The organism is Stenotrophomonas geniculata ATCC 19374 = JCM 13324 (assembly GCF_001431625.1).
Lineage (GTDB): Bacteria > Pseudomonadota > Gammaproteobacteria > Xanthomonadales > Xanthomonadaceae > Stenotrophomonas > Stenotrophomonas geniculata.
Window position 1 is genome coordinate 1 of the sequence record NZ_LLXT01000107.1, and the last position, 43,779, is coordinate 43,779.

Consider the following 43,779-nt stretch of genomic DNA (forward strand, 5'->3'; position numbering starts at 1 on the left):
TGGCTGGCGCGCCAGCCAGGGCCAGGAGATCTACCTGTTCAATCCCTTCGCCGAAGATCGGCGCACGCACCGCTGGAACCCGCTCAGCTATGTGTCCGATGATCCGGCGTTCCGGGTTTCGGACCTGATGAGCATTGCCGCGATGCTGTATCCGGATGGGGCCGAGGACCAGAAATTCTGGGTCAGCCAGGCGCGCAACGCGTTCATGGCCTTCACCCTGTATCTGTTCGAGAACTGGGATGACGAGCGCAGCAGCGGATTCCCGGGCGGTTCGGGCACGCCCACGCTGGGCGCTGTCTACCGGTTGTCATCGGGCGACGGCACCGATCTGAAGAAGTACCTCAAGGCTTTGTCGGAGCGGTCGTTCCTCAGTGGCAACGCCCGTTCGGCGTTCGCCAACATGCTGTCCCAGGCCGACGAGACCTTCGCTTCGATCCTCGGCACCTTCAAGGAGCCGCTCAATCCCTGGATCAACCCGGTGCTGGACAAGGCCACCAGCAGCAACGACTTCCTGCTGACCGACGTGCGCAGGAAGAAGATGACCATCTACATCGGCATCCAGCCGAACAAGCTGGCCGAGAGCCGGCTGATCATCAACCTGTTCTTCAGCCAGCTGATCAACCTCAACACCAAGGAACTGCCCAAGTCCAACCCGGACCTGAAGTACCAGTGCCTGTTGCTGATGGACGAATTCACCTCGATCGGCAAGGTCGAGATCATCGCCTCGGCGGTGTCCTACATGGCCGGTTACAACATCCGCCTGCTGCCGATCATCCAGAGCATGTCCCAGCTCGATGCCACCTATGGCCGGGAAGTCTCGCGAACGATCATCACCAACCACGCGCTGCAGATCCTGTACGCGCCGCGCGAGCAGCAGGACGCCAACGACTACTCGGACATGCTGGGCTACACCACCATCCGCAAGAAGAACGTCACCCATGCCCGCGAGAAAACCCACAACTTCACCGAGGAGCGGCGCGCACTGATGCTGCCTCAGGAGCTGAAGGCGATGGGGCCGGACAAGGAAGTATTCCTCTACGAGGGCATACCGCATCCGGTGAAGTGCGACAAGATCCGCTATTACAAGGACCGCTATTTTACGTCGCGGCTGCTGCCGAAGGTCGACGTTCCGATGCTTAACGTCTAATTCACGTCGCTAAATTTGTGACATGGATTCATATTCACTGACATGAAATCGTGACCTGAGTCAAAAATTCGGCATCTGTTCATAGATTTTCAGACTTGTCTGACATGGAATTGACGCGTGGTTGTGTAACTCTGTGTTCGTCATCCAGAAGTGTGTGCTGGATGGCAAAAGTTGTAACGCAGGGTGGCCAGGAGTTTGTGCCATGGAAACAAGGATGGTTTCGACGTTGGTGAGGGTGTGCGGGTGTGTCGTCGGCAACGTCTGGCGGCCCCGCGACCTGGTTGGCAGCTTTCGGGCTGCAGGGGAGCCGGGGCAGGTGTGCTGCATGCCAGCGCGTCTCCCCGATTCCGGCGTGCGCCATGCAGCGCCGGACGACCAGGGAACCAATGCTCGGGACTGCTTTTTCGTACGTCAAAGTGAAGCCCGTATGAATCAGGCGTTTATCGCGAAAATGTCCATCGCCGCAGTCGCGGCGCTGATGGTGGCAGGGTGTGCCACCAAGTCCGCCCCCGATTTCGGTGGGCGCTGGAAGCCGGTCAATCGCTTTGCCGTGGCGACGACCGAGATCCCGCTGTACTCCAGCTACGTCTACCAGGCCTCGCCGATGGATGGCACGCTCAAAGCCATGCTCGAGCGCTGGGCCAAGGATTCCGGACGAACACTGGACTACCGCCTCAACTCGGACTTCACGCTGTATGGCGCGGTCTCGAAGATCGACACCACCAATGCACAGCAGGCTGTGATCGATCTGACTTCGGCGTATTCGGCGCAAGGCATCTCCGTCTCCATTGTTGGCAACCAGATCGTTGTGCAGAGCGCTGGCTCGACGCCCACCGCGTCGGCGCAGGGCGCTGATTCCAACAGCGGCACCTGAGTCCACCTCGAAACCATCGAACGTGCTGCTCCCCGCGCCTGTCGCAGGGGCTCCATGCCCATTGATGTTTCAGCAGTACGGAAGAATCCATGTTCCGCAAGAAGGATCCCGGCAACAGTCCCAAGGTCGAGCAGTCGGTCGCCAAGGCGGTCAGCTACGAGATCACCGTGGCCGACATGGCGCGTCGCAGCGAGCGGCGCGCGTGGTGGGTCGCCACGGGCTCGTTGCTGATGTCGCTCGCACTGGCGGGCGGCTACTACTACATGCTGCCGCTGAAAGAGAAGGTGCCGTTCCTGGTGATGGCCGACGCGTATACGGGTACCGCGACGGTCGCGCGCCTGCGTGGCACGTTCCAAGGCGAGACCATCACCGCCAACGAAGCCATCAATCGCAGCAACGTCGCCCAGTACGTGCTGGCGCGCGAATCGTACGACTCGGCGGTGATGGGCCTGCGCGACTGGGAACTGGTGTTCGTGATGTCCAACGGCCCGGTGTCGCAGTCGATGCGGCAGCGATATGCCGGCAACAACCCGCAGAACCCGTTCGTGATGTATGGCCGGGAGAAGGCCATCCGGGTCAAGATCCTCAGCATCACGCCGCTGGGCGCAGAGCCCAATGGCAGCTTCCGCGGCGCCTCGGTACGCATCCAGCGCAGCCTGCTGGACAAGCGAACTGGTGCGTCCACGTACCTTGACAACCAGCTGGTGACGATGCGCTTCGAGTACAACCAGAACCTGGCGCTGTCCGAGCAGGATCGCATCCTCAATCCGCTGGCCTTCCAGGTCACCGAGTATCGCGTCGACAACGACTACTCGCGTGGCGTTCCGGTGCCGGACGACGGCGCCATGCAGGCGCAGGCGCAGCAGGCGGCACAACAGGCAGCGCAGCAGGCGCAGGGCGTGTACGACCCGAACAATCCGGCCGCCGCCACCATGATCGACCCGGCCACCGGCCAGCCGGTCGCGGCACCGGTGCCGGCCAACGGCCAGGTCGCGGGCCAGCCGATGCCAGGTCAGCCTGTGCCGGGACAGCCCGTGCAGGGGCAAGCAATGCCGGGGCAGGCCATGCCCGGACAGCCGGCCATGAGGCCGGTGCAGAACAATTCCACCGGAACTGCTGATGGAGCAAGCAACCGATGAGTAGTCGAAAGATCAGGGGACGCGCGCTGGCGCTGCTGTCGATGTTGTCGCTGTTGTTTTCTGCAGCAGCGATGGCGCAGGCGGTGGACCACTACGAATACGAGAAGGACCGCATCTATCCGGTTCGCACCGGCCTGGGACTGACAACCCAGATCGAGCTGAGCCCGAACGAGAAGATCCTCGACTACAGCACCGGCTTCAGCAGCGGCTGGGAGCTGACGCGCCGCGAGAACGTGTTCTACCTCAAGCCGAAGAACGTTGACGTGGACACCAACATGATGGTGCGCACCGAAACCCACTCCTACATCTTCGAACTGAAGGTGGTGGCGACCGACTGGCGTCAGCTGGAGCAGGCGCGTCGTGCCGGCGTGCAGTACAAGATCGCCTTCGTCTATCCGAATGACACCGTGTTCGGCGTCGCCCAGGAAGCGGTCGAGGAAGAAGCCAAGCCGTTGCTGAGCGCTGAACTGGCCAAGGATCGCCAGTACAACTTCAACTACTCCTACTCGACCAGCAAGGCGAAGAAGATGGGCTGGCTGATCCCGGTCAACGCCTATGACGATAGCCGTTTCACCTATCTGAAGCTGCCGAACTCGCCCGAATACAAGACCGGCATCTTCCCGGCCGTGTTCGGTCGTGAAACGGAATACGGTGAAGACTTCGTGGTCAACACCACGGTTGAAGGCAACACGCTGATCGTGCACGGGACCTACCCGTACCTGGTCATCCGCCACGGCGACTTCGTCGTCGGCCTGCGAAGGAACGTGAAGAAATGAGTCAGCAGAACACCCCGGGCAACGACCCGAACCCGTCTCCCTATTCCCAGGGCGCCGCAGGCCAGGAGCCGCCGTCCAATCCTTACTTCGGCAACGCAGCCGAACAGCAGGCCGCGCCTGATCTTGATGCAGGAGCCCCGCAGCTGCGCTCGGCAGAGGAACAGCGCCTGAACCGCAAGGCGTTGCTGTTCCTGGGCGGTATCGTGCTGCTGCTGATGGCTATGGGTTTCCTGCTGTTCCGAAAGGGGCAGGACGATGCAGCCGAGCAGAAGAAACCACAGGAAGAAGCACGCGCCACCACGCCGCAGCTTCCGAGCGTTGTCGGGGCGACCGAGCCGGCGCCCCCGATCGCGGTTGCCGATCCGATCCCGATGCTGCCGCCTCCGCCGCAGCAGGAAGTGCCAATGCCGGGCTTCCCGATGGGCAACGAGGCCAAGGCGGATCATGATCGTGGACCGACGCTGATGGACCGTCGCATGGGCAGCGGCTCCGGCGTGGGCGGGGGCGAGGCGGGCGGCGCCGCCAACGGCCAGAGCGGCTCCGACTACAACCAGGCGATGATCGCGGCCATGCAGGCGGCGGCCAATCCGCAAGCGCAGCCGCAGAAGGTGCGCCGTGGACCGGATGTGGAGGATGTCTCCAGTGCCACCTACATCCGCAGTCCGGATGCACTGCTGGTGCGGGGCACGTACCTGCGCTGCGTGCTGGAAACCCGCATCATCACCGACATCGCCGGCTACACCTCGTGCCTGCTGACGGAGCCGGTGTACTCGATCAATGGCCGCAACCTGCTGCTGCCGAAGGGCTCCAAGATCTATGGCGCCTACGGTGGTGGTCCGACCGGAAAGCGCGTGGAAGTCATCTGGGATCGCATCACCACCCCGAATGGCATCGACGTGGCCATGTCCAGCCCCGGTACCGATGGTCTGGGCGGTGCGGGCCATCCCGGTCAGTACAGCGCGCATTGGGGCAGCCGTATCGCTTCGGCGCTGATGATCAGCCTGCTGGCCGACGCGTTCAAGTATGCCGCTGCAGAGCACGGTCCGGAGACCACGACCGTGGCCAACAACGGTATGACCATCCAGTCGCCCTATGAAAGCGCCACCGCACGCACCATGGAGCGCCTGGCCAACGAAGCTCTCGGCAGCAGTCGCCGTCCGCCCACCGTCACCATCAACCAGGGCACCGTGGTGAATGTCTACGTCGCCAAGGACGTCGATTTCACCAACGTGCTGCATCCCCGCCGGTAACCCAACGAACGACCATGGACGCTGAAGTGTCACCCCTCGCCCTCGTCTCCAGCGATTTCCTGCGCTATCAGTACGAAGTGCTGGGCATCGCCGAGTACATGACTTCGCCGGAAGTGACGGAAATCTGCATCAACCGTCCCGGCGAGCTGTACCTGGAAACCCGGGCCGGGTGGCAGCGGGTGGAGGTGCCGAGCCTGACCTTCGAGCGGGCCCGGCAGTTCTGCACGGCAGTGGTGAACGAGAGCAACACCGGGCAGCGCATCACCGATGCCGATCCGGTGGTCTCGCTCACGTTCCCGACCGGTCAGCGCGCCCAGTTCGTGATTCCACCGGCGTGTGACGCGGGCAAGGTGTCGATCACCATCCGCCTGCCGTCCAAGCACACCAAGTCACTCACGCAGTATCACGAAGATGGATTCTTCAACCAGATCCTGGAGAGCGACGGCAGCATCAGCGAACACGATCGCGAGCTGCTGGAGCTGCGCCATTCGCGTGAGTACGCCGAATTCTTCCGGCGTGCGGTGATGTACCGCAAGAACATCGTGGTATCGGGTGCGACGGGTAGCGGCAAGACCACCTTCATGAAAGCGTTGGTGAATCATATCCCGGACAGTGAACGCCTGGTCACGATCGAGGACGCGCGCGAACTATTTCTGACCCAACCAAACGTGGTGCATCTGCTGTACTCCAAGGGGGGGCAGAGCGCAAGCAATGTCACCGCCAAGAGCTGCATGGAAGCGTGCCTGCGCATGAAGCCCGAACGCATCATCCTGGCCGAGCTGCGCGGTGACGAGGCGTTCTACTTCATCCGCAACTGCGCATCGGGCCATCCGGGGTCGATCACGAGTTGCCATGCCGGCAGCCCGGAGCAGACCTGGGACCAGCTGGCGCTGATGGTCAAGGCCTCCAGCGAAGGCTCTGGGCTTGAGTTCAACGTGATCAAGCGACTGCTGATGATGACCATCGATATCGTCGTCCACATCAAGGCACATGCCGGTTCCCGCTACATCACCGGTATCGATTTCAACCCTGGGCGCGCCCAGGGGCAGGAGGGCTGAAGGATGCTGCCAGGACTGGAAATGATGGCGTGCCCGGAGATGGCCGTGTCGATGGACGTGATGCAGCACGTCATCAATGTCGAATCGTCGCGCAATCCCTACGCGATCGGCGTGGTGGGAGGAGCGCTGGTGCGCCAGCCCAAGGCGCTGGACGAGGCGTTGGCCACAGTGCGCATGCTGGAAGAGAAGGGCTACAACTTCTCCATCGGCCTGGCCCAGGTCAACCGCTACAACCTAGGCAAGTACGGGCTGGATTCGTACGAGAAAGCGTTCCAGCAGTGCCCGAACCTGCAGGCCGGATCCCGCATCCTCGCCGAGTGCTACAAGCGCTCGGGTGGCGATTGGGGAAAATCGTTCAGCTGCTACTACTCGGGCAATTTCGAAACCGGCTTCCGTCACGGCTATGTGCAGAAGGTCTACGACTCGATCCGCCGTGGGCAGCAGGTCGCCAGCAACGGCGTCACGCCGATCGACGTGATCAGCCGTGGCGAACGGCGCGCGGTAAAGGTCGAGCATCACCCGCAGCTGGCGTCGCCGGCACAGGCGCGCATTGTCGCCCAGTCGAACGGACCGGTGTACGTTCCTTCGGATGATCCAGCGCGTGCGTACGTGGTGTACCCGTCCACCGGTGCGATGGCGCGCGGCAGTCTGCTGAATATTGCCGATCAGGCGCTGTCCAAGGTCGTCCTGGGGTCGGTGGACCGGATGATGCAGCCCCAGCAGGCAGGTCAGCAGGGCGGGGCTGCACAGCCGCAGCAGGCGCAGTTCCCGCAGGGCATGGCCCAACGCCTGCCGTCCCAGAACAGCTTGGCAATGCCGCAACAGCTTCCTGGTGCCGCGGGCGGCACCGACAATGGCCCGGTGATGCTGCGTCCGTGGAGCGAACGCAACCTACCGGTGGCGGAAAGCGCAGATTCGTACAACGCGCCGGCGCAGGGCGCGCCGGTGCAGCAGATTCCCGCAGGGGATGCGGCCTTCGTGTTCTGACGAAGTCGTGGTGCGGCCAGTCCCCCGGCTGGTCGATTCAGTTGTGTTAGTCCATCAACAAGGAAATCAATCCATGAAGCGATCCAATCTCGACCTCGTCCAGGCCCAGCGCACGCTGAAGACCCTGCTGATGGCAACGATCTTCGTCGGCGCATTGTTCGCCCCGCAGGTGTTCGCCACCAACGGCGCCACCAACTACGGCGGTACCGACGGCAAGGTCTGCGGCTTCTTCTCCAACATCAATGGCCTGCTGAACATGGCCTCGATTGCCGTCGTCACCATCGCGGTCATCTTCGCCGGCTATCAGATTGCCTTCGCGCACAAGCGCATCAGCGAGGTCTCGCCGATCCTGATCGGTGGCGTCCTGATCGGTGCCGCCGGCCAGATCGCCCGCATGCTGCTGGGTGACGAGTACGGCACCTGCGAAGGCAAGACCGCCATGCTGATCCAGCAGGCAGTGCTCTACTACAGTGCATAAGAACGTCGTCTTCCGCGGTTGCACTCGCCCGGCAATGTTCCTGGGCGTTCCCTACCTGCCATTCTTCATGGTGGCAGGTGGGTTGCTGCTGCTGAGCGTCTACACCAATTTCTGGTTCCTGCTCACCATTCCGGTAGCAATCTTCATCATGCGGCAGATGGCCAAACGTGACGAGATGATCTTTCGTCTGATGGGCTTGCGCCTGATGTTCAAGCTGCGGGTGCGCAACGTGCAGCAGCACGACGGCATGTGGGTATTCAACCCGAATCATTACCGCAACAAGCCGGCCCGAATGGATTGAGGTCCGGAATGGCCTGGCGGTCGCGTGCTGCCCGCCAGGCCACCTCGAAGTTCCCTGGCAGCAACTCTTTGGAAGCAGTCGTATGTTCAGCCCAGATACCTCCATCAGTGAGTTCATTCCCCTGTCGACGCATGTCGCCCCGAACGTGGTCAAGACTACGGGCGGTGACTACCTGTTGACCTGGTACCTGGAGGGGTTGCCGTTCGTGGGTCGCGAGGAATGGGAACTGGAACATCGGCACAACACCTTCAATCGCCTGCTGCAGACGCTGCGTGCGCCGGACTTCGTCAACGTGGCTTTCTGGGTGCACGATATTCGGCGCCGTCGCACGCTGAAAGGCAAGAGCACCTACCGGCAGCGCTTCAACCAGGACGTGTCCGATCAGTACATGGGCATGCTGTCCTCGCAGCGCATCATGCAGAACGAGCTGTACCTGACCATGATCTACCGCCCGGTGGTATCGGGTAAGCGCTTCGTGGAGAAGTCGGCGAACGTCGATCGCCTGCGTGCCGAGCAGGAACAGGCCATCGAGAAGCTGATGGAGCTGGCCGGCAACGTCGAGGCCGTGATCCGTGATTACGCGCCGTATCGCCTGGGCATGTACGAGGCGAAGAATGGCGTGGTGTTCTCCGAGACGCTGGAGTTGTTCGGATACCTGATCAACCGCATCGACGAGCCGGTGCCGGTGCTGCCGGCGCCGATCAAGGATTACCTGCCGGTCAGCCGGCACATGTTCTCGGCCAAGACCGGCGACTTTGTCATCAACACCCCGAATGGCGCCAACCACTTCGGTGCCATCCTCAACATCAAGGAGTATGCCGAGGGCACCTACCCGGGCATTCTCAACGGCCTGAAGTACCTGGACTACGAGTATGTCATCACCCATTCGTTCAGCCCGATGGGGCGCCAGGACGCGCTGAAGGTGCTCGACCGCACCAAGGGCATGATGATCTCCTCCGGCGACAAGGCGGTCAGCCAGATCGTCGAGCTGGACCAGGCCATGGATCAGTTGTCGTCCGGCAACTTCGTGCTGGGCGAGTACCACTTCATCATGGCGGTGTACGGCGACACGCAGGCCAAGCTCTCGCAGAACGTCGCCTCGACCCGGGCCGAGCTGTCCAACGCCGGATTCGTGTCGACCAAGGAAGACCTGGCGGTTACCTCGTCCTTCTATTCGCAGCTGCCGGGCAACTGGCGCTACCGTACGCGCCTGGCCAATGTCAGCTCGCTGAATTTCCTGGGCCTGTCACCGCTGCACAACTTTGCTACCGGCAAGCAGCACAACAACCCCTGGGGCGACTGCGTCACCACGCTGCAGACCACCAACGGCCAGCCGTATTACTTCAACTTCCACGCGACCCATCCGTCGGAGAATTCGCTGGGCGAGAAGGCGATCGCCAACACCATGGTGATCGGTAAGTCAGGTACCGGTAAGACCGCGCTGATCAACTTCCTGCTCAGCCAGGTGCAGAAGTACGAGCCGTCGCCGACCATCTTCTTCTTCGACAAGGATCGTGGTGCGGAGATCTTTGTGCGTGCCTGCGGCGGCAACTACCTGGCCCTGGAGAACGGTGCGCCGACTGGCTTCAACCCGTTCCAGTGCGAGAACAACGAGTCGAACGTGCAGTTCCTGGCCGACCTGATCAAGGTGCTGGCCGGCAAGCGCGAGTACAGTGCCCGTGAAGAAGAGGACATCTACCGCGCAGTGGAGAGCATGCTCGATACGCCGATGCACCTGCGCAACATGACCAACTTCCAGAAGAGCCTGCCCAACATGGGCGATGACGGTCTCTACGCGCGCATGCGCCGCTGGACCTCGGGCAATTCGCTGGGCTGGGTGTTCGACAACCCGGTCGATACCGTTGACCTGAGCAAGGCCAACATCATCGGGTTCGATTACACCGACATCATCGACAACCCTGAAGTGCGCGTGCCGGTCATCAATTACCTGCTGCACCGCCTGGAGTCGCTGATCGACGGCCGTCCGCTGATCTACGTGATGGACGAGTTCTGGAAGATCCTGGACGGCGAGGGTGGCCTGAAGGAGTTCGCGAAGAACAAGCAGAAGACCATCCGTAAGCAGAACGGCCTGGGCATCTTCGCCACGCAGAGCCCGGAAGATGCGCTGAAGAGCGACATCTCCGCGGCCCTGATCGAACAGACCGCCACGCTGATTCTGCTGCCGAACCCGAACGCCAGCAAGAGCGACTACATGGATGGCCTGAAGCTGACCGAGGCCGAGTTCAAGGTGGTTACCGCGCTGGACGAGCGCTCGCGCTGCTTCCTGGTCAAGCAGGGTCATGCATCGAGCGTCTGCCAGCTCAACCTGCGCGGCATGGACGACATCCTGTCGGTGATCTCGGCCTCGACCGACAACATCGACATCATGCATCGCGTGCTGCAGACGGCAGCGGTCCGCAACCGTGTGACGGTGGACGAGTTGACCCCGGATCAGTGGCTGGACGCGTTCTACAAGAATCGAAAGGGCTCGGGCAAGCGGGCCGAACAGGATCAGGAGGAGACGGCATGAACCTGCCCACTCAAACGAACAAGGAAACTGCCATGACGACCGAAACCCAACGCAAGCCCATTCGCCGGCGTCGCATGGCGCCCCTGATGGCAGCCGTACTGACGCTGGGCCTGACCGTGAGCACCGGCACCAGCCCGGCGCAGGCGATGACCGTCTATGACCCGTTCAACTGGGTCATGAACTTCCTGCAGGAGATGAAGGCCGGCAAGGAGTACTTCGAGACGGCCGCGCGCTGGAGCCAGACGGCAGAGCAGTACGGCAAGACCATCGACAACTGGCTGTCCAAGCTGCAGAACTGGACCCAGATCATTGCTTCGCCGCTGATGCCGCCGACGCCCACGCTGACGAAGATTCCCGAGAACTGGAACGTGGCCGAAAAGTGCGGTGGCGATTCCATGATCAGCATGAGCGGCCTGATGGCGGTGCTGAACATGAGCCCGGGTGGCGATATCGGCGCGCAGCAGCGTGCGATCTGCTCGTACATCCAGGTGCTTGAGAACAAGAAGTACAATGAGACCGTCGAGGTCGTGCAGATGTCCATGCCGGCAATGGAGCAGATGCTGCAGCAGCTGCGCCGGATCCGCAATGCGTTCAAGAACGAAGGCGCGCTGCAGGAGGATATCTCCAACAACACGGCAACTGCGGTCGAACTCGATAAGGCATTCAAGAAGTGGGAAACCACCGTCAAGGTCTACGATCAGCAGATTCTTGCCCTTCAGGGGCGGCAGAAGAACCTGGCCGAGCGCGCGTTGCGTGGCGAGCGCAATCCGATTGGCAGCGTCATCAAGGCCGGCGCGCTGAAGGCCGCGCTTTCGAAGTGAATCACGTGCGCAACGCACTCCAGCAGGGCCCCGATGCGGGGCGGGTGATGTGATGAGTCAGGGAATGATGCACGGTATGGTGTTCAATGATCTGTTGCACGGCACGTTGTTCGCGTCGGTGGGCGACTTCGTCTTCTTCCGGCTGATCCTGGATTATCTGCGCGACGAGATCACCAACTTCGGTAACGGTATCCTGAGCCGGATGATGACCTGGGTCGGCACGATGGCGTTGGTGCTGATGACGCTGTGGGTGCTCATCCAAGGCTTCCGCATCGTGACCGGACGGAGCCGTGACTCGATGGCTGCACTGATGACGAACATGGCGCGCGCCGCCCTGATCGTTACCGTCGCGACGTCGATGGCGATGTTCGGAACCAAGCTGCAGAACTTCCTGACCGGCGATGTGCAGGACCAGATCACCTACATTGTGACCGGCAAGAAGTCGACCGCGGAGGAGCTGATCGACAAGAACCTGGGCTACATGCAGCTGGCACTCACGTCGGTAAGCGTGCTGGATGTGGCCGGCGACGTGGCGCTGGATAGTGCCAAGACCCGCGCGATGTGGTTCATCGGCCTGGGAACGGGCGGTCCCGCCGTGACTGCGGGTGCGATGCTGCTGCTGTACCAGATCGCGCTGGCGCTGTTCATCGGATTCGGACCACTGTTCATCCTGTGCCTGCTGTTCGAGCAGACAAAGTCGCTGTTCCAACGATGGTTGTTCTATGGCATCGGCACCATGTTCTCGATGGCGGTGCTGGCGGCGATGACCGGCATTGCCATGGAAATGGTGGCGCGCGTGGCGGCTTCGTTCTGGGGCGCGTCCGCGCTGGGTGCACTGCTGGGGTCGAACCTGACCGAGGGCATGAGCAGCATGGCGCTGCAGCAGGGCGGCATGGGCCTGATCCTGACGACGCTGATCCTGACTGCGCCCCCAATGGCCGCGATGTTCTTCCAGGGCACCCTGGGTACCTTCATGGCATATTCGCAGATAGGCGGTAGCGCGGTGCCGACGTCGCCGGGTCCGAATGGGCAGCCGCCGGGTTCTAGTGGGTCGAATGGCGGAGGATTCTTTATGCCAGCGATGCCTCCTGCTGATACGCAGATGCGAACGGGTGCTGCTGGGGCCCAGCGGTCAGGATTCACCGGCGAAGCGGCGCCTCATGCAGGCCAACGGGGTGCTGCGAACAACGATCGGAATTGAGGTCTGACTATGTCTAAACGATTTATGCGAGCCGTCGTCGCAACAATGCTCCTTCTAGTATTCTCGTCTGCAAGTGCGGAGGGGAACTGCCCTCCCGGTATGTATCCGATTGGAGGGCAGGGAGTACAGGGCTGCGCGCCGATTCCAGGAGCCAGTTCTGGGGGTAGCGCCACGATTCCTACTCCTCCTCCCAGGCCCTTGGGTGAATGGGTTAAGACCTGGGGCGCACTCGCTGGCTCATCCAGCGGTTCGGAGGGGGGCGCATCTGTAGGTGAACCCAGTGAGCGTGCTGCGAAGAGGGCCGCGATTTCGAATTGCGAGAAGAACGGTGGACGTTGCAGGATCGAGTTCACCTACCAGAATCAATGTGTGGCTGCTGTCACCTCGGAACTGGCATCCACCGGTACACAGTACGCCAGTTCGGGGACCGTGGAGAGCGCCGGGGAGCAGGCCATGCGAGACTGTCAGGCAGCAGGCGGGGCGCATTGCAAAATGATCTACTCGGCATGTTCCGCGCCGATCTTCCGCAAGTATTGACGGTGTGTCCAGGCCTCGCTCGGATGCCTGGTGGCTTTAGAGGGCCCTATGTTGGCGCAGGTCGGTAAACCGCCGTCACTACCTTCAGGCAAATTGCTCTGCAGCCGGGCGAACACAGCTGCTGCCACCATTCTTCAATCTCGTCCTGGATGACTGATGCGGTACTTTTTGGGATTCTGGCAATGGTGGTTTTGTTCTGGTCCTCGCCGTTAGCGGCGGAAGGCAACTGCCCGTCTGGTTTCTACCCAATTGGCGGACAGGGTGTCAGCGGGTGTGCTCCGATCCCTGGTGCGGGCAGCGCCTCTTCCCAGCAACAGTTGCCATCGCCCCCACCGCAGCCAACAGGGCGTTGGCATAAGACCTGGGGTGCCGTTGCCATGGGTGAAAAGGGGGATACGGGAGTTGCAAAGCAGAAGTACTCCCGTGAAGAGGCTGAGTAGGAAGCGCTAAGTCAATGTGCAACCTGGGGTGCGCGAAACTGCGTGGTCAAGATCTCGTATGAGAACCAATGTGTGGCGATTGCGTCTCCCACGGCCTCACAGACCGGCGCCCATATCGCGCGTGATGGCAGTATTGCCAGAGCAGGTGCTGTAGCGCTTTCGGGTTGCAAGAAGCAGGGGGTGTCGGGTGTGAGGTTATGTACTCCGAGTGCAGCGATCCCATCTTTGAGAAGTTCTAGAAGCCTCTAAAGACTGCAAGATCGATACAACTTGTAGAAATCAGTGTGTGGCATATCCTGATCCTGCCCCTGGCAGTAAGGGTACTGCTCGGAATCTTTTTTTGAGTCCCTCTAGCTGAGTCAATTCGGGGTATTCGTGGGTTCGCCGACTCGCCCGGTTTGCAGGGCGACAGTGAGGCTTTCGTTCTCCTGAGTCTTGGCTGACGCACGTATTCAGCCTTATGAGCCGTGGTACAAAAAAAGAGGATTGAGGCTGAGCCCGGGTTTTGTAGCTGCGCTTGGGCCCGTCTTAAAGGTGAGGGTTTCATGCGATCTACTCTATTCAACCTGCTGTCTTTGGGAATCGTTGCAGCTTCAGCTTTCTCTGCACGTGCAGAAGGCGGAGCCTGCCCTCCCGGTTACTACCCCGTAGGGGGACAAGGAGCAATGGGGTGCGCACCAATTCCCGGCGCGGCATCTGGTGGCGCCGCCCAGCAGTCTCCACTTCGTCCTCCGCAGCCTACGGGTGAGTGGATCAAGACCTGGGGTGGAATTGCGGTATCCGCCAGCACTTCCGATGCCGGCGTTTCTACCGGGCACCGGTCAAAGAAGGAGGCGGAACGCAAAGCCGTCTCAGAATGTGCTGCCAGTGGAGCAAGCGATTGCAAGGCCAGCATGACCTATTTCAATCAGTGCGTTTCTTGGGTGATCCCGAGCGGGAGGACCGGAAATGGCCTGTCAGGAATTGGCACCGGTCCAACTCCGGGTGATGCCGAGCGGGCTGCTCAGGAAGTCTGCAAAAATGACAGGCCGGGAGCCTGTGCTCCCGTGTATGCAAATTGTACCGAGCCCTTGTTCAGGAAGTACTGAAACGGCCGTGCTCGGGATGATTGCATTGACGCGGGTCGCTATTTCTGCGATCTGGGAATGTGGAGTTGCATCAGGTGATTAGGAGGAAGAGGCATGCCTATCTTGAACCGGCTCGCCGTTGCGTGTGTCAATTTGACACTTGGCGCATTGCTGTTCTGTGCATGGACGCCAATCGCCAAGGCTGAAGGGAACTGCCCGCCGGGTTTCTACCCCGTGGGAGGGCAGGGTGTGCAAGGTTGTGCTCCGATTCCCGGTGCTGGATCTGGAGGGCAGCAGCAGGTCGGTATACAGGCAAGCCATCCCACGGGCCGGTGGCACAAAACGTGGGGCGCTATTGCGACAGGCGGACAAGGCGATACTGGTGTGTCCAAGCAGAAGCTCAGCAAGAGAGAAGCCGAACAGGAAGCCCTTTCCCAGTGTGCCACTTGGGGGGCAACGAACTGCCAAGTCAAGTTGACCTACCACAATCAGTGCGTTGCTATTGCCTCGCCTCAGGCCTCGCAGACCGGTGCGTTCTTCGCGAGCGCGGCTGAAGTTGGAGACGCGAAAGAGGATGCGATGGCTGGCTGCGGAAAGAAGGGAGGTGTGCAATGCAAGGTCATGTATTCAGCGTGTAGTGCTCCTGTTTTCGAGCAGTTCTGACCCAGTTGTACCGGCTGGGTGGAATGGTTGGGCATGCGGCAGCTGTCGCATCGCAATGCCAAGGTAGGGAAGGCACACGACAGCTGGCTTCAGACCGTTGACTTGGCTGCAGTTTTCAGGGTTGAGAGCAGGAGTGAGAGCAGTGGCTAGATTCATTCTTGTGGTCACGCTACTGGTAGTCCCTTTTGCCGCGCTGGCGGAGGGCAGATGTCCCCCTGGGCAATACCCTGTTGGGGGGCAAGGCGTCGGCGGGTGCGCGCCAATTCCTGGTGCAGTTGGTGGAACGGCATCACCCTCTGCTCCCGCTCCTGCTCAGCCGTTGGGGGAGTGGTTGACGAGATGGGGAGCCGTGGCTGAATCGCCTACGTCAAATCTCGTCGGCACCGCAGCCAATGAGTCCAGCGAGCGGCGTGCGGTGGAGGTGGCGATCAAGAAGTGCGCGGCAGAGGGTGCAAAGGACTGCAAGTCTTCGGTCACCTATTACAACCAATGCGTTGCATTCGCTGTACCGTCCTCAGGAAAGGGGCAGGGCTCCTTGGATACGGCGGTAGATGCAGAGACCGTCGCTGGAAATGCAATTGGTCATCGTCGGGATACCGGAGGCGGAAAGTGCGCCGTCGTCTATTCCGAATGCTCCTTGCCCGTCTTCCGGAAGTACTGATAAGACATCAGATAGGTCAACGGCGCAGAACGGGAAGCTGTGTAAGCGTGCGCCGCCTTTTGGGCGCGTGATCAGGGGCGGCATGACTTCCTTCAATTGGTGCGCTTTCTGGATCACCCTGAGCGGGGGAAGTACATAGTCCCTGTCCGGCATGGATACGGTCTGGCGCAGGCGGAGGCTACGGGGGCGCCTCAAGGGAGGTGCTGGAACCAACCGTCGTGAGCACGTATAGCATCGTACGCAGATTGCACTGAGCCTCTGTTCAATGTTTAGAAGGTGCTGATCCATCGATGCTTCAGCTGAGTGTTCGGCATGCGAACCAGGATAGCCACGCTGTACAAGGTGTCCGTAGCGGATGCTCACGCGAAAGACTAAGCACTCATTCACGATAACCGTGCTTTTTGCATGATCAAGTCCGTTTTTCGCTCTAGCCCCCTTCGACGACCGAAATCTCCACGCAGTAAGCTGCGTGCGCGAAAGAAGTCCGGCGCATCGGGGCCATTGGCAGCAGGGCGGCATGGGCCTGATCCTGACGAGACTGATTCTGACCCCAATGGCCTCGATGTTGTTCCCAGGGCACGCTGGGTACCTTCATGGCATATTCGCAGATAGGTGGTAGCCCGGTCGCGCAGGCGTCCAGCTCAAAGGGTCAGCCGCCGGGCATTTACATGCCGCATTAGACTTCTAATGCTAAGAAGCATGTTTCGCCACCAGTGACCTATGCAACCAGTGGGAGGTCGAAATGCGCCTCTGTGAATGGTGGAGGCGCGTGCGAAGTGGCCTACTCGGCCTGCAGTATGTCGGAGTTCAGGGCGTATCGTTGATCGCCAGGTTCTGCATGATGGCTGTCAGCAGACATGCATGCCGCGTCGGAAGGGGGGCACTATGCGTGACAGCGTCTGATATGGCTTGGGCTTTTTCCAGCGTGCCCCGGAGACTTCATGCATGTTCGCAGATGGTTGGAAATTGTATCGGACGCGAGTGAGTGACAATGACTAGTCGTTTGATGCAAGTGGTCGTAGCAGCAATGCTCTGGCTCGCATTCTCGTCCGCAAGCGCGGAGGGCAACTGCCCCTCTGGTATGTATCCGATCGGAGGACAGGGAGTACAGGGCTGTGCGCCTATCCCGGGAGCAAACAATGGGGGGATGACCGCTCCCGTTTCGTCGCCACAACCGTCTGGAGAATGGATCACCACCTGGGGTGCAATTGCCACATCCAAGCGAACTTCGGATGCAGGTGTGTCGACAGGGCAGCGAAGGAAGAGTGGAGCGGAGCAGGAAGCCCTTGGCAAATGTTCTTCCGCGGGTGCGAACGATTGCGAGGTTGTGCTTGCCTACTTCAATCAGTGTGCGGCATGGGTAGTTCCCAGCGGCCGGACAGGTCAGGGTGGCTCTGGCATTGGACGAGGGCCGACACTCGACGTGGCAGAGCGCGAAGCTCAGAAAGGCTGCACGAATGATCAAGCAGGGGCATGCGAGGTTTTCTACTCGGATTGCACAAAGCCGATCTTCAAAGCGTATTGATGCTGCGGCCTCTCCGCTGTGCCACTGAATCAGGAGGTTGGGATGATGAAATGCGGTCTGGCCGGGGTGTTGGTTGCTGCTGCCGCCGGGTTCGTTTGCGGTGTCAGTTCCGCGCAGTCGCGTTGGGAGGGGTGAGGCTCGCGCTTCGGGCCCCGCGGTGGGTGGGCTGCCGGGAGCCCATGCGTTGATGGTAGCGTGCGCCGAGCCGTGACCCACCGCGCCGGGTCCGCACGAACAATTGCCGGGCGCTGACGGATGGTGCATCCCGAACCGGGATCCATCAGCGCCACTCCCGCTTTTATGTGATCAAGTCCGCTTTTCGCTCCGTTCCCCCTTCGACGACTGAAGGCTCCTCGAAGTAAGCTTCGTGCGCGTCAAAATTCCGGCGCATCAGTGCCATCGAACGCAGGAGCTTTCCCGTCCATGAGGACGCTGACGACCCGCGGTGCGGGTGACGCACCCCCACAACACCACCGCCGCAGGGCCGGGGCTATCATCCGCTCTGGCGGACACCGGGGCCTGCGGCGCACTGCGCGGTGTCCCGGCCGGCGCACGGGTACTGGCAAGACGGGATCGAAGGAGTGGCAGCGGATGCAGAAGGGGAGCGGCACGAACATGGACAATGCGTTGGCGTTCGTGCCGTCCGGCGCGAACCTGCTGGAAGCCGTGCGCGGTGATCTGACCGGCAATGGCATCGACGACCAGTTGCTGGTGATCGATCAGCCCGCCCCCGATGGCCTGGTGCCGGGCGAGCACGGTCCCAACCGGGTGCTGTTGTTGCTGCTGGGCGATGCTGCCGGCCGATGGCAACTGGCGGCGCGCAACGACAAGCTGGTGCCATGCTCTACCCGCGGCGGCATTGCTGGTGATCCCTTCGCCTACGTGACGATCGAGGATGGCGCGTTCAGCGTGATCACCAACGGCGGCAGCCGCGAGCGCTGGAGCAGCACCTACACGTTCCGCTACGCGCCGTCCGAGCAGGTCTGTTGGGTCCATGGCGTGCAGCGCCGGGTGGTCGACACCGAGACCGAGGCAACCCACACCCGTGACTTCTCGGCGGCCGAGCTGGGTAGGGTACGGTTTGAGGACTTTGACCCGTCCGTGGTTGCCGACGTGAGCTTGCCTTGAGTGCCGCGCCTGCGAGGAGGCAGGAGGACCCCACGATGATCGAGCAGGAGTTTGACCGTGTCGCAGGATAGAGAGTCGCAATTGTTGCGACAGGCCACGGAGGCCGGCATCACCTCGTCCCGGGAACTGGCCAACTTCATGGCGCAGGCCGGGCATGAATCCCGTGGCTTGAGCCGTCTCAACGAGAGTTTCAACTTCACCCGGGGCATCTCGCAGATCCCGGTGGAAGCAGCGTGGCGCAATGGCAACGGTGCGCTGGAGAGCGCCCGCCAGGAAGCGCTGCGTGGCCACCCGGAAAACCTGGCTGAGCTGATGTACGGCGGGCGCATGGGCAACGATGCCCCTGGCGACGCACTGAAGTATCACGGCCGCGGCTATCTGCCGCTGGTCGGCAAGGAGAACTATGAGCGTGCCGGCAAGGCGCTGGAACTGGACCTGGTGAATCACCCGGAACTGGCCGCGCAGCCCGAGCACGCAGGTCGCATTGCCGTGTGGCAGTGGCAGACGCGGGTGCCGGAGGCGGCGCGCGAGGATGTGCGCGAAGCCACGCGTGCCCTGAATGGCGCGCTCAACGGCATCGAAGCCCGCCAGCAGCGTTTTGACGTGTGGCAGCAGAAGCTGACCCCCGATGTGATGGCGCGCCTCGAGCGTGGCGAAGTGGGGGCGCCTGCCCAGCAGGCAACGGGACGCGACATGTCGCAACCGGGCGAGCCGGGATACACGCTGTTCTCGGGAGCGCGCCAGCACCTGCAGCAAATGGGGCCGCAAAGCGGTCTGCGCAGCGTGCAGGAACTGGACAATGCCGCCGGCGCACTGGCGCTCAGCGCGCAGAAGGCCGGAATGTCGCGTATCGATCACCTGTTGGCCGGCAATGACGGTCGCACGTTGTTTGCGGTACAGGGTGGGCTGGGCGATCCGGCCATGCTGCGCGCATCGGTCGATCGCGAACAGGCGGCGCAGCAGCCACTGGCGCAGAGCAGCCAGCAGTTGGCTACCAGCGTCGCCCAGCAGGACCCCGCGGCCGCGCTCGCCCGCGAGCAGGAGCAGCGTTCTCGATCCCTGTAGCACCTGATGCCTGCGGGCAGGGTACCCGCAGGCGCTTTACGTACGACGCGTGGCGCCCTGTGGCGCCGACATGGAAACCCACTCGTAAGGACACCACATGCGAATCGTTCCCCCGAATGCCCGGCACGCCGCCGCCCACTGCAGTGCATCCGTGCGCCGCCTGCCGCCGCTCTGGCTGCTGTCACTTGGACTCGCCGCAGCGTCGGCACAGGCTCAGGAGGCCGCAGCACCCCTCGTGGAGACGCCCCCCGCTGCCGAGGCGCCCTTTGACGCGCCTGCAGGGACGGCGCACGTTGCAGCACCCACGGCGGCCGAAGCTGTTGCCGCGGCACCGGCTCCCAAAGTGCCGGCTGCCGTGACACCTCCTGTGACACCTGTGGTGGACGCGCAGCCGGCGCCGGCTGCGGACCCGGCGCCTGCGCCCGTTGCGCCCGCAGCGGCGGCGCCTGTGGCTGCACCGCCTGCCGTCGTCGAGCCAGCCGTCCCGGCGGTAGCTCCCGCGCCACCCGCCTTGGTCATCGTGCCGTTGCCGCCCGAGCAGGCGACCGAGCGTGCGCTCGGTGCTCGTTGTCCGGTGGATCTGGCCGGACGGCTGGCGGCCCAGGGCGAGCTGTTGATCGGCGCCTGCCAGGGCACGATGCCGGCGCATCTGGCCGCGCTGCTGGTCGCGCTGCCCCAGCAGGACATCCACCTGCCGCGCAGCTGGCGCGAGCGTGAGGTGCAACAGAAGGCGTGGTTCAAGGCGGTGCCGGGCTACGGCCAGCGCTCGGACTTCATCGTGCGGATGGGCGAGATCTGGGTGCGTTCGCTGGAAGGGCGCGACGCCGACAGCACGTTCTATCTGGTGTCAGCGCCGTTCACCTGCAGCGACCAGGTCGCCAACCGTGATGAGTTCGGCGCGGAACCGGTCCGCGTGCCAGCGGGTGATTGCCGCGAGGCCTATGTGGGCCAGCGTGTGTACCAGGTTCGCGGGGATGCGACGCCGAGGGATGTGACCGCCGAAGCCATGCCGGCCATCCCCCCGGTCACGGAAGCCGACCGTGCGCGCCAGCTGTCGCGCGAGGGTCGGATCAGCCTGGACCACAGCAAGTTGCAGTACGGCCCGGCCATGCGCTGGTTCGTGCAGTACCCGGAGTCGGCGCAGAAGGGTGGTCCGCGTGCCTACAGTGACTGGAACCGCGAGCACCTGGCCTTCGTGGTCTGGACTGGGGATCGCTTCGAGCTGCGTGAGAAGGTCGCGCGGGCGCAGTGGCCTTGTGACCCGGTAGCACCGGGCGATCGCGCCTGTGGTGGCTTCCCGGATTCCGGGCCGGATCTGTTCGTGACGGCCGGTACCCCCGCGCCGATGGCTGCCTCCGGTCCCTGAGCCGGAGTGCCGACGTGCAGCGGGAGCCGGGATGACCGGCTCCCGTGCAGTCCATCAGGCCTGCATGCTGCGGGTCTGGTTCTGCTGCTGTTCCAGTTGCTGGTCACGCTCAAGTGCATGGCGCTGACCGGCGGCCTGCTGGTCGATGCGCTGGCTGCTCTGCTCCAGCGGGGTGTTCATCGCCACGGCCGTGTCCACCGACACGCGAAGGTGAGCGGGGTCGCCGCCCTGGCCCTGCACCGCGAAGCTGCGCGAGGCATCGGCATTCATCACCACCTCGTCGATGCGCTTGCCGCCTGCCGCGTGCATTTCGGCGGCGAGGCTGCCCGCCAGCTGAGTACTCATCACGTCCGGCACGCGTCCGACCCGCACGTCCTGCGCATGCACGCCGCGGATCGCGTCGTTGAACAACGGGTTGCCCAGGTGGTTGGCATCGTCCATGCGCAGCATGCTGGTGTGATGGCCGTTCTTCTCCGCTTCGCGGCGTGCCGGTTCACCGGGCTGCAGCGGGCCGCGGATGTGGTCGTACAGATCGATGGCGCCGCCGGGGATGCCCCGTGCCGCGCGGGTGACGCCGCGACGCAGTGACTCGACGTCATCGCGGTACTCCTCGATCATCTTGGCGTTGTCCTTCGCCAGCTTCTGCGTTTCCGGATGTTTCAGCACCGAGCCTTCGTCGAGGAAGTTGCCCAGTTTGTGCGCGCCGAACGAGCTGGTCGCCGCAATGATCGGCCGGTCCGGAATCAGATCACGCAGGGCGTGATTGCTGAAGCCGTTCGCTGCCAGCGTCTTGATCTCGTCGGGCTTGGCATAGATGCGGACCTGGCCGAAGTGCGGCGAGGCGGCGCTGACCGGATCGGAGGCCATGACGTGGTTGATCATGGTGTTGCCGCCTTCCGGAATGCGGTAGCTGAGGCTGACCGCGCCGTAGGCATTGAAGGTCTCGCCCTTGACGTTGAAGTGGTGCGAGGTGATCTGGGCCAGGGCGCCGCCGAGGGAGTGGCCGGTGACGGTGACCTGGGGTGCAGGTCCGCCGCTCAAGCGGGACTGAAGTGCGGCGCCTTCAATTGTCCTCTGCGTCAATGCGATCGCGTCAGGTGCCTGGACATTGGTGCGTGCAACCACCATTCCGCCATCGGTCAGAATCGCATCTCGGGCGATCTGCTCGGTGCCACGATGGGCAATGACGATTTCTTTACTGTCTACGCGCTGATAGACCGTGCCCTGATAGCCGTTGAGTCGATTGTTGACATGCTCAAGAATCTTGTACTCATGCCCGTTCAACGTGACCTTTTCTTCCTGGCCGGGCGCACGTCGGCCTACGGCGCGATCCTTGTATGCATCATCGGATAACGCTGCGTAATCCTGGGAGGTGATGGTCACGGCGCCACCTCACTTGCGGAGAGGGAGATCGTAAACAGCTTGTCCTGCAGATCAGGGGCGTAACCGCTGCGATCGGGCTCACCACTGGCCGGGAAATTGGGCACGCGATCTGCCCGCGGATACACCAGATCCGGATAGTAGAGCGTATGGGCGCCACCTTCGGTCAATGGCTTGGCGTCTACGAAGGTCAGGAAGCGGGTATCTTCTTCGGCACCCGTTGCTTTCAGCATTGCCCCGGCACCGGTGAACTCCCACTTGCACACGCCACGGCCGTAGTAGTCCTCATCCAGCATGCGGTCCACATATAGCGTGCCACGGTACTCGCCGTCAGCGACCTTGCGCAGCTCCACCGGCTCCTGGCTGGTGATGCGTGCGGCGGTACCGGTGGCCGGTTCGATGTGCCCGCACTGGTCTTCGTTGGTCACGTCGTACTGCGCGACTCCCTCGACCACCGCGAAATCGCCGGGGGCATCCTTCAGGCGCAGCACCAGCTCATAGGCCTTGCGCGGGCTGGGGTTGAGCTTGGCGAGGCCACGCCCACCCTGGGCGACATCGGCTTCAGCAGCGGCACGTTCCTGGTTCATGGCGGTCTCCGGATTGCAGGCGGTCAATAGAAGCAGAGCAAGGCACGGGATCATCTTGTGGCGCAATGTCGGCCTCCTTGGGGGTAGGGATGGTTGAACTGGCAGCTCATGGCGCGAGTTTCTGCACAGTGGTGGTGGTTGAGAACAGCGCATTGCGCAGATCGGCGCGATAGCTGGAAGGATCTTCCTCGCCGCTCGCACCGTATCCGGTGATCTCTTCGATTCGGGGGTAGTCGGCGCGTGGGTAGTACCGCGTCAACGGGCTCCCCGCGTCCATGCGCTCCTTGTCGATGAACGTCAGGAATCGCGTATCCGCCTCGCCGCCCGTCGCGCGCAACATCGCACCGACACCCGTCAGCGTCCAATGGCAGACGCCACGCCCGTAGTAGTCCTCGTCCTGCATGCGGTCGAGGTAGAACGTACCGCGGTACTCGTTCTCACCCACGTGGCGCAGCACGACAGGTTCCTGGCTGGTGATGCGGCCCGCAGTGCCCGTTGCAGGCACGATCTGCCCGCATGCTGCGTAGTTGCGGGCGTCGTACTGGGCAACGCCCTCGACCACCGCGAAGGGACCGGGGGCATCCTTCAGTGTCAGTACCAGCTCGTAGCCCTGCTGCGGTGACGGGTTGAGCTTGGCCAGGCCGCGTCCACCTGCGGCAACGTCACGCTCTGCGTCTGCGTAAGGCGAGCAGGCCGTCAGTGTCAGAAAGAGGCCCATCGGTACGAGATGGCGTACCTTGCGTGTCGGGATGGCTACATCCATGGCGGCATCCTGCATCGTGCGTCCGTGTCCATATATCCTTCCCTGGTGACAGGTTTATCGATTATGGAGTGTTCTGGAAACCTGGCGCCAGCGACTGCTAGGCGTCGGCGACGGAATTTTGACGCATTCAGCGTTCGGCCGCGTCGCCGAATCGATTGCGGCACAGGCGATTCGAGGTTCGCGGGGCGATTGCGCCTTGCGCTCGACATTTCGCCGCCAATTTGTGACAACGGTCGCAAATTCACGCAACTCTCACGCAAGCGAACATTACGCCATGAACTACACGATCCGTGCCGAAGCCATTGATGATCACGCCATTCTCCATGCGCTCACCGAGGCCGCATTCCGGGACGCTGCGCACAGCAGCCATACCGAGCAGTTCATCGTCGACGCCCTGCGCGCCCGCGGGGAGCTGAGCGTTTCGCTGGTGGCCGAGATGGACGGCAAGGTGATCGGCCATGTGGCGGTGTCGCCGGTGACGATCAGCGATGGCAGCACGGGCTGGTTTGGCCTGGGGCCGATCTCGGTTTTGCCCGCGTGGCAGGGGCAGGGCATCGGTGCGGCCCTGATGCACGCCGCACTTGAAGCACTGCGGCAGAAGGGTGCACATGGCTGTGTATTGCTGGGCGAGCCGGCCTATTACGGTCGCTTCGGCTTCCGTGCCGAGCCGGGCCTGGTCCTGCCGGGTGTGCCTGCAGAGTACTTCCAGGCACTTTGCCTGCAGCCTCCGCTGGCGCAGGGCGAGGTGCAGTACTCACCTGCCTTCGAGGCGACGGCCTGATCCGGGCCTGGCACGTTCCCGCTCAGGGCGCGCGCCAGACGGTCGGTTCGGGTTGCGGCTTCGGAATGCGGTAGCCGCCGATGTGTTCAAGCAGTTCGTTGGTACGGCGCTGCTCGACCAGTACCTCACGCAGCAGGTTGCGCACGGCGAAGATGGCGAACGGCACCAGGATCCAGACCAGGCTGATGCCCAGCGCAAACAGGGTCAGCAGGGCTTTTGCACCATCCATGCACGGCGTTCCTTGGTCGAAAGCAGCCACGCTAGCACGTGGCCGCTGCCGACGGATGTCAGCCGTTATGCCGAAGATGGATGAGCGGATACGGACGGCCTTGCGAATCGAGCGGTGAGCGGCCGCTTTCGACGAAGCCCATGCGCAGGTAGAAGCCGACGGCCTGTGCGTTCTGTTCGTTGACGTCAGTGCTCAGCTGCGGATGCTGGGCAAGTGCATGTTGCAGCAGTTGCCGGCCGATCCCGGTGCCACGTACCTCGGGATCGATGAACAGCGCTTCCATGTGCGTGCCGTCGATCAGCATGAAGCCCAGCGGCCGATCCTGTGCATCGACAGCAACGGTCATCGGCGCCTGCGGCAGGAAACCGGCCACTTCGGCATCGATGGCCTGGCGGTCTTCGGCACTCAGGAAGTCGTGGGTGGCGTCGACGGCGCGACGCCAGAGGTCGACAAGGGCGGCGCCGTCGTCGGCGCGAGAGGGGCGCAGGGTGGTCATGGGTTCACCAAGGTGCTTCGGAAGAGTGCGAAGTATGAGGCTTTCCGGTAGCGCCTGCAGGCGAAGATTCATCCCGCGTCGCGGTGGCGGATGAAGGGGCTGTGCGCAGTCGCGTCCGCGCGCAGCACCACCCCATCCCCGAAGTCATCGCTGTCGTTGAAGGGCACGATTGGCCACTGCCGCCAGTGCGTCAGTCGCTCGCGGTAGGAGAGGGTGGCTGCAACCAGTGCTTCGTCGTGGGCCTGCACGCGTTCCGCTGCAAGCCCGGAACGCACGCCATGCACCACGCATGGCTCCATCACCTCGAAGCCGACGTAGCGCAGGCTGTACATCAACGGCCACAGCAGCAATCGGGTGTCGCCTTCGCGGCCGTCCACCGCGCATGCCCGTGCCGATGAACCGGTGGTGACGCTCAGCAATGCACGCTTGCCCTGCATCACGCCATGTTCGTGGCGCTGACGGCTGTTGTACATCGGCCCATATACCAGCACGCGGTCCAGCCAGCCCTTGAGGATGGCTGGCGCCGCGAACCACCACAGCGGGAACTGCAGGATCACCAGGTCTGCGACCCGCAGCAGGTGCAGGTGACGTCGCACATCGGCGGGTAACTGCTCCAGTTCGGCGCTGTGGCGTTGTTCGCGCTGGGCATCGAAGCGCTCGGGCTGCAGGCGCCGTGGATGGTGCCAGGCCGCTTCCAGCGGATCGAAGCCTTCCGCATACAGGTCGACCACATCCACCTGCGAGTGGTCGTGCCTCAGCTGCTCGGCCGCCTGCGCGGCGAGGTGGGCATTGAAGGAGCGGGGTTCGGGGTGGGCAAGCAGGATCAGGGCGCGCATGGGCGAGGTGTTCGAGGAGTGTGCGACCATCCTCGCGGTGCCGGCATGCCCCGGCAATTACGCACCTTGAGGTAACCATGGCCTATCCGGGCGATGTCTATGCCGCCGATTGCTCGGCGCGCGATGCGCTGGCGCTGATCTCCGGCAAGTGGGTGATGCTGCTGCTGCCGGCATTGGCGCAGGGCCCGCTTCGCAACGGCGCGTTGCTGCGGAAGATCGAAGGCATCTCGCAGAAGGTGCTGACCCAGACTCTGCGACAGCTGGAGCGCAATGGGCTGGTCGAGCGGTGTGACCGGGGCAGCAAACCGCTGCATGTCGAGTACCGCCTGACCGAGGTCGCGCACGGTCTGGTCGAGACGTTGTCCGCACTGGACCGCTGGGCGGAGCACAATTTCCCGGCGCTGGATGCGGCCCGCGAGCGCTTCGACGCGCGCTAGCGGCGCCTGTACGGCCCGGGGCGTACAATGCGGCCCCGGCGGCCATCCTGGCCCTGCACACACGCGAGAACCGCCATGACCGACGCCCTGGGCGTGCCGGTGCACGACACCGATGAACACTGGATGCGCCACGCGCTGGCGCTGGCCGAGCGCGCGCAGCGCGAGTTCGACGAAATTCCGGTCGGAGCCGTGCTGGTGGGTGCCGATGGCCAGCTGCTGGGGGAGGGCTGGAACCTCAACATCGCCTCGCACGACCCCAGCGCGCACGCCGAGATCGTGGCGATGCGGGCCGGCGGAAAGCTGCTGGCGAACCACCGCCTGCTCGGCAGCACGCTGTATGTGACCCTGGAGCCGTGCGCGATGTGCGCGATGGCGATCGTGCATGCACGCGTCGCCCGTCTGGTCTACGGCGCCAGTGACCCCAAGACGGGCGCCTGCGGCAGCGTGTTCGACCTCATTGGCGACGCCCGCCACAACCATCGCGTCGAGATTCACGGCGGGGTGCTGGCCAAGGAAGCCAGTACACGCCTGACCAATTATTTCCGCGCCAAACGTGGCAAGCCGCCGCTGCTGCTGGAAGACCACGCCGGCGAGGGCTGAGGGGCGAACGGGTATGATGGGCGCCTCTTTTCATTACCGGTGGGCCGCGCGCCTGCCCAGCAACGAGGCGACACAATGGCGGACACCGGCGCGGCCAACGAGCGACTGATCTGGATCGACCTGGAGATGACCGGGTTGGACACCGACAACGATTCGATCATCGAGATCGCCACGGTGGTTACCGATGCCCAGCTCAACGTGCTGGCCGAGGGCCCTGAATTCGCCATCCATCATCCGCTGGAAACGCTGGAAGCGATGGACGAGTGGAACCGCAACCAGCATCGTCGTTCGGGCCTGTGGCAGCGCGTGGTGGACAGCACCACCACGCTGGCCCAGGCGGAGGCGCAGACCGTGAACTTCCTGGCACAGTGGATTCCGGCCGGCCTGTCGCCGATGTGCGGCAACTCGATCTGCCAGGACCGCCGCTTCCTGCACCGCCAGATGCCCCGCCTGGAGAAGTATTTCCACTACCGCAACCTGGACGTGTCCACGGTGAAGGAACTGGCCAAGCGATGGGCGCCGACCGTGGCCGCCGGCGTCGGCAAGAACAGCAACCACACCGCGCTGAGCGACGTGCACGACTCGATCGCCGAGCTGCGCCACTACCGCCAGTTCATGGGGGCGCTTTCCGGCCTTTCGACGCCTTGATCGGTAGTGCCGGCCGCTGGCCGGCAAGGCGCCGGGGGCGGATGCCTTTCCAGCGGAAAGGGCTCTGACCCCTCTGTCGTGCCCCGCGACGAACTGTTCAACTCCCTGGCGCTAAGATCGGCGCCATGAACGAGCCCATCCTGCTCCCCCGCGACATCGCCCACGACGCCCGCGACTGGTCCGACCTGCAGCGGGCGGTGGCGCTGCTGGAAGCGCCGACCCTGACCGCGCGCATGGCCAACCTGGTTGGCACGCCGCTGGAGTTCGCGGTGAAAGCACTGCCCAGTTCGGTCTCCAACCGCATCCACGGTGCGGTGCAGGCGGCGCTGACCAAATCGGCGCAGGCCGCGCTGTGGAGCATGGACAACACCCCGGGCAAGGGGGCCTCCACCCGCTGGCACAAATTGGCGGCGGCCACCTCCGGCGCGGTCGGCGGGGCATTCGGCTTTGCGGCCTTGTTCATCGAGCTGCCGGTGTCGACCACCATCATGATGCGCGCGGTGGCCGACGTGGCCCGCAGCGAGGGCTTTGACCTGTCCGAATTCAGCACCCGCCAGGCCTGCCTGGAGGTGTTCGCGCTGGGTGGCAACTCGCCGCGCGATGACGCCAGCGAGACCGGCTACTACCTGGCCCGCGGCTTCACCACCGACGTGATGCGCCACCTGTCGGCCGAATTGGCCGGGCGCGTGGTGACCGGCCGCGACCTGACCCTGAGCGTGGCACCGAAGGAGGCCGGCAAGCTGCTGGCGAAGATGGTGGAGAAAGTGGCGGCGCGTTTCGGCGTGGTGGTCACCGAGAAATTCGCCGCGCAGGCGGTGCCGATTGTCGGTGCCGCTGCAGGTGCAACGCTCAATACCATGTTCACCGACTACTACCAGGACATGGCGCGCGGTCACTTCATCGTGCGCCGGCTGGAGCTGAAGTACGGGGAAGACGTGGTGCGCACCTGCTATGACCGCGTGGCGCATGGCGCGGTAAAGATCGAACCCCGCCTGGAGTAGATCCACGCCATGCGTGGATGAGCCTTCATGCCGGGCCATCCTTGCCTGCCGGGCACAACTGTTTTGCCACAACACGCCTGTTGCCTTTCGCAGGCGGTCCCCATTCTTGCTGGCACTCCCCCCGCAAGAGATGTCCGCCATGTTGTTCACCTCCCACCGTCTGGGCCCGCTGACCCTGCCCAACCGCATCGTGATGCCGCCGATGACCCGCTCGCGTGCGGCTGCCGGCAACGTTGCTACCGCCGAGATGGCGACCTACTACGCGCAGCGTGCCGGTGCCGGCCTGATTGTCAGCGAAGGCACCCAGATCAGCCCGCAGGGCCAGGGCTATGCCTGGACGCCGGGCATCCACAGCCCCGAACAGGTAAAGGGCTGGCGGCAGGTGACCGATGCGGTGCACGCCGCCGGTGGCCGCATCTACGCGCAGTTGTGGCACGTCGGCCGCGTCTCGCATGTGGCCCTGCAGCCCGATGGCGCAGCGCCGGTGTCTTCCTCGGCATTGCTGGCCGATGGCGTGAAAGTGTTTGTCGACCCGACAGGGGCAGGTCCCGAAGCCGGCGTCGGCGAGATGATCCAGCATTCGATGCCGCGTGCGCTGCGCGAAGACGAGATTCCGGGCATCGTCGCCGATTACGCGCAGGCCGCCCTCAATGCGCTGGAGGCGGGCTTCGACGGCGTCGAACTGCATGGCGCCAATGGCTACCTGATCAACCAGTTCATCGACTCGCAGGCCAACCAGCGTACCGATGGCTATGGCGGTTCGCTGCAGAACCGGCTGCGCTTCCTGCGAGAGGTCGTGCAGGCGGTGGTCGAGGTTGCCGGTGGCGAGCGTGTGGGCGTGCGCCTGGCGCCGCTGACCACGCTGCAGGGGGCGGTGGACGATACGCCGCAGGCGACCTATCTGGCTGCCGCACACCTGCTCGGTGAGATGGGGGTGGGCTACCTGCACATTGCCGAAGCGGATTGGGATGATGCGCCGCTGATGCCGGTGGCGTTCAAGCAGGCGCTACGCATGGTCTACCCGGGCACGCTGATCTACGCCGGCAAGTACACCGCCGAGCGCGCCGGGCAGGCGCTGGCCGAAGGCTGGGCCGACCTGATCGGTTTCGGCCGGCCGTTCATTGCCAACCCGGACCTGCCCGAGCGCCTGCGTACGGGTGCAGAACTGAATCCGCCGGATCGCGCCACATTTTTCGGTGGTGGTGCGAAGGGTTTCACCGATTACCCGGCGCTGGAAGAGGCCGCCGAGGCCTGATGCCCATCGGTGGGTGCCGACCGTTGGTCGGCACTCCCGGGTTGGATCAGGGCTTGTCGCGCACCAGCGCGTCCGCTTCGACCACGCCGCCATCCTTGCCATGCAGGTACAGGTGCATGTCCTGCTGCGGGTACGGGATGTTGATGCCGGCCTTGTCATAGCCCAGCTTCAGCTGTTCCAGCAACGTGACTTTGGTACCGAACCAGTCGGCCGACTTCACGTAGCAGCGGATGCCGAGGTTGATCGCGTGCGCGCCGAGTTCGTATACCACCACGTCCGGTGCTGGCGTCTGCAGCACGCGCGGGTCGGCCTTCATCAGCGCCAGCGCGGTGTCGCGTGCCAGCTGGATGTTGTCTTCGTAGCCGATGCCGATCACCAGTTCGACGCGGCGCGTCGGTTCGGCGGTGAGGTTGATGATCGGCGCGGCGGTGATCAGTGTGTTCGGAATGGTGGTGTGCTGGTTGTCGGCGCCGGTAAGCACGGTCTGGAAGATGCGCACTTCGCGCACGGTGCCGGTCTGGCCGGCCACGGTGACCACATCGCCCACGCGGAACGGTCGCAGCGTCACCAGCATCACGCCCGAGGCGATGTTGGACAGCGAATCCTTCAATGCCAGGCCGACCGCCAGGCCAGCGGTGCCGAGCACGGCCAGCAGCGGGGTGATCTGCACGCCCAGCGTGCCGATCGCCAGCACCACTACGATCACAATCGATGCGGCATACACCACGTTGCGCAGAAAGCTGCCGAGCATCGGATCCACGCCCATGCGCGCAGTGGCGCGCGGCATCGCATTGGACAGGCGTCGTGCCACCCACATGCCGACCAGCAGCACCACGATGGCGGCCAGCAGCGGCACACCATAGGTCTCCAGCAGGCGTTCCCAGTCGAGCGAGTGGAACCAGGGCGTTGCGGCGGGGATTGAGGCGGGTGGGGCAGTAGCAATCATGCGGGCTCCTTGTCGAACCGGGCGCGGCGCTCAAGAGCGCCAGAAACGAAAAACCCCGCAGAGGCGGGGTTGCATGCGGGCAGATTATCGACATGGCGAGATGAACGTGGTGTCAGCCGCCTTCGATCAATGCGCCTGTGCCCTTGAGCAGCGAGCGTAGTCCTTGCACCAGATGTGGTTCTACCGTGCTGAGCCAGAGGCGGCCGGGCACCAGTTCCTCCAAGGCGCAGCCGGGAGTGCCTTGCAGTATCTCCGCCAATGTCTTGCCGGGCGCGACGGGCGCACCCAGCTGCGCTGGATTCAGCAGGCTAAGGGGGAAAATGTTGCGGGCCCTGCGCAGGCGAACCTCCGGCGGAGCGTCATACCAGATCTGGTTGCGGTCTTCTTCATCCTGCGGCTGTGTTCCATCACAGTAGCCACTGATGTAGGCCTGCGGGCTGCGCTCAAAGGGGGGATGAGTGACGTAGCCGAAGTCCCAGTCATACAGGGCGATCAGCCCCGCCAGAAGCTCCCGGAATGAATGCGGTTCCAGAGGGAAGCGAGCATCCTTGGAGAACAGAGCGAATTCCGTTCCAAGCTCGTGACTTGAGAGGAAATCGACGGATACCGTCAGATCGTAGGCGGGCGCGTCGCTTCCTTTGGGTACAGCGACAACACTGAGGAGCGTCAGCTCGTTGAAGCCACAGGCCAGAAGTCTTCGATGTGCTGCATTGCCCAGCTTCGCCAAATTGCTGCTGTGGCCCTTCCCGTCAGATGCAAAGTAGGTGGCTTGAACTCCACGCTCTTCGAGCATGGATATCGCTAGCTCATGAAATTTCTGGAAATCCTGCGCTCCTGCCAGTGGGCCAGAGTAGTTGAACAGTCCAAGCGCGAAGGGGATGGTCATGAGGCGAATGTTGCCGGGAAGTGATTTCAGTCCTCGCAGTGTGCGTCGGCCAATTCAGGGCGCCTACTGGAATAGTTGCAAATGCCGTATCGGGCCCGTAGGTCTTCCCCAAAAGCAGAAACCCCGCCGAGGCGGGGTTTCTGTTTGCAGCTTGTAACGGGATCAGCCGTTGGCTTTCAGCTTGGCCAGGCGCAACCAGGTATCGACCACGGTGTCCGGGTTCAGCGACACCGACTCGATGCCTTCCTGCATCAGCCACTCGGCCAGATCCGGGTGATCGGACGGGCCCTGGCCGCAGATGCCGACATACTTGCCCTTGGCACGTGCTGCCTTGATCGCCATCGACAGCAGCTTCTTCACTGCCGGGTTACGCTCGTCGAACAGGTGCGCGACGATCGACGAGTCGCGGTCCAGGCCCAGGCTCAGCTGGGTCAGGTCGTTGGAGCCGATCGAGAAGCCGTCGAAGATTTCCAGGAATTCATCGGCGAGCAGTGCGTTGGACGGCACTTCGCACATCATGATGATCTTCAGGCCGTTCTCGCCCTGCTTCAGGCCGTTCTGTTCCAGCACCTCGATGACCTTGCGGCCTTCTTCCAGGGTGCGCACGAACGGAATCATGACCCACAGGTTGTCCAGGCCCATTTCGTTGCGCACGCGCAGCACGGCCTTGCACTCCAGCGCGAAGGCGGCCGAGAAGCTCGGGTCGACGTAACGGCTGGCGCCGCGGAAGCCGATCATCGGGTTCTCTTCGTGCGGCTCGTAGTTGCTGCCGCCGATCAGGTTGGCGTACTCGTTGGACTTGAAGTCCGACAGGCGCACGATCACGGCGTTCGGTGCAACCGAGGCGGTGAGGGTGGCGATGCCTTCGGCCAGGCGGTCGACGTAGAAGCTGACCGGATCACCGTAGCCGGCGATCTTCTCGTCGATCTTCTTCTTGGTCGCCGCGTCCTGGCGGTCGTACTCCAGCAGCGCGTTCGGGTGGATGCCGATGTGGCTGGCGATGATCATTTCCAGGCGGGCCAGGCCGATGCCGGCGTTCGGCAGCTGGCCGAAGTCGAAGGCACGTTCCGGGTTGGCCACGTTCATCATGATCTTCAGCGGTGCCGGCGGCATGTTGCCCAGATCGGTGGTGGTGCGCTCGAAGCCGAGCTTGCCTTCGTAGATGAAGCCGGTATCGCCTTCAGCGCAGCTGACGGTGACCAGCTGGCCATCTTCGATGACCTTGGTGGCGTTGCCCGAACCGACCACGGCCGGCACGCCCAGCTCGCGCGCGATGATCGCGGCGTGGCAGGTACGGCCACCACGGTTGGTGACGATGGCCGAGGCGCGCTTCATCACCGGCTCCCAATCGGGATCGGTCATGTCGGCGATCAGCACGTCGCCCGGCTGCACGCGGTTCATGTCGTCCAGCGTCTTCACCACGCGGGCTACGCCCGAGCCGATCTTGGCACCGACGGCACGGCCTTCGGCCAGCACGTTGCCGCCCTTTTCGGTCAGCGCGAAGCGCTCGATCTGGGTGGCGTGGCTGCGCGACTTCACCGTTTCCGGGCGTGCCTGCACGATGAACAGCTTGCCGCTGACACCGTCCTTGGCCCACTCGATGTCCATCGGGCGGCCGTAGTGCTTTTCGATGACCAGCGCCTGCTTGGACAGTTCCTGCACGTCCTCGTCGCTGATCGAGAAGGTGTTGCGCAGCTCTGCCGGGGTGTCCTCGATCTTCACGCGCTCGCCGGGGACGTCCGAATACACCATGCGGATCGCCTTGCTGCCGAGCGAGCGGCGCAGGATCGCCGGCTTGCCGGCCTGCAGGGTGGGCTTGTAGACGTAGTACTCGTCCGGGTTGACCGCGCCCTGCACGACCATTTCGCCCAGGCCGAACGAGGAGGTGACGAACACCACGTCGCGGAAGCCGGACTCGGTGTCCAGGGTGAACAGCACGCCGGAGGAACCGACGCCCGAACGCACCATCAGCTGCACGCCGGCGGACAGGAACACGTCCTCATGCTTGAAGCCGTGGTGCACGCGGTAGGCAATGGCACGATCGTTGTACAGCGAGGCGAACACTTCCTTGACCTTGTGCACGACGTCGTCGGCACCGGTGACGTTGAGGAAGGTTTCCTGCTGGCCGGCGAAGGATGCATCCGGCAGATCCTCGGCGGTGGCCGACGAACGCACGGCCACGGCCACGTCGCCGCCGCCATTGTCGGCGCTCAGCTTGGCGTAGGCGGTGCGGATGTCCTGGTCCAGCTGCGGCTGCAGCGGCGCGTCGATCACCCAGCTGCGGATCTCCTTGCCCGCGGCGGTCAACGCGTTGACGTCCTCGACGTCCAGCGTGGCCAGCTTGTCGAAGATGCGCTTGGACAGGTCGTTGTGCGCGATGAAGTCCTTGAAGGCTTCAGCGGTGGTCGCATAACCTCCGGGAACGGAGACGCCCAGACCGGCCAGATTGCCGATCATCTCGCCCAGCGAGGAATTCTTGCCGCCTACGCGGGCCAGGTCGGCCAGACGCAGTTCGTGCAACCACAGGATGTTCTCGTTCAAGCGCGATGCTCCGTTTGGCCATCGCCCGAGGCGGGCTGAGTGGCCGCGTCCGTAGGAAGAAGCCGATATGATGCCGGGCAGACCGCTGTCGACACAAGCTTGTGTTGGCGGCCCTTTTAGGCTTCGTAGGGGGTAAAAGCGCGCATGTCGACCATCCGTCCGGTGTTCTACGTTTCCGATGGAACCGGTATCACCGCTGAAACCATTGGGCATAGCCTGCTGACCCAGTTCTCTGGGTTCAGCTTCATTACCGACCGGATGTCGTTTGTCGACGACCCCGAAAAAGCCCGGGAAGCCTGTTCCCGGATCCAGGCGGCGGGGGAGCGGTACCAGGTCCGGCCGATCGTGGTGAACTCCTGCGTGGACCAGAGCCTGAGCCTGATCCTGGCCGACAGTGGTGCCCTGATGCTGGACGTGTTCGCGCCGTTCATCGAGCCGCTGGAGCGTGAGTTGTCCAGTTCGCGCGTGAACCGTGTGGGCCAGGCCCATGGCATGGTCGACTTCGATACCTACCACCGCCGCATCAACGCGATGAACTTCGCGCTGACCCATGACGACGGTATCGCGGTGAACTACGACGACGCCGACGTGATCCTGGTGGCGGTGTCGCGCGCCGGCAAGACACCCACCTGCATCTACCTGGCCCTGCATTACGGGGTGCGCGCGGCCAACTACCCGCTGACCGACGAGGACCTGGAAAGCGACCGCCTGCCGCCACGGCTGCGCAACTACCGGCGCAAGCTGTTCGGCCTGACCATCGACCCGGACCGCCTGCAGCAGATCCGCCAGGAGCGCCGCCCGAACTCGCGCTACGCCAACCTGGATACCTGCAAGCGCGAGGTGGCCGCGGCCGAGGTGATGTTCCAGATGGAGCGGATCCCGACCCTGAGCACCACCCATACCTCGATCGAGGAGATTTCCAGCAAGGTGCTGGCCACGCTGGGGCTGCAGCGCGAGCTGTATTGAGGCGCGCGCCACGACCAACGGTCGTGGCCTACCGATGCTGCGGGAAACCCCTCGTGCGTGGTGGGTATCGACCGGTGGTCGATACCGGGCCCCTTTGGCCGGGGCGATCCCGCCCCCACGTTGAAGCACCAACGTGTAGGATCGACCCATGGCCCGCGCCTTGCCCCGCACCGAACGCATTCCCCGCCTGAGCCGGCTGAGCTGGCTCATGGGCCTGTATGCGGAAAACTACCGCCATCTGGTGCGCCTGTTCGAACCTGCTGGACTGGTGGCGGGCAGCTACATTTCCTCGATCGGCGACGGCCTGGATGTTCGTCTGGACGTGATCGAGTGCCACCGTTACACGGTGGAACTGCGCCTGACCTACGACCTGGCCGACCCGGTCACCGGAGAGCCGGACCCGTCGGCCTATGTGCGGCTGTACCGTGACGCCCGCCAGGCCGAGACCACCCACTGCTACGTGGGCCGCCGCTGGCAGGACACGATGGGCCTGTATCCGCCGCCGGCGGAGCTGATCAGCCATCGCATGCGGATGAACACCTTCCTCGGCAAGTGGCTGGAATACCTGGCCGAGCGCGGCCACGGCGTCGCCACCCTGCGCCGTGATCCCGATGGTGCCGGCACGCCCACTGAGCGCCGCCTGTCGCTGGTGCGCTGATCGGCCATAATCCATGGCTGACCTGCCGCTGGATGCATGCCCCATGCCGTATACCCCGATCGTCGCCACCCTGGGCTACGTGCTGTCGCCCGATCGTCGCCAGGTGCTGATGATCCATCGCAATACCCGCCCCGGTGATCATCATCTGGGCAAGTACAACGGGCTGGGTGGCAAGATCGAAGCGGACGAGGACGTGGCCGCCAGCATGCGCCGCGAGATCCAGGAAGAGGCCGGTATCGACTGCACCAGCATGCGCCTGCGCGGCACTCTCAGCTGGCCGGGTTTCGGCAAGCATGGCGAGGACTGGCTGGGCTTCGTGTTCGTCATCGATGGATTCGAGGGCACCCCGCACGGCGGCAACCACGAGGGCACGCTGGAGTGGGTGGACCTGGACAAGCTGGACACGCTGCCGATGTGGGAGGGCGACCGCAACTTCCTGCCGCTGGTGTTCGATACCGACCCTCGCCCGTTCCACGGCGTGATGCCGTACAAGGACGGCCGCATGGTGAGCTGGTCCTTCAGCCGTCTGTAACCTGGCGAATCGTGTGGGTGCCACCCATTCCGGTGGGGGCCAACCGTGGTTGGCACGCTCTTCTGGTTGATTAATGCCCGGGTAATATTGACGGCCGCAAATTACCCGGGCAATATTGGTGCATCGCCTCTGATGCCATTGCCATGCCTGCGTCCCGACTCCCTCCCTTCAGTTGCTTCGACGGCCATCGCCTGGTCGCTTCCGGTACCCCGGAGGTGGCGGCGCTGGCGCTGAAACAGCTGCGCGCCGGCAACGCTGCCGGACCGCTGCTGGTGTTCGACAACACTACCGGCCGCACCCGTGATTTCGATACGCGTGGTAGCGACGCAGAACTGCTGGCGCGGGTCATCGAAGCGTTTCCCGCAGCCGTCGAGGCGGATGCCGACATCACTGCTGAAGATGTGCCGGCAACCCCGCGCGGCCGTGGCCGCCCCAAGCTGGGCGTGGTTGCCCGCGAGGTAACGTTGTTGCCGCGCCATTGGGCGTGGCTGACCGAACAGCCGGGTGGCGCCTCCGTGGTTCTGCGCAGGCTGGTGGAGGCGGCCAGCCGTGCCGGTGCGGACAAGGACCAGCAGCGCCGCCACAGCGAGCGTGCCTATCACTTCCTGCAGACCATCGCCGGCGACCTGCCGGGTTTCGAGGAGGCGATCCGTGTCCTGTTCGCGCACGACCGGGCGGGCCTGGAAATGGCGTTGCGCAGCTGGCCCGAGGACGTGCGCAACCACGCCCTGCGCCTGGCATTCGAGAGCGCCGACGGCTGAGCCATCGCGCCGTCGTTGAGCGGCGGCGCCACCTGATCGCGGGCCACGGCCCGCTTCCCCTGTGCGTGCTTTGCTGGCGGAAACGCCGGGCAGGGCAGCCCTTGCCCAGAGAGTCCCATGACCCCCCCTGTACATCCGACACCCCCGGCCGCACCACCGCTGTGGCGCACCTACCTGGCCCTGCTGCTGCCGATGCTGCTGACCAATGCGCTGCAGCTTGCCGCAGGCACGCTGGACAACATCTACCTCGGCCATCTGCTGGGGACGCAGGCGGTGGCTGCCGCCGCAGCGTTCTTCCCGGTCTTCTTCCTGCTGTTGGCCCTGGTAATGGGCCTGGCGACCGGTGCGATGGTGCTGATCGGCCAGGCCTGGGGCGCGGGCCGGCCGCAGCAGGCGCGCGCTGTGGCTGGCAGCGCGGTGGCGCTGATCCTGCTCATGTCGGTGCTGGTGATGGTCGTGGGCGGCGGTTTCGCTCCAGAGCTGCTGGTGGCACTCGGTACGCCGGCCCCGATCCTCGGCGAATCCATCGTCTATGCCCGTATCCTGCTGCTGGCGGTACCGGTGTTCTTCCTGCTGTGGCTGGCCACTGCGGTGAGCCGCGCGGTGGGCGATGCGAAGACGCCGCTGCATGCGCTGCTGCTGGCCACGGTGGTCGGCCTGCTGTGCACGCCGCTGCTGATCCTGGGCTGGGCCGGCCTGCCGCAGCTGGGCGCAGCCAGTGCGGCAGTCTCGGCGGCGCTCGCCTCGCTGCTGGCCCTGGCCTGGCTGATGTGGCGGTGGCAGCGGATGGGGCACCCGTTGGCACCGGGGCATGAGTTGCTGCGAGCGATCCGTTTCGATGGAGCACTCATCCGTCCGATGCTACGCATCGGCGTACCGTCCTCGCTGCAGATGCTCAGTCTGGCCGTGGCCGAGATCGTGCTGCTGGGCTGGATCAATCGCCACGGCTATACCGCCACGGCCGCCTACGGCGCGGTCAATCAGTTGATGAGCTGGGTGCAGCTGCCTGCGATGTCGCTGGGCATCACCGCCACCATCCTCGCCGCGCATGCGCTGGGGGCGGGACGTACGGCACGGCTGCCCGCCATCGCCCGCACCGGCGTGCTGCTTGGACTGGCGATACTGAGTGGGGTGGTGATGCTGGTTGTGGCGCTGGCGCCCTGGTTGACTGGCCTGATCCTGGCGGCGACCGACGTGCGCGAACTGGCCACGCAGCAATTGCGCACCGTGGTGTGGGGCGTGCTGGCGATGGGAGGCAGTGCGGTGCTGGTCGGAGTGATGCGAGGCGGCGGCACGGTGTTGTTGCCGGCGTTGCTGGGCATGGCGGCCGTATTGCTGCTGGAGCTGCCACTGGCGATGTGGCTGCAGTCCCGGCACGGACTGGCCGGGCTGTGGTGGGCGTGGCCGCTGGGGTTGCTGGCCATGCTGGTGATGCAGGTGCTCTGTTTTGCTCGCTGGAGGCGGGTGCAGGCTGGGTAGTGCCGGCCGCTTGCCGGCAATCCGGAATCTTCGGGGCAGCCGGCCAGCGGCCGGCTCTACCACTCGGTCAGGCGGGCAGCTTCAGCGCCGCTGTGCCAACAGCAGGTGGAAGTGCTTTTCGCGGGTCTGGCCGTCATTGCCGGCCGCGGATTCCCGGTGGCTGCGCCAGGCCGAGACACGGAAGCCCGATACCCGCAGTGCGAGCTCCACCACATCCAGCTCATGCAGTTGGAAGTCGGCAGCGAATGGCAGGCTGCGCATGAAGCTGGCGTCGCCAAAGGCCAGGCACAGGCGGCCGCCCCGGCGCAGTACCCGCGCCAGCTCATCCAGCACCGGGGCCAGGTTCGGCCAGAAGTACAGGGTGTTGACCGCCAGCGCGGCATCCATCGCGGCATCGGCGACCGGCAGCGCATGGGCGTCGCCGTGCCGCATCGCCGCACGCTCGGCCAACCCGGCGCTGGCCAGCCGCTGGTTGCCGGCCTCGACCATGGCGGTGGACAGCTCGATGCCCAGATAGTGGCTGCCGGTGGCCTGCAGCATCAGCGGCGCGAAGGCCGCATTGCCCGGGCCGACCTCCAGGACCTGTTCACCGGCGCCGACGGCCAGCAGCCCGATCGCGGCCAGGTTGAGTGCGCCGTTGCTGCGGTTCATCGAGTCGGCGACCGCCAACGCGGCCTCGCCATGGGGCTGCCGCAGTTGTGCGGCCAGGGTGGGAGCATCCAGCATCATCATCGTCCATTACAGAGTTTCGGACGTGGCGGCGGCGGGTCCGCCGGTGACCATAGCGCCGACCTTGTGGCTTGGGAAGTAGGGAAACCCCGATGCAGGGTGATGAGGAAATGTCCAACGTCGCAGTCGGTTAGATCTGGTTGTCCACAGGGGGTGTGGATTACGCGTGGGCAACTTTGTGGATAAGCTGCGACAGGCGCCACCCCCCTAGGCTGTCAAGATGGGTGGCGAAAAATTCACCGCTGGTGAGGACAGGTGAGGGAGCGGTGAAGGCTGGGTCCTGCCAGCGCTGTCGCCAGTGGCGGCGCTCGCGGTAACCTGTGGGCCTTGATGCTCCGTGAGACCCCATGAAACGTCACTTCTCGATGCTGCGCGAATTCCAGCTGGCCGACTGGTTCACCCTGGCCAATGCTTTCTGCGGCACCGGTGCGGTCTTTGCCGCGATGCGCTTCCTGCAGGACGGCGAGCGCGGCTACCTGCTGTTCGGCATGGCGTTGATCCCGCTGGCTTTCATCTTCGATGCGCTCGACGGGCGCATCGCGCGCTGGCGCAAGTCCAGCTCTACCCTGGGCCGCGAGCTGGACTCGCTGTCCGACGTGATCTCCTTCGGCGTGGCGCCGGCGGCGCTGGCCTATGCCTGCGGCATGCAGGGCGGCTGGGACTGGCTGGTGCTGAGCTACTTCGTCTGCTGCGGCGTCAGCCGCCTGGCGCGCTACAACGTCACCGCCGAGGCGCTGGCCGGCGACGAGGGCAAGGTCAGGTTTTTCGAGGGCACTCCGATCCCGACCAGCCTGGTGCTGGTGATCGTGCTGGCGATCGCCGCCGGTACCGATGCCATCGGCCAGGACCTCTGGTTCGGCCAGTGGCAGATCGGTCCGTGGCAGCTGCACCCGATGGTGCTGCTGTTCGCCCTGTCCGGGTCGCTGATGATCAGCAAGACCCTGCGCATTCCCAAGCCATGAGCCAGCCCTGCGGAGGCCTGTGATGACCAGCTCGGCCCATGACGCCGGCAGCAGCGATTTCGAAGCCCTGGCGCGGCAGTACTTCGGCGCCTGGGGCGATGCCCTGCGCCATGCGAGCACGCCCGGTGCGCCGGCCGGTGACGACCCCGGCAGCTGGCAGCGGTTATTCGACTGGTGGGGCCAGCTGTTGCCCGAACAGGGGCAGGGCGCACCGGAAGATGCCGTGCGCCGGTTCCGCGAACAGGCGGGCAGCTGGTACGGCACCATGCAGGAAGTGGCCGCGCGTTTCGCCGGCCGCGACGCCAGCAGCGCGGACGTGGCACAGGCCTGGCGCGAGGCGGTGCAGGGGCAGGGCGACGGCATGCTGCAGTGGATGCTGCAGGGGGCCAGTGGCAGCACCCACGCCGGCGCCGCCGTGCCCGAATTCGCCGCATGGCTGCAGCAGTTCCAGCTGCAGGCTGGCCCGTGGCTGCAGAGCCCGGCATTCGGCCCGGGCCGCGAACACCAGGCGCGCTGGCAGGCACTGCTGCGCGCACAGGAGGAATACCAGCAGCATTCGCGCGCCTACGTTGATCAGATCAGGCAGGCGCTGGATGAGGCCTTTGCGCTGTTCGAGCAGCGCCTGGCCGAGCACGAACAGCCCGGCACCCAGCTGACCAGCGCCCGCGCGATGTTCGACCTGTGGATCGAAGTGGCCGAAGAGGCCTACGCCAAGGTCGCCATGTCCGAGCCGTTCCAGCAGGTATATGCCTCGCTGGGCAACGCACAGATGCGCCTGCGCGCCGGCCTGCAGCGTGAGGTGGAACAGATGAGTGAACGCATCGGCCTGCCGACCCGCAGCGAGATGGATGCCGCACACCGCCGTATCGCCGAGCTGGAGCGCAGCCTGCGTCGCCTGCAGGCACAGGTGGCGGTGCTGGCTGGAACTGCCGAGGTGGACCCAGTGGCGCAGCCGGCGCCGGCGAAGGTGAAGCCGGCCGTACGCAAGGCCGCGAAGAAGGCCGCGCCGGCAAAGAAGGCGGCTGCGAAAAAGGCGTCAGCGAAAAAGGCCACACCTCGCACTTCCACTCGGACGCGTGACCGATGAAGGGGCCGCTGGGCTTCAACGCCGATGACCTGATGCAGGAAACCCTGGCCATGCAGCGCAAGCTGATGGAAGGGCTGAAGCTGCTGCCGCAGGTGGAAGACGTGGACTATGGCGTGACCGCGCGTGAGGAAGTCTGGCGCGACGGCAAGGTGGTGCTGTACCGCTTCGTCGGCGAACAGTCACCGACCCGGCGTACGCCGCTGCTGATCGTCTACGCGCTGGTCAACCGGCCGTACATGGTCGACCTGCAGGCTGACCGTTCGCTGGTGCAGAAGCTGCTGGCGCTGGGCCAGGACGTGTACGTGCTGGACTGGGGCTACCCGGATCGCTCGGAGCGCTTCCAGACCCTAGAGGACTACCTGCTGCGCTACATCGATGGTGCCGTCGATGCGTTGCGTGCGCGCAGTGGTGGCCCGGTCGACCTGCTGGGTATCTGCCAGGGCGGCGTGTTCGCACTCTGCTACGCCGCGTTGCGCCGGCAGAAGCTGGGCAAGCTGATCACCATGGTCACCCCGGTCGATTTCCAGACGGACGACAACATGCTCTCGCATTGGGCGCGGCAGGTGGACGTGGACCTGCTGGTCGACACGCTGGGCAACATCCCGGCCGACCTGATGAATGCCAGTTACCTGATGCTCAAGCCGTTCCGCTTGAACGTGCAGAAGTACGTAGGCCTGCTCGACATCCTCGATGACAAGGCCGCGCTGGAGGACTTCCTGCGCATGGAGAAGTGGATCTTCGACTCGCCGGACCTGGCGGGCGAGGCGTTCCGCGACTTCATCAAGCAGTTCTACCAGGGCAACGGATTGATGAACGGCACGGTGCGGATCGGCGAGGAAGCGGTGGATCTGTCGCAGGTGACCCTGCCGGTGCTGAACATCTACGCCGAGCAGGACCATCTGGTACCGCCGGACGCCTCGCGCGCGATGCGTGGGCGCTTGGGCACGGACGACTACACCGAGTCCAGTTTCCGCGGTGGCCATATCGGCATCTACGTGTCCGGCCGTGCGCAGCGCGAAGTGCCGGCCACGATCGATGGCTGGTTGAAGGCGCGTGACCTGTAGAGTCGAGCCATGCCCGACTGACCTGGGGGGATGATGACGTACCGGATTCTGTTGATTCTTGCGGCACTGCTGGCAGCGCCGCTTGCCCACACCGCACCCAGTGCGGATGCACGGCGGGAGATCGCCCAGCTGATCGCCAGCCTGGACGGCTCCCAATGCCGCTTCCAGCGCAATGGCAGCTGGCACGATGGCAGTGATGCGCGCGCGCACCTGCAGCGCAAGTACGACTACCTGCTGAAGAAGGACATGGTGGACAGCGCCGAGCAGTTCATCGAGCGCGCTGCCAGCCAGAGCAGCATGAGTGGCAAGCCCTACCGCATCCAGTGTCCGGGACAGCCTGAACAGACCGCAGCCGCTTGGTTCGGCGCACGCCTGCAGGCCCTGCGCCACCGCACGCCGTAGACATGGGGGCGGTGTAGAGTCGAGCCATGCTCGACTGCTTTTTCCCGCAGCCCAGGAGAACCGCCATGAACACCACGCCGCGCACGCTGTCGCGTTCGTTGAACGACCGCATGATTGCCGGCGTGATGGGCGGCATCGCCCACCGCTTCGGCTGGAACCCCACGCTGGTGCGGATCGTGTTCGTGCTGGTCTCGATCGGCTCGGCGGCCTTCCCTGGCATCCTGGTCTACCTGATCCTGTGGCTGCTGATGCCGAACGAGGCCGATTGAAGACTGCCCCTGAGCCCTGGCCGATCTGGCTGCGCGCGCTGCAGGTACTGGGCGCGGTGTGGACGTCACCCAATTCCCTGATCGGCCTGATCGGCGGCCTGGCCGGCATGCTCGGCGGCGCGACATTGCGCTGGAGCGGCCGTGACTGTGCGTTGGTGTTCGACCGCTGGCCGTGGGGGCCGGGTGGGGCGATCACGCTGGGCAATGTGATCCTGCATACCGGTCATGATCTGGGCATTTCGTGCCGGACCTATGCGCATCAGGCGGGGTGGGGCGTGGAGCCGCTGATCCGGCTGGACGACCACGAACGCGCGCACGTCTACCAGTACATGGTGCTGGGGCCGCTGTACCTGCCGGTGTACCTGCTGTGTGGCGGGGTGAGTGCGCGGAATCCATTCGAGCGCGCAGCCGATTATTTCGCCCGGTACGGGCGTGGCTGGTGGCCGTAGGTTCCAGCCAACGGCGCAGCC

General features: G+C 64.1%; 48 protein-coding genes and 1 pseudogene. 39 read left to right on the forward strand and 10 right to left on the reverse strand.

Translation table 11 applies throughout. The annotated features are described in order from the left end of the window. From ARC63_RS11565 to ARC63_RS11640, 22 genes and pseudogenes are all read left to right on the forward strand, one after another. A partial coding sequence (locus ARC63_RS11565) for a type IV secretory system conjugative DNA transfer family protein (protein WP_057503357.1) occupies nt 1-1,147 on the forward strand: 1,147 nt, incomplete at its 5' end. 427 nt (nt 1,148-1,574) lie between these two features. Continuing rightward, nucleotides 1,575-2,021, forward strand: coding sequence for a hypothetical protein (locus tag ARC63_RS11570; protein WP_057503358.1), 447 nt, complete (start codon nt 1,575-1,577; stop codon nt 2,019-2,021). An 89-nt stretch (nt 2,022-2,110) separates the two neighbouring features. Beyond that, nucleotides 2,111-3,160: a VirB8 family type IV secretion system protein gene (locus tag ARC63_RS11575; RefSeq protein ID WP_049455403.1), complete on the forward strand. Its 1,050-nt coding sequence runs from the start codon at nt 2,111-2,113 to the stop codon at nt 3,158-3,160. Beyond that, entirely contained in the window at nt 3,157-3,936 is a 780-nt protein-coding gene (locus tag ARC63_RS11580; RefSeq protein WP_049455402.1) for a TrbG/VirB9 family P-type conjugative transfer protein, read from the forward strand. Before ARC63_RS11575 ends, ARC63_RS11580 begins: the two co-directional genes overlap by 4 nt. After that, complete coding sequence (locus ARC63_RS11585) at nt 3,933-5,186, forward strand: TrbI/VirB10 family protein (protein WP_049455401.1); 1,254 nt, start codon at nt 3,933-3,935, stop codon at nt 5,184-5,186. Before ARC63_RS11580 ends, ARC63_RS11585 begins: the two co-directional genes overlap by 4 nt. A 14-nt stretch (nt 5,187-5,200) precedes the next feature. Continuing rightward, nucleotides 5,201-6,244 (forward strand): P-type DNA transfer ATPase VirB11, encoded by a 1,044-nt coding sequence (gene virB11, locus ARC63_RS11590; protein ID WP_049455400.1) that lies wholly within the window; start codon nt 5,201-5,203, stop codon nt 6,242-6,244. A gap of 3 nt (nt 6,245-6,247) precedes the next feature. Then, nucleotides 6,248-7,231: a lytic transglycosylase domain-containing protein gene (locus tag ARC63_RS23940; protein WP_053443247.1), complete on the forward strand. Its 984-nt coding sequence runs from the start codon at nt 6,248-6,250 to the stop codon at nt 7,229-7,231. Nucleotides 7,232-7,304: 73 nt separating this feature from the next. Next, on the forward strand, nt 7,305-7,709 hold the full coding sequence (locus tag ARC63_RS11600; protein ID WP_049455398.1) for a TrbC/VirB2 family protein: 405 nt from the start codon (nt 7,305-7,307) through the stop codon (nt 7,707-7,709). Continuing rightward, on the forward strand, nt 7,702-8,010 hold the full coding sequence (locus ARC63_RS11605; RefSeq protein ID WP_080392955.1) for a VirB3 family type IV secretion system protein: 309 nt from the start codon (nt 7,702-7,704) through the stop codon (nt 8,008-8,010). Before ARC63_RS11600 ends, ARC63_RS11605 begins: the two co-directional genes overlap by 8 nt. Nucleotides 8,011-8,092: 82 nt before the next feature. Next, nucleotides 8,093-10,540 carry a VirB4 family type IV secretion/conjugal transfer ATPase gene (locus ARC63_RS11610; protein ID WP_049455396.1) on the forward strand — a complete coding sequence of 816 codons (2,448 nt, stop codon included), beginning with the start codon at nt 8,093-8,095 and terminating at the stop codon, nt 10,538-10,540. 32 nt (nt 10,541-10,572) lie between these two features. Continuing rightward, complete coding sequence (locus tag ARC63_RS11615; RefSeq protein WP_231298632.1) at nt 10,573-11,361, forward strand: TrbJ/VirB5 family protein; 789 nt, start codon at nt 10,573-10,575, stop codon at nt 11,359-11,361. Between the two features lie 52 nt (nt 11,362-11,413). Beyond that, entirely contained in the window at nt 11,414-12,562 is a 1,149-nt protein-coding gene (locus tag ARC63_RS11620; RefSeq protein WP_425513176.1) for a TrbL/VirB6 family protein, read from the forward strand. A 99-nt stretch (nt 12,563-12,661) separates the two neighbouring features. Then, a complete protein-coding gene (locus ARC63_RS22825; RefSeq protein ID WP_228354629.1) occupies nt 12,662-13,099 on the forward strand; it encodes a DUF4189 domain-containing protein in 438 nt (145 codons plus the stop codon). Nucleotides 13,100-13,581: 482 nt separating this feature from the next. After that, nucleotides 13,582-13,788 (forward strand): hypothetical protein, encoded by a 207-nt coding sequence (locus ARC63_RS23705; RefSeq protein WP_228354628.1) that lies wholly within the window; start codon nt 13,582-13,584, stop codon nt 13,786-13,788. A gap of 416 nt (nt 13,789-14,204) precedes the next feature. Then, a complete protein-coding gene (locus tag ARC63_RS22835; RefSeq protein WP_228354627.1) occupies nt 14,205-14,627 on the forward strand; it encodes a DUF4189 domain-containing protein in 423 nt (140 codons plus the stop codon). A gap of 93 nt (nt 14,628-14,720) precedes the next feature. Next, nucleotides 14,721-15,269 carry a DUF4189 domain-containing protein gene (locus tag ARC63_RS11625; protein WP_082587857.1) on the forward strand — a complete coding sequence of 183 codons (549 nt, stop codon included), beginning with the start codon at nt 14,721-14,723 and terminating at the stop codon, nt 15,267-15,269. A gap of 349 nt (nt 15,270-15,618) precedes the next feature. Next, nucleotides 15,619-15,930, forward strand: a complete 312-nt coding sequence (locus ARC63_RS23945; protein ID WP_158003731.1) for a DUF4189 domain-containing protein — start codon at nt 15,619-15,621, stop codon at nt 15,928-15,930. Nucleotides 15,931-16,435: 505 nt separating this feature from the next. Beyond that, nucleotides 16,436-16,598, forward strand: a pseudogene (locus tag ARC63_RS23710) (TrbL/VirB6 family protein); the annotation flags it as partial. Nucleotides 16,599-17,077: 479 nt separating this feature from the next. Beyond that, nucleotides 17,078-17,455: a DUF4189 domain-containing protein gene (locus ARC63_RS22845; RefSeq protein WP_228354626.1), complete on the forward strand. Its 378-nt coding sequence runs from the start codon at nt 17,078-17,080 to the stop codon at nt 17,453-17,455. Between the two features lie 591 nt (nt 17,456-18,046). Further along, on the forward strand, nt 18,047-18,583 hold the full coding sequence (locus ARC63_RS11630) for a hypothetical protein (protein ID WP_049455020.1): 537 nt from the start codon (nt 18,047-18,049) through the stop codon (nt 18,581-18,583). A 57-nt stretch (nt 18,584-18,640) separates the two neighbouring features. Beyond that, nucleotides 18,641-19,648, forward strand: coding sequence for an XVIPCD domain-containing protein (locus ARC63_RS11635; RefSeq protein ID WP_057503372.1), 1,008 nt, complete (start codon nt 18,641-18,643; stop codon nt 19,646-19,648). A gap of 97 nt (nt 19,649-19,745) precedes the next feature. Further along, on the forward strand, nt 19,746-21,014 hold the full coding sequence (locus tag ARC63_RS11640) for a hypothetical protein (protein ID WP_414615434.1): 1,269 nt from the start codon (nt 19,746-19,748) through the stop codon (nt 21,012-21,014). 54 nt (nt 21,015-21,068) lie between these two features. On the opposite strand, the gene ARC63_RS11645 is transcribed toward ARC63_RS11640, so the two are convergent. From ARC63_RS11645 to ARC63_RS11655, 3 genes are read right to left on the reverse strand one after another with little or no spacing between them, the layout of a single operon-like run. Beyond that, nucleotides 21,069-22,397, reverse strand: coding sequence for an XVIPCD domain-containing protein (locus ARC63_RS11645; RefSeq protein WP_057503360.1), 1,329 nt, complete (start codon nt 22,395-22,397; stop codon nt 21,069-21,071). Further along, a complete protein-coding gene (locus ARC63_RS11650) occupies nt 22,394-23,047 on the reverse strand; it encodes a hypothetical protein (RefSeq protein WP_057503361.1) in 654 nt (217 codons plus the stop codon). Before ARC63_RS11650 ends, ARC63_RS11645 begins: the two co-directional genes overlap by 4 nt. Nucleotides 23,048-23,087: 40 nt before the next feature. Next, nucleotides 23,088-23,744, reverse strand: a complete 657-nt coding sequence (locus tag ARC63_RS11655) for a hypothetical protein (protein WP_057503373.1) — start codon at nt 23,742-23,744, stop codon at nt 23,088-23,090. A 274-nt stretch (nt 23,745-24,018) separates the two neighbouring features. Here ARC63_RS11655 and ARC63_RS11660 point away from each other — a divergent pair, with 274 nt between their 5' ends. Continuing rightward, entirely contained in the window at nt 24,019-24,525 is a 507-nt protein-coding gene (locus tag ARC63_RS11660; RefSeq protein WP_057503362.1) for a GNAT family N-acetyltransferase, read from the forward strand. 22 nt (nt 24,526-24,547) lie between these two features. Here the strand turns inward: ARC63_RS11660 and ARC63_RS11665 are convergent, their stop codons facing one another. The 3 genes from ARC63_RS11665 to ARC63_RS11675 all read right to left on the reverse strand — a co-directional run bounded on the left by ARC63_RS11665 (nt 24,548) and on the right by ARC63_RS11675 (nt 26,086). Beyond that, complete coding sequence (locus ARC63_RS11665; RefSeq protein ID WP_005410107.1) at nt 24,548-24,754, reverse strand: hypothetical protein; 207 nt, start codon at nt 24,752-24,754, stop codon at nt 24,548-24,550. A gap of 58 nt (nt 24,755-24,812) precedes the next feature. After that, nucleotides 24,813-25,250 carry an acetyltransferase gene (locus ARC63_RS11670; protein ID WP_057503363.1) on the reverse strand — a complete coding sequence of 146 codons (438 nt, stop codon included), beginning with the start codon at nt 25,248-25,250 and terminating at the stop codon, nt 24,813-24,815. Between the two features lie 68 nt (nt 25,251-25,318). Further along, nucleotides 25,319-26,086, reverse strand: coding sequence for an NAD(P)H-dependent oxidoreductase (locus tag ARC63_RS11675; protein ID WP_057503374.1), 768 nt, complete (start codon nt 26,084-26,086; stop codon nt 25,319-25,321). A gap of 77 nt (nt 26,087-26,163) precedes the next feature. Between ARC63_RS11675 and ARC63_RS11680 the strand changes: the two genes are divergently transcribed. From ARC63_RS11680 to ARC63_RS11700, 5 genes are all read left to right on the forward strand, one after another. Beyond that, on the forward strand, nt 26,164-26,523 hold the full coding sequence (locus ARC63_RS11680) for a winged helix-turn-helix transcriptional regulator (RefSeq protein WP_010484895.1): 360 nt from the start codon (nt 26,164-26,166) through the stop codon (nt 26,521-26,523). Nucleotides 26,524-26,598: 75 nt separating this feature from the next. Next, complete coding sequence (gene tadA / locus ARC63_RS11685) at nt 26,599-27,123, forward strand: tRNA adenosine(34) deaminase TadA (protein ID WP_010484897.1); 525 nt, start codon at nt 26,599-26,601, stop codon at nt 27,121-27,123. 75 nt (nt 27,124-27,198) lie between these two features. After that, a complete protein-coding gene (gene orn / locus ARC63_RS11690) occupies nt 27,199-27,771 on the forward strand; it encodes an oligoribonuclease (RefSeq protein ID WP_043402905.1) in 573 nt (190 codons plus the stop codon). A 125-nt stretch (nt 27,772-27,896) separates the two neighbouring features. After that, on the forward strand, nt 27,897-28,772 hold the full coding sequence (locus ARC63_RS11695; protein ID WP_057503364.1) for an EcsC family protein: 876 nt from the start codon (nt 27,897-27,899) through the stop codon (nt 28,770-28,772). Between the two features lie 139 nt (nt 28,773-28,911). Next, on the forward strand, nt 28,912-30,027 hold the full coding sequence (locus ARC63_RS11700; protein ID WP_057503375.1) for an alkene reductase: 1,116 nt from the start codon (nt 28,912-28,914) through the stop codon (nt 30,025-30,027). 46 nt (nt 30,028-30,073) lie between these two features. Here the strand turns inward: ARC63_RS11700 and ARC63_RS11705 are convergent, their stop codons facing one another. From ARC63_RS11705 to ppsA, 3 genes are all read right to left on the reverse strand, one after another. Next, nucleotides 30,074-30,973, reverse strand: a complete 900-nt coding sequence (locus ARC63_RS11705) for a mechanosensitive ion channel family protein (RefSeq protein WP_057503365.1) — start codon at nt 30,971-30,973, stop codon at nt 30,074-30,076. 112 nt (nt 30,974-31,085) lie between these two features. Continuing rightward, nucleotides 31,086-31,859 carry a hypothetical protein gene (locus ARC63_RS11710; protein WP_057503366.1) on the reverse strand — a complete coding sequence of 258 codons (774 nt, stop codon included), beginning with the start codon at nt 31,857-31,859 and terminating at the stop codon, nt 31,086-31,088. Between the two features lie 162 nt (nt 31,860-32,021). Next, nucleotides 32,022-34,400 (reverse strand): phosphoenolpyruvate synthase, encoded by a 2,379-nt coding sequence (ppsA, locus tag ARC63_RS11715; protein ID WP_019338196.1) that lies wholly within the window; start codon nt 34,398-34,400, stop codon nt 32,022-32,024. A gap of 144 nt (nt 34,401-34,544) precedes the next feature. Here ppsA and ppsR point away from each other — a divergent pair, with 144 nt between their 5' ends. The 5 genes from ppsR to ARC63_RS11740 all read left to right on the forward strand — a co-directional run bounded on the left by ppsR (nt 34,545) and on the right by ARC63_RS11740 (nt 38,796). Then, a complete protein-coding gene (ppsR, locus tag ARC63_RS11720; RefSeq protein WP_010484909.1) occupies nt 34,545-35,366 on the forward strand; it encodes a posphoenolpyruvate synthetase regulatory kinase/phosphorylase PpsR in 822 nt (273 codons plus the stop codon). 148 nt (nt 35,367-35,514) lie between these two features. After that, entirely contained in the window at nt 35,515-36,024 is a 510-nt protein-coding gene (locus ARC63_RS11725; RefSeq protein ID WP_010484911.1) for a DUF1249 domain-containing protein, read from the forward strand. A gap of 43 nt (nt 36,025-36,067) precedes the next feature. Beyond that, on the forward strand, nt 36,068-36,556 hold the full coding sequence (locus tag ARC63_RS11730) for an NUDIX hydrolase (protein WP_019660268.1): 489 nt from the start codon (nt 36,068-36,070) through the stop codon (nt 36,554-36,556). Nucleotides 36,557-36,699: 143 nt separating this feature from the next. Then, complete coding sequence (locus ARC63_RS11735) at nt 36,700-37,317, forward strand: DUF2239 family protein (RefSeq protein WP_057503367.1); 618 nt, start codon at nt 36,700-36,702, stop codon at nt 37,315-37,317. Between the two features lie 117 nt (nt 37,318-37,434). Beyond that, nucleotides 37,435-38,796 carry an MATE family efflux transporter gene (locus ARC63_RS11740; protein ID WP_019338199.1) on the forward strand — a complete coding sequence of 454 codons (1,362 nt, stop codon included), beginning with the start codon at nt 37,435-37,437 and terminating at the stop codon, nt 38,794-38,796. An 81-nt stretch (nt 38,797-38,877) separates the two neighbouring features. On the opposite strand, the gene ARC63_RS11745 is transcribed toward ARC63_RS11740, so the two are convergent. Further along, nucleotides 38,878-39,528, reverse strand: a complete 651-nt coding sequence (locus ARC63_RS11745; RefSeq protein WP_010484920.1) for a class I SAM-dependent methyltransferase — start codon at nt 39,526-39,528, stop codon at nt 38,878-38,880. A 344-nt stretch (nt 39,529-39,872) separates the two neighbouring features. Between ARC63_RS11745 and ARC63_RS11750 the strand changes: the two genes are divergently transcribed. The 6 genes from ARC63_RS11750 to ARC63_RS11775 all read left to right on the forward strand — a co-directional run bounded on the left by ARC63_RS11750 (nt 39,873) and on the right by ARC63_RS11775 (nt 43,758). Beyond that, complete coding sequence (locus ARC63_RS11750; protein ID WP_019338201.1) at nt 39,873-40,487, forward strand: CDP-alcohol phosphatidyltransferase family protein; 615 nt, start codon at nt 39,873-39,875, stop codon at nt 40,485-40,487. A 22-nt stretch (nt 40,488-40,509) separates the two neighbouring features. Continuing rightward, entirely contained in the window at nt 40,510-41,574 is a 1,065-nt protein-coding gene (gene phaE, locus ARC63_RS11755) for a class III poly(R)-hydroxyalkanoic acid synthase subunit PhaE (RefSeq protein ID WP_057503368.1), read from the forward strand. After that, on the forward strand, nt 41,571-42,638 hold the full coding sequence (gene phaC / locus ARC63_RS11760) for a class III poly(R)-hydroxyalkanoic acid synthase subunit PhaC (RefSeq protein WP_010484926.1): 1,068 nt from the start codon (nt 41,571-41,573) through the stop codon (nt 42,636-42,638). Before phaE ends, phaC begins: the two co-directional genes overlap by 4 nt. Before the next feature lie 33 nt (nt 42,639-42,671). Continuing rightward, nucleotides 42,672-43,040: a YfeK family protein gene (locus tag ARC63_RS11765; protein ID WP_029379982.1), complete on the forward strand. Its 369-nt coding sequence runs from the start codon at nt 42,672-42,674 to the stop codon at nt 43,038-43,040. A gap of 65 nt (nt 43,041-43,105) precedes the next feature. After that, entirely contained in the window at nt 43,106-43,309 is a 204-nt protein-coding gene (locus ARC63_RS11770) for a PspC domain-containing protein (protein WP_010484929.1), read from the forward strand. Beyond that, complete coding sequence (locus ARC63_RS11775) at nt 43,306-43,758, forward strand: hypothetical protein (protein ID WP_057503369.1); 453 nt, start codon at nt 43,306-43,308, stop codon at nt 43,756-43,758. The genes ARC63_RS11770 and ARC63_RS11775 overlap by 4 nt, the downstream gene beginning before the upstream one ends. Nucleotides 43,759-43,779 lie beyond the last annotated feature (21 nt).

Bases quoted from the DNA above. Each gene is read 5' to 3' on its own strand.
- ARC63_RS11570 (WP_057503358.1), top strand. From the start codon at position 1,575: ATGAATCAGGCGTTTATCGCGAAAATGTCCATCGCCGCAGTCGCGGCG.
- ARC63_RS11575 (WP_049455403.1), top strand. From the start codon at position 2,111: ATGTTCCGCAAGAAGGATCCCGGCAACAGTCCCAAGGTCGAGCAGTCG.
- ARC63_RS11580 (WP_049455402.1), top strand. From the start codon at position 3,157: ATGAGTAGTCGAAAGATCAGGGGACGCGCGCTGGCGCTGCTGTCGATG.
- ARC63_RS11585 (WP_049455401.1), top strand. From the start codon at position 3,933: ATGAGTCAGCAGAACACCCCGGGCAACGACCCGAACCCGTCTCCCTAT.
- virB11 (WP_049455400.1), top strand. From the start codon at position 5,201: ATGGACGCTGAAGTGTCACCCCTCGCCCTCGTCTCCAGCGATTTCCTG.
- ARC63_RS23940 (WP_053443247.1), top strand. From the start codon at position 6,248: ATGCTGCCAGGACTGGAAATGATGGCGTGCCCGGAGATGGCCGTGTCG.
- ARC63_RS11600 (WP_049455398.1), top strand. From the start codon at position 7,305: ATGAAGCGATCCAATCTCGACCTCGTCCAGGCCCAGCGCACGCTGAAG.
- ARC63_RS11610 (WP_049455396.1), top strand. From the start codon at position 8,093: ATGTTCAGCCCAGATACCTCCATCAGTGAGTTCATTCCCCTGTCGACG.
- ARC63_RS11615 (WP_231298632.1), top strand. From the start codon at position 10,573: ATGACGACCGAAACCCAACGCAAGCCCATTCGCCGGCGTCGCATGGCG.
- ARC63_RS11620 (WP_425513176.1), top strand. From the start codon at position 11,414: ATGAGTCAGGGAATGATGCACGGTATGGTGTTCAATGATCTGTTGCAC.
- ARC63_RS22825 (WP_228354629.1), top strand. From the start codon at position 12,662: ATGTATCCGATTGGAGGGCAGGGAGTACAGGGCTGCGCGCCGATTCCA.
- ARC63_RS22835 (WP_228354627.1), top strand. From the start codon at position 14,205: ATGGGGTGCGCACCAATTCCCGGCGCGGCATCTGGTGGCGCCGCCCAG.
- ARC63_RS11625 (WP_082587857.1), top strand. From the start codon at position 14,721: ATGCCTATCTTGAACCGGCTCGCCGTTGCGTGTGTCAATTTGACACTT.
- ARC63_RS22845 (WP_228354626.1), top strand. From the start codon at position 17,078: ATGACCGCTCCCGTTTCGTCGCCACAACCGTCTGGAGAATGGATCACC.
- ARC63_RS11630 (WP_049455020.1), top strand. From the start codon at position 18,047: ATGCAGAAGGGGAGCGGCACGAACATGGACAATGCGTTGGCGTTCGTG.
- ARC63_RS11640 (WP_414615434.1), top strand. From the start codon at position 19,746: ATGCGAATCGTTCCCCCGAATGCCCGGCACGCCGCCGCCCACTGCAGT.
- ARC63_RS11655 (WP_057503373.1), bottom strand. From the start codon at position 23,744: ATGGATGTAGCCATCCCGACACGCAAGGTACGCCATCTCGTACCGATG.
- ARC63_RS11660 (WP_057503362.1), top strand. From the start codon at position 24,019: ATGAACTACACGATCCGTGCCGAAGCCATTGATGATCACGCCATTCTC.
- ARC63_RS11665 (WP_005410107.1), bottom strand. From the start codon at position 24,754: ATGGATGGTGCAAAAGCCCTGCTGACCCTGTTTGCGCTGGGCATCAGC.
- ARC63_RS11670 (WP_057503363.1), bottom strand. From the start codon at position 25,250: ATGACCACCCTGCGCCCCTCTCGCGCCGACGACGGCGCCGCCCTTGTC.
- ARC63_RS11675 (WP_057503374.1), bottom strand. From the start codon at position 26,086: ATGCGCGCCCTGATCCTGCTTGCCCACCCCGAACCCCGCTCCTTCAAT.
- ARC63_RS11680 (WP_010484895.1), top strand. From the start codon at position 26,164: ATGGCCTATCCGGGCGATGTCTATGCCGCCGATTGCTCGGCGCGCGAT.
- tadA (WP_010484897.1), top strand. From the start codon at position 26,599: ATGACCGACGCCCTGGGCGTGCCGGTGCACGACACCGATGAACACTGG.
- orn (WP_043402905.1), top strand. From the start codon at position 27,199: ATGGCGGACACCGGCGCGGCCAACGAGCGACTGATCTGGATCGACCTG.
- ARC63_RS11695 (WP_057503364.1), top strand. From the start codon at position 27,897: ATGAACGAGCCCATCCTGCTCCCCCGCGACATCGCCCACGACGCCCGC.
- ARC63_RS11700 (WP_057503375.1), top strand. From the start codon at position 28,912: ATGTTGTTCACCTCCCACCGTCTGGGCCCGCTGACCCTGCCCAACCGC.
- ARC63_RS11705 (WP_057503365.1), bottom strand. From the start codon at position 30,973: ATGATTGCTACTGCCCCACCCGCCTCAATCCCCGCCGCAACGCCCTGG.
- ARC63_RS11710 (WP_057503366.1), bottom strand. From the start codon at position 31,859: ATGACCATCCCCTTCGCGCTTGGACTGTTCAACTACTCTGGCCCACTG.
- ppsR (WP_010484909.1), top strand. From the start codon at position 34,545: ATGTCGACCATCCGTCCGGTGTTCTACGTTTCCGATGGAACCGGTATC.
- ARC63_RS11725 (WP_010484911.1), top strand. From the start codon at position 35,515: ATGGCCCGCGCCTTGCCCCGCACCGAACGCATTCCCCGCCTGAGCCGG.
- ARC63_RS11730 (WP_019660268.1), top strand. From the start codon at position 36,068: ATGCCGTATACCCCGATCGTCGCCACCCTGGGCTACGTGCTGTCGCCC.
- ARC63_RS11735 (WP_057503367.1), top strand. From the start codon at position 36,700: ATGCCTGCGTCCCGACTCCCTCCCTTCAGTTGCTTCGACGGCCATCGC.
- ARC63_RS11740 (WP_019338199.1), top strand. From the start codon at position 37,435: ATGACCCCCCCTGTACATCCGACACCCCCGGCCGCACCACCGCTGTGG.
- ARC63_RS11745 (WP_010484920.1), bottom strand. From the start codon at position 39,528: ATGATGATGCTGGATGCTCCCACCCTGGCCGCACAACTGCGGCAGCCC.
- ARC63_RS11750 (WP_019338201.1), top strand. From the start codon at position 39,873: ATGAAACGTCACTTCTCGATGCTGCGCGAATTCCAGCTGGCCGACTGG.
- phaE (WP_057503368.1), top strand. From the start codon at position 40,510: ATGACCAGCTCGGCCCATGACGCCGGCAGCAGCGATTTCGAAGCCCTG.
- phaC (WP_010484926.1), top strand. From the start codon at position 41,571: ATGAAGGGGCCGCTGGGCTTCAACGCCGATGACCTGATGCAGGAAACC.
- ARC63_RS11765 (WP_029379982.1), top strand. From the start codon at position 42,672: ATGACGTACCGGATTCTGTTGATTCTTGCGGCACTGCTGGCAGCGCCG.
- ARC63_RS11770 (WP_010484929.1), top strand. From the start codon at position 43,106: ATGAACACCACGCCGCGCACGCTGTCGCGTTCGTTGAACGACCGCATG.